Genomic DNA, 57,671 nt, shown 5'->3' on the forward strand with positions numbered 1-57,671 from the left:
AGATAAGATTTCTATGAGATTACTTGAAGAAAACAAGATAGATAGGTCAGAGGTGTAAAGATAGTAATATCAAAGCTAACTGATACTAATAAATCGAAAACTTGACTGGAAATATATACTGTTATTGATTGAAATGTAAAAATTGAATAAGTATGGTGATAAAAGCAAGAGGGATACACCTGTACCCATGCCGAACACAGAAGTTAAGCCTCTTAACGCCGATGGTACTACGATGGAAACGTCGTGGGAGAGTAGGTAGTCGCCAAACAATTAAGGTCTAACGTGATTTAATCCATTAGATCTTTTTTATTTTAACCAAAAAGAACCTACGAGCCCACCTGTGGGAGAGCTAGACCTAACAGAAATCTTTGATTTCGTCGTAGGTCTGGTGCAACCAGTTGCCACGAATCCTTGATTCGTAGGAACTGACGGCACGTAGGTAGTCGCCAAACAATTAAGATCTAGTGATGACAATGTCCGCTAGGTCTTTTTTTGTGCGTTCTTTTAGATAGAGTAACTTTGACAATTATTCATAAATTTCGCTGGACAATAGATGCAAGATACACATAGGTTGAGACCATAGCAAACATCTTGCACGAATATCTAGACTACGAAAATAAATAAATTCTAAGCTTGTGAACCTAAAATCGCAAACTCGCTAACGCTCAAACAGTGCGATTTTTTAACGGTTCACTGCACTTGAATTTATGATTATTTTCTCCGTATGATATTCTTAGCTTCGATTGTTTGCTTGAAGCTTTCGTGAATTTGGAGATTGCAGGACAATGACAGAAAATGATTATAAGGTTTCGCTAGACGACGGTTGCAAGATACACATAGGTTGAGACCATAGCAAACATCTCGCACTAATATCTTTGGTTAAAATTTAATGTTCTCACTCGCTCAGCCTCACTTCAGAAATCTTCTTTTAAGAAAATTTAACTGAAGATTTCATCGTTCGAAGCGTCGCTCATAAGAAGCATTAAATTTTATATGTTGATATTCTTAGCTTCGATTGTTTGCTTTAACGTTTCGCAGTGCTGGGGATTGCAAGATGAGGATAGAAAATTGTAAAAAGAATTTCGATAGAGAACAGTTGTAAGACACACGTAGGTCAAAAAATATGTAAACATCTTGCACGAATATCTTGTGGAAAATTTAATGTTCTCACTCGCTCAGCCTCACAGCTAAAATCTTATATTATGAAAATGAATTGAGGTGTAAATAAGAACGCAAGTTTGATATAATAGTATAGTAAATCAATAGTAATTTGAATATATAATAGATCAGAATTAAAGAAAGGAAATGATTATGAAGAGTAATAAATCAAAATCAATTTTAGTTATTGCATTTATTGCGGTAGCTGTTTTGATTATGTTTTTTATAAAGAATAAACCAGTTATGCCAATTAATAATGATAATAGTGCTAAGCAAACTGAGACTGATGGAAATGTTAAAGAAGATAGTAGTTCTAGTAGTGAGAATACAAGTTCATCAAATTTAAATAATTTCAAGGAAGCTTACAAGGAAGTAGACAAGGAAGATGTTTTATTTGCTGGCAAAGATGCTGGTTTTGAAAAGTTTTTATCTTACGATAAGCCTGTTTTTGTAAATTTTACTTGGACTGAATGTGCTCCTTGTAAGGAAATGGCTCCATATATAGACAATACTTTCAATAAGTTCAAGGGGAAAGCCGTTATTAAGGATGTTGAAGTTAATGTAAACAATGATTTTGCATCACAAGCTGGTATTAGAGTTACACCTACACAAATTTTTATTCCTTTAAAAGAAGATTTTAATTTTTCCGATAAGGCTCAAAGCGTGATGGATGAATATTTCCAAGAGGTTACTGTAAATGGTAAAAAAGGATATATTCACGAAGGTTTGTTGAAGGAAAATGAATTAGAAATATTGATTTCGGATATGATCAATGGATAGTTTATTAGATTTTTTATCAAAACTAGTAAAAGATTATGTTTATTTGGCACCAATTATTTCTTTGATTGCGGGGATTTTGACTAGTTTTCTTCCTTGCTCATTGCCGATGATTCCAATTATAATTGGGTATTTGTCGGGGAATAATTACGATAAGAAAAAATCGTTTAAGGTGGCGTTGGTTTTCAGTTTAGGTAGCATTTTAGTTTTCACTATTTTTGGATTGACGGCTGCCTTGGTTGGTAAAATTTTAAATCAATTTAGTAGAGTATTTTATATCATTGTTGGAATACTTTTAATTCTTATGGCGTTTCAAAATTGGCATGTTATCAAGATTATTAGCCTCAATAAATCCAGTAAGATTACAAAGACTGGGCTTTTGGGAGCTTTTATAGCTGGTGTTATTCAAGCGGTGTTTGCATCGCCATGTTCTACACCTGTTTTGGTTTCATTGATGGCTATAGCGGCTAATACTAGAAATATTTTATTTTCTATTATTTTGTTCGTTTTTTATGGTATTGGGAATTGCTTTTTGGTATTTATGTCTGCTTTGTTGATGGGTAAAGTCGAAGAGATTATTCAAAATGATTCATATACTAAGGTTTCTAAAATTATAGAAATAGTTCTTGGTGCAGTATTGATGTTATTTGGATTGTATTTCTTGTACCAAGGTATTTAGGAGGAAATTTATTGGAAAAAGATGTATTAGAATCTAAAAAATTACAAGATTTAAAGATTATTGCTAAAGCTGTAGGTGTTGCAGGTATTAGTAAATATAATAAGCAAGATTTGATAAAAGAGATTATTAGTCAAGTTAATATTAATGAGAGAAATAACTCTGAGGAAGATTACGAAGATTCTTCTTCTAATGAAGAAAAAGATTTGAAGGATCCTTTGAAAGTGGAAGGAATATTGGATTTACACGAAAACGGATATGGATTTTTGAGATCGGAAGGATATGATTCAGGAGATGATGATATTTACGTACCTCCTGTTCAAGTTAGAAGATTTAAACTAAAGACAGGGGATTTTGTAGAGGGATTATCTCGTGAGAAAAAGGATAAAGAAAAATTCAATGCTTTGATTTATGTGAATCGTGTAAATGGAGATACTGTTGAAAATCTTAGAAATAGACCTGATTTTGAGAATTTGACTCCGATTTATCCAAGAGAAAGATTGACTTTAGAAAGAGATTCAAAGAATGTTTCAATGAGAATTATGGATTTGATAAGTCCCGTTGGAAAAGGTCAAAGAGGTTTGATTGTGGCATCACCTAAAACAGGTAAGACGACTTTGCTAAAAAACATAGCAAACTCTATAAGAAAAAATTATCCGGAAATTCATGTTATTGTTTTGTTAATTGATGAAAGGCCGGAAGAAGTTACAGATATGAAGCGTTCTGTTTTGGGAGCAGATGTCGTAGCATCTACTTTTGATGAGATGCCTCAAAATCATATTAGGGTTGCTGAAATCGTGATAGAGAGGGCCAAGAGGCTTGTAGAACACAAAAAAGATGTCGTAATATTGGTCGATTCAATTACTAGATTATCTCGTGCATATAATGTTACTAGTCCTTATTCAGGTAAGACTTTGTCCGGCGGACTTGATCCTTTAGCATTGAATGGTCCTAAAAGATTTTTTGGTGCGGCAAGAAATATAGAAGAAGGCGGTTCATTGACTATATTGGCGACGGCTTTGATTGAAACAGGATCCAGAATGGATGATGTTATTTTCGAAGAATTCAAGGGAACTGGAAATATGGAAATCAAATTAGATAGGAGCCTGTCGGAACAAAGAGTGTTCCCTGCAATTGATTTGAACAAATCCGGAACTAGGAAAGATGAATTACTTCTTACAAAAGAAGAATTATCAGCAATTAATAAAATAAGAAAACAATTGAATTCACAAGAAAACAAAAATATTGCAGACCAAATTATAAAAATGATTAAAAACACAAAATCAAACCAAGAATTTGTAAAATCAATAAATAATTTGCAAAGTTTGTAAATAAATTTATACTGAAATATTCAAATTTTGTAGACAAGTTCATACTCATGTGTTATAATAGGTAAGTCGAAAATAATTTTGAGAAAAACGAGGTGATAATATGAAAAAAGATTTACATCCAGAATACCACGAAGCTACAGTAACTTGCGCTTCTTGTGGCAATACTTTTAAAGTAGGATCTACTAAAGAAAACATAAACGTCGAAGTTTGTAGTCAATGTCACCCATTTTATACAGGACGTCAAAGATTTGTAGAACATGGTGGTAGAGTAGAAAAATTCAAGAAAAAATACAACATGGATTAGCATTTTTGCCAGTACCTTTTAGGTGCTGGTATTTTTGTGTTAAAAAATAGATAATGAATAATGAAAAGGTAAATTGACATGAAGAAAACTACAATTGGTGGACAAGCTTTAATCGAAGGAATTTTGATGAGAGGCCCTTCAAAGTACTCCATAGCGGTCAGGAAGCCTGATCAAGAAATTGATTTGGTTGTAAAAGACTTAGAAAACAATAAAATAAATTTGATGAAGATTCCTTTTATAAGAGGAGTTGTTAGTTTGTTTGATTCGATGAAGTTGGGAATGGATGCTTTGATGTATTCTGCAAGTTTTTATGAAGACGATAGCGAAAACTTCTTCGACAAACATTTCAAAAACAATGCCAGAAAAGTAGAAAATGTGTTCTCTATAATCGCATCAGTGGTATTGGCGTTATTGTTTTTCTTCTTCATTCCAACTTTTCTTACATCATTTGTTAAGCTTAATGATTCATCTTTTAGTTTCAATTTAATCGAAGGATTGATACGAATTATAATATTTTTCACATATCTTTTTATAGTTTCACATTCAAAAGATATGAAAAGAGTGTTTGAATATCATGGTGCTGAACACAAAAGTATTTATTGTTATGAACAAGGGCTGGATTTGACGGTTGAAAATGTTAGAAAACAAAGCAGACTTCATCCAAGATGTGGTACTAGTTTTTTGTTTACTGTTATGATAATTTCCATTTTGGTGTTGGGCTTAGTTGGATGGCCAAATCCATTGCTGAGAATGTTGTATCGTATAATATTACTTCCAGTGATTGTGTCAATCTCTTATGAAATTAATAGATTAATCGGCAAATACGATAATACAATAACGACATTACTTGTGAAGCCAGGATTATGGGTTCAAAAGTTTTTTACAGTGAGAGAACCTGATGACAAGATGATAGAAGTTGCTATACTGGCACTTAAAAGTGTAATTCCAGAAAAAGAAGATGAAGATTTATGGTAATAAATGATATTTATAATTTGTTCGACAAATCCGATTGTTTGATGATTTTGGAAAAATTATACAACTATAGTTTCTCTGATTCTATTATTCATTCGAATGATGAGATAAGTGATGATGATGAGAAAACAATATTAGAATATAAAAAACTTTACGATGAAGATATTCCGATCGAATATATACTTGGATTTAAATACTTTTACAATAGAAAGTTTTATACGGATCCTAATGTTTTGATTCCTAGATTTGATACTGAAATTTTGGTGGATGAAATAATCAAGACTAATCGTAAGTTTGACAATATACTTGAAATCGGAATTGGATCGGGGATAATATCAATCACTTTGAATTTGGAATTGGATTCAAAAGTTCTGGGAGTAGATATAAACGAGAAAGCTATTGAACTTTCCAAGAAAAATGCAGAGAGTTTAAATGCTACTAACGTTGAATTTATTTATTCTGATTTGTATGAGAATGTGAATTCTAAGTATGATTTGATAGTTTCCAATCCACCTTATATAGACAAAAAAGATTTCAGTTCACTTGAAACAAAGATATTAAAAGAACCACGTTCTGCACTTTTTGGTGGAGATGATGGACTTTATTTTTATAGAAAGATAATAAATCAAGCTAGTGATTATTTGAATGAAGATGGTATGCTTGCTTTTGAAATAGGATATAATCAAAGAGAGAGTATATTTGAAATTTTAGATGAAAATGGATTCAAAAATCACTACTGCATAAAAGACTTTAACGGTTTTGATAGAGTAATAATTGCGAGGAGGTAATTATGTTTGAAAATTTAGATAGTGTTGTAGATAAGTTCAAAGACTTAGAAGTAAAAGTCGCAGATCCTGAAGTTATCGCTGACATGGAAAATTGGACGAAATTAATGAAAGAGCACGCTGATTTAGAACCAGTTGTTAATAAATATTTGGCATACAAAGATAATTTGAAGAATTTAGAAGAAGACAAGGAGATGTTGGGGACTACTGGAGATAGTGAAATGGAAGAACTATTGAAAGACGAAATCTCAACATTGGAAGAACAAATCGAAAAAGATCAAGAGGATTTGAAGATTTTATTGTTGCCAAAAGATCCAAACGATGAAAAGAACGTGTTTATCGAAATAAGAGCAGGTGCTGGTGGAGATGAAGCAGGTTTATTTGCTGGTGAACTTTTGAGAATGTATCAAATGTATTCCGATAAAAAACACTGGACAACTGAAATAATGGATATTCAACAACAAGGCGTTGGTGGAATCAAAGAAGTTGTAATGATGGTAAAAGGTAAAGGCGCTTATTCTAGATTTAAATACGAATCTGGAGTTCACAGAGTACAAAGAGTTCCTCAAACTGAAAGTTCGGGAAGAATTCACACTTCTACCGCAACAGTTGCAGTGTTACCAGAAGCAGAAGATGTCGATGTTAAAATCGAACAAAAAGATTTGAGAATTGACGTGTTCAGAGCGAGCGGTAACGGTGGACAATGCGTAAATACTACTGACTCTGCTGTTAGAATCACACACATTCCAACAGGACTTGTTGTAACATGTCAAGATGAAAAATCACAAATCAAGAACAAAGACAAAGCTATGAAAGTTTTGAAATCTAGATTGTACGATTTGATGGAAGAAGAAAAGAATAAAGACAGAGCAGATGCTCGTAAATCCCAAGTTGGTACTGGAGATCGTTCTGAAAGAATTAGGACTTACAACTTCCCACAAGGAAGAATTACTGACCACAGAATCAACAAAACAATATTCCAATTACAAAATTTCTTAGATGGAGATATAGAAGAAATGATTGATGATTTGACAAGCTATGATCAAGCTGAAAAATTAAAAATGATGAATTAAAAATTAACTCGAGTTTAAACGCTCGAGTTTTTTATATTATAGCAAGTAATGATATAATTAGATATATATTTAAATTTAGGAGATAAAAATGAATAGCGAATTAATTTATGAATATTTGGATAAAATTGGAAGAGATGGTTACAAGTTGGGACTTGATAGAATGCAAAAAACTTTGAAAATTCTAGGTAATCCCGAAAAAAGTTTTAAAATAATCCACGTTGCAGGAACTAACGGTAAAGGTTCCACATCAACTTTTATATATCAAACACTAAAAGAACATGGTTATAAAACTGGACTTTTTACATCACCTCACATTATTAATTTTTACGATAGAATAAAAATCGACAAAGAAATTTCAGAAGAAGATTTTATGAGAATTTTCGAAATTATCAAGGATACTATTGAAGAAAATGATATAAAGGTGTCTACATTTGAATTTATAACTTTGTGCGCGATTTATTATTTTGCAGAACAAAAATGCGAATATGTGGTTCTTGAAGTTGGAATGGGCGGAAGATTGGATGCAACAAATGCTACAGATGAAACATTGTTATCAGTAATTACAAAAATTGGATTGGATCACCAAGAATATTTGGGAAATACTTTGGAAGAAATTGCATATGAAAAAGCTTGTATCATGAAACAAAATGGAAGATGTGTTGTTTACAATCAACAAGAAAGTGTATTGGATGTATTCAGAGAAGTTGCAGAAGAAAGAGATAACAAACTATACATTTGCGATTTTGATGAGGCGAAAAATATTGAAATCAACGCTACACATAATTCGTTTGATTGGAAAAATTTGCATATTGAAACTAGATTGGTTGGAAGATATCAATTATTTAACGCACAATTAGCATTGAGTGCTATTGATGTATTAAGAGACGAACTTGATTTGTCTGATGAAGATATCATCAATGGTTTCAAAAACGCATATATTCCTGCCAGATTTGATGTTATTAGACACAACCCAACAGTAATATACGATGGCGGACACAATGCCGATGGGGTTAAAGCTTTGAAATCATCAATAGAATCTGTGTTTGGTGATAAGAAAATCGTATTTGTTTACGGTGTATTAAAAGATAAGGACTATGCTGATGAAATAAAATTGATTCATGAAAATGCCAAAGCATTTGTGACATTTACGCCAGATTCACCAAGAGCATTAAAAGCAGAAGATTTGAAAAAGCAAATCGAAGCCTACAGCGATAATGTTGTCGCAAAATCAAACGTAAATGACGCTGTGGATTATGCAATTGAACATTTCAAAGACGATGTAATTATAATTTTTGGAACGTTGTACAGTGCGGAGCAAGCTTATGAACATTTATAAAAAAGTTTTTGATGGGAAAAATATCGGAGAAATTTTATACGATGAACCAATGAAAAATCACACTACTTTCAAAATTGGAGGTAGTTGTGATGTTATGATATTTCCTCAGACTGAAGAACAAATAATAAATGCCATTCAATTAATAAAACAAAATGACTTTGCTTACAGAATTATAGGTAATGGATCCAATCTGTTAGTTAGCGATGAAGGCTTGAGAGAAGTTGTAATTAAATTGCACGATAATTTCAACGATATGAAAATTGAAGGTGATATTCTAACTGCAAAATCAGGGGCGTTATTGAGCGCTGTCAGTAAATTAGCTATTAATAACTCTTACGCTGGTTTTGAAGCTGTTAGCGGCATACCTGGAGACATTGGAGGGGCTATTACAATGAATGCAGGTGCATATGGAACAGAAATGAAAGATATTGTTCACAGAGTTAAGGTTATTGATACAGATTTGAATGTAAAATATTTTAACTGTGATGAGATGGATTTTTCCTACAGACATTCAAGAGTTCAAGATGAAAAATTAGTCGTTTTGGAAGTTGAATTTTTGCTAAAAAAAGGTGATCAACAAGAAATCCTCAATAATTTTCACGATTACACAGAAAGAAGAACATCAAAGCAACCATTGGAACTTCTTTCATGTGGCTCTGTATTCAAAAGGCCAGAAGGACATTTTGCGGGACAATTGATTGATGAAGCAGGGCTTAGAGGATACAGATACAATGATGCAATGATTAGTGAAAAACACTGTGGATTCATAGTCAATGTTGGAGATGCAAAATGCTCTGACGTTGTAGCGGTTATAGAACATGTGCAAAAAGTTGTATTTGATAAGTTCAATGTGAAGTTAGAACCAGAAGTGAGAATTATCGGTGGAAGATAAAATAAAATTAACCAGAGAATATCACGTGCATTCAGTTTACAGTCGTAACAATCACGGGAAAAGTACAATCGAAGAAATTGTACAAGAAGCGAGAGCAAAAAAGTTGAAGACTATAAGCATAACTGATCACGGTCCTGGACACTTAATGTACGGAATAAAAAGAAAATTAATTCCTGTACAACGTGAAGAAATTGATAGGCTCAAAGAAAAGTACGACGATATTGAAATTCTGATGGGAGTTGAAGCCAACGTAATTGGCTACAACGGAGAGATTGATATTAGAGAAGAAGAGAGAAAGTATTTTGATTTTATCAATCTTGGGTTTCATGATGGAGTTAGATTTGTAGACAAAAAATCTTTTTATAATTATCATGTTTTAAAAAGAATGAGCTGGATGGGACAATCGGTCAGGAAAAAAATGATTGATTTGAATACAAATACAATGGTAAAAGCATTGGAGAACAACGATATTTTTATAATAACTCATCCAGGAGATAAAATAGATGTTGATATCGAAAAAATCGCACAAACATGCGAAAAAACAAACACAGTTATGGAGATTAACAACCATCATCCGCACTTATCTGTAGAAGAAATCAAAATTTCTTCACATTATAATGTTAAATTTAGTTTAGGGAGTGATGCTCATCACAGAAAAAATATTGCAAATGTGAATGACAGCATCAAAAGAGTAATTGAATCAGGGTTGGATATTAGTAGAATTATAAACATCGATTAGGAGATTTCATGGAAGTTGTAATTATTACAGGAATGAGTGGAGCTGGCAAAAGTGCCAGTAGCGATATTTTTGAAGATTTGGGTTATTATACATTGGATAATATGCCGCCATCTCTTTTATTAAGTTTTATCGATTTGACTACAAAAAGCAAGAAAAAAATCAACAAAATAGCTTGCGTAGTAGATATTAGAGGTGGAGAATTCTTCGCTGATTTGATGAAGTCCATGACACTTTTGAAAAATCAAAGTATTGATGTTAAAATTTTGTATTTGGATGCATCAGATGAAATTCTAATCAGAAGATACAAAGAACATAGAAGGCCACATCCGTTGGCAGTCAATGGAAATATTTCAGAAGGCATAGCTAATGAAAGAGAACTTCTAAGTGAAGTCAGAAATTCAGCAGATTCAATCATCAACACTTCTAATTTGACACTGGGAGAATTGAGAAGAAAAATATTATCTGCATTTTCACTTAAAGATGTAGACACTAAACTAGCAATATCTGTAGTATCATTTGGATTTAAGCATGGAATTTTGCTGGATGCAGATTTGATATTTGATGTCAGATTTCTTCCGAATCCCTACTATATAGAAGAATTAAAAAAATCTTCTGGACTAAATACAGATATAAAAGAGTATGTATTTGGATTTGAAGAAGCAAATGAATTCTTGGATAAATTGGTGGATATGATGGAATTTTTGATTCCTAAATATTCAAAAGAAGGAAAAACAAACTTGGTTATAGGAATAGGATGCACCGGCGGAAAGCACAGGTCCGTTGCAATAGCACAAGCTTTGACAACAAGGCTTGAGGGAAATGGAGAAAAAGTTTATGTATCCCACAGAGACCAAAAATTTTGGTAAAAAAATAGTAACTATAGGCGGAGGAACAGGCAATTCTATATTGCTAAGAGGCGTCAAAAATTTCACATCAAACATAACGACTATTGTAACTGTAGCTGATGATGGTGGAGGAAGTGGAGTTCTTAGAGAAGATTTGGGAATGTTACCTCCGGGTGATATTAGAAACTGTCTTGTGGCACTTGCTAATACTGAACCTATAATGGAAAAATTAATAAATTATAGATTTTCAAATGGTCAATTAAAAGGTCAGAGCTTAGGGAATTTATTGATAGCTGCGATGAATGATATATGTGGCGATTTCAACGAGGCAATAAAAGAAATAAGTAACGTACTTGCGATTACAGGAAAAGTACTGCCAATGACTTTGGATAATGTCAAATTATTTGCTGAATTAGAAGATGGATCTACTATTGAAGGCGAATCGAATATCACGTTTTTGAATAGAAAAAACGGAGGTAAAATCAAACGAGTATTCACATCACCTAAACTGCTTTTGCCATTAAAAGAATCCATAGATAGCATAATGGATGCAGATATTGTTCTATTAGGACCAGGTTCGTTGTACACATCAATAATTCCCAATCTTTTAGTAACAGATATATCAAAAGCACTAAAAGAAACAAAGGCGGAAGTTGTGTACATATTAAATATCATGACTCAACCTGGAGAAACTAATGGTTACAACGTTACAGATCATGTAGTTGCCATTATTGATCACGCAAATTCAAACATTATCGACAAAATCGTCGTTAATTCCAAGGAAGTAGACAAATACGCGAAATACAGATACAAATCAATTGAAAACTCTACGCCGATTTATATTACAGATGAAGATCGTGAAAATATGGAAAAATTAGGCATAGAAATCATAGAAGCTGATATATGTGATATTAGCTATGATTATATTGTGCATGATTCGAATAAATTGATGAAAACTATATTAGAAAGATATTAGTATGAATACGATTATTGAAAAATTAGACGGACAAAACAAAATACATGCACTTGAAAAAGCTGCAGATTTAATAAAAAATGGAAGTGTAGTTGCATTTCCAACAGAAACAGTATACGGATTAGGAGCAAATGGATTAGATGAAGAAGCTTGCAAAAAAATATTCGATGTCAAGAGAAGAAAAAGAGACAATCCACTAATCTTGCACGTAACTAACGAAGATATGGTGAAGAATTTATCGTCAGAAATCACTGAAGATCAAAAAAAATTGATGGATAATTTGTGGCCAGGTCCATTGACTATAATTTTCAAAAAAAGTGACAAAGTTAATGACGTTGTAAGTTGTGGAGGAAATACAGTTGCAATTAGAAATCCATCGGATGAAATTGCAAGATTTTTGATAGATAAATCTAATTGCCCAATAGCAGCACCGTCTGCGAATAAATCAGGAAGGCCATCACCAACTAACGCACAAGATGTTTACAGCGATATGCAGGGTGAGATTGAAATGATTTTGGATGGAGGAAGTTGTAACATTGGAATTGAATCCACTGTTGTCGATTTGACGGAGAAACCGTACACCATACTTAGACCTGGTTTTTACACAAAAGAAGATTTGGAAGAGTATTTGGATGAGGTAGTTTATGATAAATCTTTAATTGATTCTAACACTATTCCAAAATCCCCAGGGCAAAAATACAAGCACTACGCACCTAAAACAAAACTCATAGTAATCAAAGGAAACATGGATAACATACAAAATTATGTTGATAACTTAGGAATAAATACCGATGAAATTGGATTTATACTCAGTGAAGAAACTGCAACAAATGTAAACTTCAAAAATGTAAAAATTATTTCAAAACGAAATGATTATTTGAATTTTGCGCATAATATTTTCGCTTACCTCAGGGAATTAGACAAATTAAATTACAAATTATTAATTTGCGAAGGGGTAAATGAACAAAAAATGGGTATAAGTATAATGAACAGGCTTAAAAAATCTTGTGCCAATAACATAGAACTAATTTAGTATGTTATAATAAAGAGTATAAAGTTTATTTTATAGGAGGAATTATGAGTAAAGTAACTGTATTTGATCATCCGTTGATTAAACACAAATTAACGATTTTACGTGATAAAAAAACAGGAAGCAATCAATTTAGACAGTTAGTTTCAGAAATAGCAACTTTAATGTGCTATGAAGTTACTAGAGACTTTAAATTAGAAGATTGCGAAGTAGAAACTCCAATAGGAACAACTACCGGTCAAACTCTTAGTGGGAAAAAGTTGGGAGTAGTTCCAATTTTAAGAGCAGGTTTGGGAATGGTTGAAGGATTTTTGAGTGTACTACCAGCAGCAAAAGTTGGACATATAGGATTGTATAGAGATCCTGAAACATTAAAACCTGTTGAATATTATTGTAAATTGCCAAAAGATGTTGAAGAAAGAGATATTATCGTTGTGGATCCAATGCTTGCAACAGGTGGTTCAGCAGAAGCAGCGATTACTTTTTTAAAAGAGCATGGATGTAAGAACATCAAATTGGTTAATATCATAGCGGCTCCAGAAGGAATCAAAATGGTTCAAGAAAAGCATCCAGATGTAGATATATACGTGGCAGGTCTTGATGAAAAATTAAATGAACACGGTTATATCGTACCTGGTTTAGGGGATGCAGGAGACAGATTATTTGGTACTAAATAGCTTTAAGGCTTTTAGTTATATACTTATGGTTTTAGAGTATTTTTCATATTCTAAAACCATCTCTAATTAGGAGGTGAAACAATGTCAGATACTGCTATATCAAAAATTAAAGAAGCTGAAGAGAAGGCTAAGCTTATTGTCGATGAAGCTAATGAAAAAAGAAAAAGCATTTTAGAGGATGCAAAATCAGAAGCTGAACAAAAATACAACGACATTATCAACGAAGCGCAAAAAGTTCGAAATGAAAAACTTGAATCTTCAAAGAATAAAGCAATTGAAGAATCAAAAGATTTGGAACAAAAAGCTAAGATGAATAACGAAGGTATTAAAAACATCGACATTGATACAGTTGAAGGACTTGTAGACAAAATCGTTGAAAGGATAGTGAGTTAATGGCTATTGTAAAAATGAGCAAATTTGATTTGTATTCATTTGATTATGATAGGGAAAAATTACTCGAAGATCTTCAAAAGTTTAATTATGTTCATATTGATGAAAAGAAAGTAGAAGACGAAAATCAAGGTGTAAGGAATTTAGATAATTCTGAACAAATTGTTAGCACTAGTGAAAAGCTTACCAAAGTAAAATGGGCTATAGATTTGCTTGAAAAGTATTCAGAAAAGCACAATAAGATAGACGAATTAAAACAAGGTAAGAAAACATTTAGACTAGATGAGCTTACTAAAAAAGCACTTGATTTTGACTTTGATGAACACTACAAAGAACTTTCATCTTTGGATAAACAACTAACTGAACTTGATCAGAACAATCAAACCTTGAACCAAAAAAAATCTGAATTAACTCCATGGGAGGAGTTAGATTTGGATATTTCAAAGATTGATGATTTTGAAAGGGTTAAGGTAGTTACAGGAACTGTAAGTGATAAATTCATCGATCAGTTGAAATTAAACACAAAAGATATTGAAGATATTTATATCGAAGAAATTTCTCGTAATTCAGGCTTTGTTTACTTGCTGGTTATCTCTAAGGATTATGAAAAAGCACAAGATATTCTAAGAGACAATGGATTTGTCAATATTAATATTAAAGCAAATGGACTTGTAAAAGATGAAATCAGAAATATTGACGAACAAATCATTGCAAATAAAAAGCAATACAAAGAAATAGAAAATCAAATTAAATCAAAAACAGATTTGACTGAACAATTTAAGATTTATCATGATTATCTCGAAAACAACAGCTTAAAAGAAGAAGCTACAAGCAAAATTAAGAGGACAGATAAGATTGATATTATCGAAGGATATGTTCCTACCGACAAGGAAAAAGATTTTGAAAATGTACTACAAAACTCATTGAATAATAAGTATTATTTGGAAATGAATCCAGCAGATAAGAATGATCCAAATGTACCAATTATTTTAAAAAACAGAGGATTTGCAAAAGCTTTTGAAAGTATAACGGGAATGTATTCATTGCCAAAATACAACGAAGTTGATCCAACACCATTATTGGCGCCTTTCTATTGTTTCTTCTCAGGAATGATGATTGGTGATTTGGGATATGGATTGATTGTATTTTTAGCAATAATCGTAGCTCTCAAGATTTTTAATCTTGATGAAAAGAAAAAACAATTCTTGAAATTCTTTATGTTCATATCAATTGCCTCAATGTTCTGGGGATACATTTATGGATCGTTCTTCGGTGGAATTATACCAATGACACCTATCATTGACACAAGCAAAAACGCAATGACTTTAATAGTTTTATGCTTAATCTTTGGTTTTATACATTTATTCTTTGCATTGGGAATCAAGGCTTACATGTTGATCAGAGATCACAAACCTTTAGATGCATTTTACGATGTAGGGCTATGGTATTTAATTATTATTAGTATATTGATATTATTAACTGGTAACCTATTAGGATTACCTGCAATGGCAATGACAGTAGCAAAATGGATTGCAATTGCATCAGCTGTGGGGATAGTTCTAACAGCAGGAAGAGATGCAAAAAGCATTGGTGGTAAGCTTGGCTCAGGATTGTATTCGTTGTACGGAATATCTGGCTGGATTGGAGATTTCGTATCATATATGAGACTAATGGCATTGGGCTTATCAGGAGCATATATTGCTGTAGCAATTAATATGATTGTAAAAATGATGGCTGGATCAAGTATCATAGGATTTATATTTGGACTTATCGTATTCGTGGTATTCCAAGCATTTAACGCATTCCTATCGTACTTGTCGGCATACGTTCACTCTGCTAGATTGATTTTCGTAGAAATGTTCAATAAGTTCTACGAAGGTGGTGGAGTGCCATTCAAGAAACTTATAACAGAATCAGAATATTTTAACATAACAAACAAATAGGAGGATATTATGGAAAAATTCTTTTTAGAAAACGGTGGATTAGTTTTAGGAGTATTATCAGTAGTAATAGCAGTTTTATTCTCAGGTATGGGATCTGCTAAAGGTGTAGGTAGAGCAGGGGAAGCTGCAGCTGGAGTAGTTATTGAAGAACCAGAAAAATTTGGTAAGTCATTAGTACTTCAATTATTACCAGGTACACAAGGTTTGTACGGATTCGTAATTGGTATTTTAATTCTATTCAAACTTGCAGGTGGAAGTATTTCCTTAGCACAAGGATATGTTTATATTGCAGCAGCATTACCAGTAGGAGTTGTAGGATATTTCTCAGCAATTGCTCAAAGTAAAGTAGCAGTTAGTGGTATCAATATCTTAGCAAAGAATGAACCTCAACAAGCAAAAGGTATTATCTATGCAGTAATGGTTGAGTTATATGCCATCTTAGCATTCGCTATTTCATTCTTATTAATGAACCAAATCCAAGCTTAATGGTGATTTAGATGTCTAATTTAGATAATATAATTAATGAAATTCTTGAAGATGCAAAAAAAGAATCTGAACAAATTCTAAATAATGCAAATCAAGAAAAAGAAAAAATCATTGAAACTAAAATAGACCAGGCCAATCAAGAAAAAGATACAATATTAAAAAAAGCAGAATCTGAAGCGAAAGGCGTGTACGATAGACATTTGTCTCAAGTTGGTTTAAAATCAAGAGATAATGCGCTTTTTGCAAAACAAGAAGTAATCGATAGTGTTTTACAAAAAATTAAAGATAAATTAAAGAATATGTCACTTGAAGATTATAAAAAATACCTAACAAATAGTTTATCCAAAATGGATTTGAATAGTGATGATTTGTTAGTATTACAATCTGATAAGTACGACAGTTTGAAGAATGAAAACTTTAATGTAAAAGTATCAGATGAAACAGTTGACAGTGGATTTTGTATTAAAAGAGGTAATGTATTAATCAATAATAATTTTTCTTCACTGGTCGATTCAATGAAAGATGAATTGGAAGTAGAAATTGCAAAAACTCTTTTTAAGAAGTAGGTGATAATATGAAAAAAGAAGATTTCATACATCAATCTGCTATAACTCGTGTTAAAGAAAAGGAATTGTTGAGTAAGAATGATTATGAAAGACTGATAGATGCTAGTAATTTAGAAGAAACTGTAAGATTACTTTCGGATTCAGTGTATCAATCAGAATTTGCAAAGCTTGATAATTATAAGAATTACGATGTTGCTTTGAAAAATGAGTTAAAAAAGACTTATAAATACATGTATGATATGAGTAGTTTCCAATTTCCTGTCGATTTAATGGCATTAAAATACGATTATCATAATTTAAAAGTTTTGATTAAAGAATATCTAAAAGATGAAGATTTTTCTTCAATGTTAAGCGATATAACTAGAATTGAATTCAAGAGCATGAGAGATTCAATAAGAGAAAATACTGAAATTGAAATGGAACATTTTGATAAAGTTATTAAAGAATCAATCGCTGATTACGAAGAAAACAAAGATCCTCAAATGGTAGATATTTATGCTGACAGAGAATATTTTGTGGAAACTTCAGAAATTGCAAAACAAATTGATTCAGATTTGATAAATGAATACGTCGAAGATTTGATAGATTTTACTAATATTAAAACTTTACTTAGAGTTCAAAACCAAAAGAAAAGTTTAGAATTTTTGAAAAAAGTCATTATTCCTAATGGTAGTATTGAATCTGAAAAGTTTGAAAGTGAATTGCATTCTGAAATTACCGAAGATAGTCCATTATTCAAACAAGCTAGAATTTACTACTATGTAAAAGAAGCTATCAGTGAGTATAAGAAATCAAATAGTTTATCTGTCTTTGAAAAAGCAATGGATGATTATTTGATGGAAAAAATCAAAGAAATCAAAAAGGTTACTTATGGACCTGAGGTTTTGTTTGGATATTTATTTGCAAAAGAAACTGAAATTAAGAATCTTAGGATTATTTTTGTAGGAAAGATTAACTCATTGAAACCTGATTATATCAGGAGTAAGTTGAGGTTAAGTTATGCGTAAAAAAGTAGCTGTAGTAGGTGATAGAGATTCTGTGTTGGTCTTCAAAGCTTTGGGAGTAGATGTTTTTGAATCTATTGAAAGCACTGATGCTAGAAAAACAGTTGATAGATTAGCAAAAGAAGACTACGGAGTGATTTTTATTACTGAACAAATAGCAGAAAAAATCAAAGAAACAATAGATAGATATAATGATAAAGTTTCACCAGCTATTATCTTGATACCTTCTAATCAAGGTAGCTTGAACATTGGAATGAACAGAATCAATACTAATGTCGAAAAAGCTGTTGGAGCGAACATTTTGTAAAGGAGAGCTTATATTGAAAGAAGGTAAAGTATTAAAAGTATCCGGACCTTTGGTAGTTGCTGAAGGAATGGAAAACGCAAGCGTATATGACGTTGTTGAGGTTTCAGACGATAAGCTCATTGGAGAGATTATTGAAATGAGAGGCGATAAAGCCTCAATTCAAGTATATGAAGAAACAACAGGAATTGGCCCTGGAGATAAAGTTGTATCTACAGGACATCCACTTTCAATCGAATTGGGACCTGGTATATTAGAGCAAATGTTTGATGGTATTCAAAGACCATTAAAATCTTTGCAAGAAAAAGCTGGAGACTTCTTGTTAAGAGGAGTTAGCGCTCCATCATTAAACAGAGAAAAGAAATGGGAATTCAAACCTGTTAAATCTGTTGGAGATGAAGTTGAACCAGGAGATATTATAGGTGAAGTTCAAGAAACTGAAGTAATTGTTCACAAAATAATGGTTCCAGCTAATGTGTCTGGTAAAATTAAATCAATTGAATCTGGAGAATTTACTGTTGAACAAACAGTTTGCGTTGTTGAAGGTGAATCAAAAGATATTGAAATAAACATGATTCAAAGATGGCCTGTAAGAGATGGTAGACCTTATAAGGAAAAAGAAGATCCAATTAGACCATTGATTACTGGTCAAAGAGTTATTGATACATTCTTCCCAGTTGCAAAAGGTGGTACTGCAGCAATTCCAGGACCTTTCGGTAGTGGTAAAACAGTAGTTCAACACCAATTAGCTAAATGGGCAGACGCTGAAATAGTTGTGTATGTAGGTTGTGGAGAACGTGGTAACGAAATGACAGACGTACTTAACGAATTCCCTGAATTGATTGACCCTAAGACTGGACAATCATTGATGAAGAGAACTGTTTTGATAGCAAATACTTCAAACATGCCAGTAGCAGCCAGAGAAGCAAGTATCTACACTGGAATTACAATTGCTGAATATTACAGAGATATGGGTTATTCAGTAGCAATGATGGCCGACTCAACATCAAGATGGGCGGAAGCTCTTCGTGAAATGAGTGGTAGACTTGAAGAAATGCCTGGTGATGAAGGTTACCCTGCATACTTGGCATCAAGAATTGCGGACTTCTACGAACGTGCTGGTAAAGTAAAATGTTTGGGTAGTGACGGAAGAGATGGATCATTGACAGTTATTGGTGCGGTATCTCCTCCAGGTGGAGATATTTCAGAACCAGTTACACAATCTACACTTAGAATTGTAAAAGTATTCTGGGGATTGGATTACGCATTAAGTTACATGAGACACTTCCCAGCTATTAACTGGATTAACTCTTATTCATTGTATCAAGATAAGATCGACGAATATTTGGATGCAAATGTAGATTCAAAATTCTCGGACTACAGAAAACAAGCAATGAAGTTATTACAAGAAGAATCATCTTTACTAGAAATAGTAAGATTGGTTGGACGTGATTCATTAAGCGATGAAGACCAAATCAAGCTTGAAACTTCAAAATCTTTGAGAGAAGATTTCTTGCAACAAAACGCATTCCACGAAACAGATACATTCTGTTCATTGGACAAACAAGCAAAAATGTTGGATTTAATATTAACATTCCACAAGGAATCTTTGGAAGCTTTGCAAGAAGGAGCTTATGTTTCAGAAATTTCAAAACTTCCTGTAAGAGAAAAAATCACACGTGCAAAAAATATTCCAGAAGACGAATTACAAAGATTTGACGAAATTAAACAAGAAATTAAATCACAAATTACCGATTTAGTTAATGGAGGTGAACGTTAATGATTAAAGATTATAATTCAGTAACAGAAGTAGTCGGACCATTAATGGCGGTAGAAGGTGTAGAAGGCGTAAAATACGACGAACTTGTTGAAATAGAATTACAAAATGGTGAAAAAAGACGTGGTCGTGTTGTAGAAATTGACCACGATGTAGCAATGGTTCAAGTATTCGAAGGTACAAAAGGGATCAACTTACAAGAAACTACAGTAAGATTTTTGGGTAGACCTTTGGAACTTGGAGTATCTGAAGATATGATTGGTAGAGTATTCGATGGTTTAGGTAGACCAATAGATAATGGCCCTAAAATTATTCCAGAAGATAAAGTGGACATCAATGGTTCATCTATCAACCCAGTATCTAGAGATTATCCATCAGAATTTATTGAAACAGGTGTTTCTACAATAGATGGTTTGAATACTCTTGTTAGAGGACAAAAACTTCCTATATTCTCAGGATCAGGTCTTCCTCACAACAAATTGGCAGCTCAAATAGCAAGACAAGCAAAAGTTTTGGGTAAAGATGATAAATTCGCCGTAGTATTCGCTGCGATGGGAATAACATTTGAAGAAGCTCAATATTTCATCGGAGACTTCAATAAAACAGGCGCTATCGACAGAGCAGTATTGTTCATGAACTTAGCAGATGACCCAGCGATTGAAAGACTTTCAACTCCAAAAATGGCACTTACTTGTGCAGAATTCTTGGCTTTTGAAAAAGGAATGCACGTATTAGTAATCATGACAGACATGACAAACTACGCAGAAGCACTACGTGAAGTATCAGCAGCCAGAAAAGAAGTTCCAGGACGTAGAGGATATCCAGGATATTTGTATACTGACCTTGCAACTTTATACGAAAGAGCTGGTAAGATTGTTGGAAGAGAAGGATCTATTACACAAATTCCTATCTTGACAATGCCAGAAGATGATATTACTCACCCAATACCAGACTTGACAGGATACATTACAGAAGGTCAAATCATACTTTCTCGTGAATTATACAAGAAAGGTTATGAACCACCTATCAATGCTATTCCATCACTATCAAGACTTAAGGATAAAGGTATTGGTAAAGGCAAAACAAGAGAAGACCACGCAGATACAATGAACCAAATCTACGCAGGATATGCATCTGGACTTGATGCAAAACAATTATCTGCAATCCTTGGTGAATCTGCGTTAAGTGATGCTGATAAAGCATTTGCTAAATTTGCTGAAAGATTCGAAAGAGAATATGTAGATCAAGGTTATTATACTGATAGATCAATCGAAGAAACTCTTAATATAGGTTGGGATTTATTAAAAGAAATACCACGTACAGAATTGAAGAGAATCAAAGATGAATTAATAGATAAATATCTTGGAAATGGTGAAGGGACTGATGAGTAATGGCAAGACTCAATGTCAATCCTACAAGAATGGCTCTTTCGGAGCTGAAAGCTAGGCTCAAAACATCTTCTAGAGGTCACAAGTTATTAAAAGACAAACAAGATGAACTTATGAGACAATTCATCGAAATGATCAAAGAGAACAAAGCTTTAAGAGAAAAAGTTGAAGCGAAACTTCAAAACTCTTTTAGTGATTTTCTAATGGCAAGTGCAATAATGAGCCCAGAGTTTTTAGATGAAGCGGTATCTTTTCCAAAAACAAAGGTAAATGTTGATATCGAAACTAAAAACGTAATGAGTGTTATTATTCCACAAATGAAATTTACTCGTGAAGGCGAAGCTGATTCTAGTGAGATATATCCTTATGGGTATGCACAAACATCACAAGATTTGGACTTGGCAATTGATTCATTGAATTCAGTAATGGATGAAATGTTAGAATTGGCACAAATCGAAAAAGCCACACAATTAATGGCGGATGAAATTGAACAAACTAGAAGAAGAGTAAACGCTTTGGAATATAGAACAATTCCAGACCTGGAAGAAACAATTAAATATATCAGAGCTAAGCTTGATGAAAATGAACGTGCTAATATTACAAGACTTATGAAAGTCAAAGATATTATCGCAAAGCAAGAAAACGAAGCTTAAATATAAGACTGGGTAAAATAATTTTAGAATTAGATTACTCAGTCTTTTTTGTTTTTTTTTGGATAAATTTTTTTAAAAATTTCGCATAAAATTATGATTAGTTATGTTGATAATATTTATTAGCTATGCTATTATTTTAGTAGTATTAATCTAAGTTTGAAGGATAAATTAAAAAATTTTTATCAGATTTAGTTATTTAATTTTTTGAACTATTTTAAAATATTGTTTTTTATTAAAAATCGCTTTTAATTAGAATTTTTTAAATATAAAACTTTATACTTGGAAAGGGACTGCTCAATGAAAATTACGACAGATTATAAGAAACAATTATTGGATATGATGTTTGATATTTACATAAAATACCATAACAGTGAGAAAGATTCGATGGAAAGCCTAAGGCTGTATTCTCACAATAGATTGGAAAATTGTCAGAATAAAGATAAAAGAAATTTTTGTTCATCATGTTCAATTAGATGTTTCAGCAAAAACAGAAGAGAAGATATCAAGAGAGTTATGAAATATTCAGGGCCGAGGTTGATTTTTTACAGACCATTAGCACTTCTCAGACATACATTTAATCACTTTTGGAGGAATTTAAATGATAAATAAAAGACTTATTGCTATGATGAAAGATTCAACAAAATATGTTTTGTACACTGTTTTATTAAACTGGATTGGGCTTGTTTTTAATATTATTTTTGTAATAACGATTTCAGGCGTTATTCAAAATATTTATGAAAAAAAAGAAATTGGAGACTCATTTTACATTTCTTTGGTTATTATGATTTTGACAATAATTGTAAGGTATTTTACAAGTTATAATAGTCATATTCTATCGCAGAAAGCATCTGTTATAGTGAAAAAAGAGTTGAGACATAAATTATACGAAAAATTACTTAGCTTTGGTACATCATATAACAAATTCGTAAACACGTCAGAATTATTGCAACTTGCAGTCGATGGAATAGAACAACTTGAAATGTATTTCGGTGGATTTTTACCTCAGTTTGGATATAGCATTCTTGCACCAGTTACTCTATTTGCGGTACTTATGTTTTTTTCTCCAAAAGCAGCTTTGGTGATGATAATAGCAGTTCCTTTGATTCCATTATCCATAGTAGCAATTATGAAATTTGCAAAAAAACTTTTGGGAAAATACTGGGGAAATTACGCAAATTTAGGACAGACATTTCTCGACAATGTAGCTGGTCTTACTACATTGAAGATATATCAAAGAGATTACGACTACGAGAAAAAAATGGACAGGGAAGCTGAAGATTTCAGAAGGATAACGATGAAAGTTTTGAGTATGCAGTTAAATTCCATTACCGTGATGGATGTAATCGCATTTGGAGGAGCTGCGATTGGTTCTATCATATCAATAGTTCAACTTGTAAATGGTCAAATTTCACTAAAATCTGCGATTATTGTGATATTACTTGCAGCGGATTTCTTCATTCCACTAAGGCAACTCGGTTCGTTTTTTCACGTATCAATGAATGGTATGGCAGCGAGCGATAAAATATTTAAAATACTTGATTCTCATATTGAAGAAAGAGGAGATAGTGAATTTCCGAGAGAACTATCTTCTATTAAATTTGAAAATGTGGATTTTTCATACGACGGAATTAGAAACATAATAAACAATTTGTCTTTTTGTATAAGTTCCAATTCTATTACTTCTTTTGTTGGAGAATCTGGTTCGGGAAAATCAACTGTTGCATCTCTTCTTCTCGGTATAAACAAAAGAGTTTCCGGAAAGATAACGTATGAAAATACCGAGCTTTTCGACATTAAAGAATCTGATTTGATGAAAAATGTGACGATAGTTTCGGCTAACAGTTATATTTTCAAAGGCAGTTTAAGAGATAATCTTTCTATGGGAAATGTAGATGTATCAGATGATGATATGTATACTATACTGAAAAAAGTAAATCTCTATGATTTTTTCGAATCTGAAAATTCATTGGACACAAAAATTAACGAAGCGGGCTCAAATCTATCAGGTGGACAAAGACAGAGATTGGCAATTGCGAGAGCCATACTAAAAGATAGCAAAGTATATATTTTTGATGAGGCGACATCTAACATAGATTTGGAAAGCGAAGAAATAATAATGAATCTCATAAATGAAATTGCAAAAGACAAAATTGTTGTGTTGATTTCTCACAGACTTGCAAATGTTACTTCATCAGAAAAAATTTACGTTTTAAAAAACGGAAATATTATAGAGCAAGGTTGCCATAAGCAATTAATCTCGAATGATGGTTTGTATAAAAAGATGTTCACAGAGCAATATAAATTAGAAGATCTAGGAGAAATATAATATGAGAAGAAGTGGATTTAATATTATGATGAAATTGATAACTCTTGTAAAACCGCTAATAGGGTTTATGTTTCTGGCAATAATAGCAGGAGTTATTGGGAATTTGGCAGCAATTTTTATCCCTGCATATTCTTCTTATGTAATAGCGAATATTGTATCAAGAGCAGATCAAATTAATTTGAATATGAGCTTCATATTGTTGTTAGTGCTGGCGATTTCACGAGGATTTTTGAGATATGTAGAGCAGTTGTGCAACCACTTTATCGCGTTTAAGCTACTAGCTATAATAAGAAATAAAGTTTTTAGAGCGCTTAGGAGACTTGCACCAGCAAAGCTAGAAGGAAAAGAAAAGGGAAATCTTATTTCTCTTATTACAAGCGACATAGAACTTCTTGAAGTTTTTTATGCACACACTATATCGCCAATTTTTATCGCTTTTATCACAAGCGCTATAGTTGTTTCGATTTTATTCGCATACAGTGTTAAAGCTGCAATTTTTGCGATGATTTCATATTTAATTGTTGGGCTATTTCTACCTATTTTTTCTTCAAAAAGTGGCAAGAAGGAAGGGTTGGAATTGAGAAATGAATTTGCAGATTTAAATTCATATCTTTTGGATTCTTTGAGAGGAATGAAGGAAGTAATACAATACTCTTATGGAGAAAAAAGACTCGACTACATTGATGAAACCACTGTGAAACTCAATAGAAAACAAGAACGCATAAAAGTTTTTGAAGCACAAAATAGGGGTTTTACAACATCGATTGTTGCACTTCTTGGTCTTATTATGTTTGTAATTATGAAAAACGAAATGGTAGCTATCTTCGATATAAATAAATTAATTGTAGTCACAGTTCTTTTTATGTCCAGTTTTGGGCCGGTGATAGCTCTTTCAAGTTTGTCGGCAAATCTTAGAAGCACTTTTGCCAGTGGAGATAGAGTGCTAAACATACTTGAAGAAAAACCTCAAGTTCTCGAAGTTTACGACCAAAATAAAACGTATTTTAGTGATTTGAAAATTGAGGACATAACTTTTAGCTATAATGATGAGATTATTTTGAATGATTTCAACCTCAGTTTAGAAAATGGCGAAAAATTAGCGATTTTTGGAAAAAGCGGCTCTGGAAAATCGACTCTTTTGAAACTTATAATGAGGTTTTGGGATGTCGACAAAGGCGAGATTAAAATATCGGACAGAAACATCAAACAAGTCAACACAAAAGATTTGCGTGACATAGAAAATTATATGACCCAAGAGACGTATCTTTTTCAAGGTAGCATACTAGAAAATATTAAGATAGCAAAAAAAGATGCGAGCTTGAATGAGGTGATAGAGGCTTGCAAGAAAGCATCGATTCATGATTTTATTTGCTCGCTTAAAGATGGATATGAGACAAATGTCGGAGAACTCGGAGAAAAATTGTCCAGTGGTGAAAAGCAGAGAATTGGTCTAGCGAGGGTTTTTCTACACGATGCGCCATTATATATCTTAGATGAGCCAACTAGTAATTTAGATGCGTTGAATGAGGGCATTATTTTAAATGCGATTTTGAAAGAAGAAAACAAATCTATGTTAATAGTGTCCCACAGGAAATCTGCGTTGAATATCGCTGATAAGACTATTGAGATAAAGACAAAAAGAAATTCGTAAAGATTTGATTGAGTAGATGAAAATTTCTTACGAGCGATTTTATCATGAGTGATTTGAAAAAATGAACAGGAACGGATAATGAAAATTATAATTTCACCAGCGAAAACATTTAAGATTAGAAAATTAAAAAAAGAGAATATTGATTGTTTATTTGAAAATAAGAAAAATGCGCTAGTTTCAATAATGAAAGAAAAATCCATTGAAGAATTAAAATCAGTCTGGAAATGTTCTGACAAAATAGCTGAGGAAAGTTACAAGATTTATGAAAAATTTGATGTATCACCAAAAGGTTGTGCGATATTAAGTTTTGATGGAATACAATATCAATACATGGATGTTAACTCATTGGATGAAAATCAATTAGGATATCTGGAAGAACATCTCAGAATATTATCGGGACTTTACGGAATACTAAGACCATTAGATGAAATATCAAAATATAGATTGGATTTTGAAGACAAATTAATTAATCTGTATGAATTTTGGGAAGATGAAATAAGAAATCACTTTAAAGGTGAGGAAATAATCGATTTGGCATCAAAAGAGTATGGTCAGAATATTTACAAATACTTAGATAAAACACCTGTTAAGATTGATTTTAAAGAAGAAGTATTTGTAGAAGGAGATATTAAATTAAAGACAAAGGCAACTCCATCTAAAATTCTTAGAGGTAGAATGGTAAATTATATGGCAAGAAATAATGTTGAAGATATTGAACAATTGAAGAAGTTCTCTTGTGATGGATATAATTTTTCTGAAGATTACAGTGATACAAATAAACTTGTTTTTGTGAAATCAAAAGTGTTTGATTAATTAAAAAAGACTTTGTTTGTAACATGTGTTAAACAAAGTCTATTTTTTGATTTTTTTGATTTTTGTTTTGTATTTGTTTCTATAATCGTTAGGCGTAACTTTCACCACTCTACGAAATGCCTGATCGAAATAAGATTGGGAATTGAATCCACAGAGTTTTGCTATATCATTGATTGGCTTGTTTGATGTTTTTAATAGCAACATCGCAGATTCCATTCTTCTGTTTAGCAAAAATTGCATTGGAGTTTTACCATAATGATTTTTGAATTCGTGGATTAAATGTGACTTAGAGACCATAAATTTTTCTGAAATAGAATCTAGTGTGATTTCTTGGTTGAAATTTTCATAAATATAATCTTCGACATGTTTAGTAAATGAATCTTGTGCAGGATCATCCATTGTGAATTTCAAATCGCCACGTCTTTGAATTTCTGTAATCAAAATACTAATCAAACAAGAGCACACTCTTTGATATCTAAATCTCTTGTACTTGGCTTCTTCCAATATTTTGTTGATATAGTACAAAATTACCATATCACGGTCGTTGATGTGATTGTGTTTGATACTAAGCACTGCTTTATCTTTTTGTTCTGTATCGAAAGATACTTCAGAAATAGCTAGTGTATAGAACTCAAAACTTTCTGATTTAGAAATTTCTGTAATTCTGGAACCTTGATTTACTATTAATACATCAAAAGGAAGAATTTCTATCTTTTTGTCATTTACAATAAAAGTTCCATTTCCTTTAAGGCAATAGTACATTTGATAAAAAGGAAGTATTCCTCTTTTCACTTCTTCATTCATTTTAAGTTCTGTTTTAGAAATAAATAATAACTTGATGTACAAATCATCTCTAGGCTCAATCTTGTAAAATTCACTATTCATTTTCTTTTTCCAAGCAATCCTTGCATATTCCGTTAATCAAAATATTTGTAGAATTGATTTTGAATCCTTTCAAATCGGAACTTTCAACAGTATTTTCCATATTAAAATTGTAAATCTTGCCACATTTATCACATTTAAAATGTCCATGAGTTTCAGTCGTTATGTCGTATCTTAGCTCTGAGTTATCGATGTTAAGTTCAGATACAATACCAGCTTTCACGAAGACTTTAACTGTATTATAGATAGTTGTTCTAGATAATGTAGTCAATTTCGGAGCCAAATTTCTGTAAATATCATCTACAGTTGGATGAATATGATGATTTTCCAAATAATCTAAAATTACAATTCTTTGATATGTAGGTTTAATACCATTGTCTAGTAATTTTGTTCTTAAATAATTTCCATTGTTTTCCATAATAATTTCCTTTCAAATAACGCTTTTTATTATATCAGCTAGAAGATATACAAGTCAAACCACTTGAAATATATTTGACTTCAATGTAGAATATATAGGATAAAAAATCAAAGGAGTGTTTTATGAAAAGAATTATTGGAGTAGACGAAAAAGTATCTCCAAAGATGCTAATACCTCTAAGTATTCAACATACTTTCGCTATGTTTGGAGCGAGTGTATTGGTGCCTATAGTTTTGGGGATTAATCCTAGTATTGTTTTATTGATGAACGGTATAGGTACACTGTTATTTATTTTGATAACAAAAAGAAAAGCACCAGCGTATTTGGGGAGTAGTTTTGCCTTCTTAGGACCAGCAACTATAATAATTGGACAATCGGGATTTCGTTATGCACAGGGAGCTTTCGTTGCAATAGGACTTATTGGATGTATTTTAGCATACATAATTTATAAATTTGGAACGGATTGGATTGATGTTGTTTTGCCACCTGCAGCTATGGGAAGTGTTGTAAGTTTGATAGGATTTGAACTTGCACAAGCAACTGTTTCTGGTGGTAAGATCGGTGCAAATATCATGACGGATACAAGAACTACAAACGATCTTATAGTTTTCTTGGTCACATTGTCAGTAGCAATCTTAGGTTCTGTTTTATTCAAAAAATTCTTAGCTACAATACCGATATTAATCGCAATTATAACAGGTTATATTGTAAGTGTAGCATTAAAAATGGTCGATTTTACACCGGTAATGCAAGCATCATTATTTACGTTGCCTAAATTTCAACTTCCAATATTTGACCTAAAATCTATAATCACAATGTTGCCTGTAATTTTGGTAATAACAAGTGAACACATTTCACACCAAGTAGTTACAAGTAATATCATAGGAAGAGATTTATTAAAAGAACCTGGCCTTCATAGATCGATTTTTGCAGATAACTTTTCAACTGCAATATCTGGATTTATAGGCGGAGTTCCAACAACAACTTACGGTGAAAATATCGGCGTAATGGCAATTACTAAAGTTTATTCAGTTTATGTAATTGCGGGAGCTGCTTGTATATCAATTTTAATGGCATTTATTGGACCATTATCAGCACTTATTTCATCAATACCAGGAAATGTAATAGGTGGAGTAACATTCTTACTTTACGGCATGATAGGAACAAGTGGTATCAGATTATTAGTAGACCAAAAAGTAGATTACTCACAATCCAAAAACTTAATATTAACTTCTGTAATATTTGTAACTGGACTTTCAGGATTGAAAATAAACTTCTTGGGAGTATCATTATCAGGAATGGTTCTAGCATCAGTTGTTGCAGTAGTATTGAGCTTATTATTCTATGTATTTGATAGATTGGGAATAATGAACGATTAATAAGTATAATTAGTGGACTTTTATTAGTTCACTAATTTTTTTATTGAAAAATAGCATTCGTATCATTTTTTCGCAAGTTTATGTATAATTTTAGTATGAAGGTTTTAATTATAGAAGACGATAAAATAATTTTAAATTCACTTAAAAAATATTTAGAAAATTGGGAATACGAAGTGTCCACAAATTCTGGAATAGATATTATGGAGGATGTCAAGAATATAAAGCCAGATATAATATTGATGGATATTATTCTTCCTAGTTTTAACGGATATTTTTGGTGCGAAAAAATACGAAAAGCAACTGATATTCCAATAATTTTCATATCTTCAAAATCAGAGGATTTGGATATAATAATGGGAATGCAGATGGGAGCTGACGATTATATTACAAAGCCATTTAATTTTGATGTACTTATGGTAAAAATTAACGCCGTAATGAAAAGATATTACGGAAACAACATCATCAAAAGCGTTTTGGAGTTTAATGAAGTCATGCTTTTTGTGAATGAATTCAGATTAGAATTCAATGACAATGAAATTAACCTCACAAAAACAGAAATGCTAATTTTAAAATCGCTATTTGAAGCTAAAGGTGAAATAGTAACTAGGGAAAAATTGATGGATAAATGTTGGCAAAATGATTTTTTCATAGATGATAATACTTTAGCTGTGAATATCAATAGAATAAGAAAAAAATTAAACAAACTTGGCTTGGACGATTTCTTGTTGACTAAGAAATATTCAGGCTACTATTTAAATGATGGAAGAAATTAAAATGGATAAATTAGTGTGCTTTTTGAAGAAAAATCTCAATTCTATTTTGTTTTTTGTGTCAATAAATGCTATTTATTTTATGGTTGTTTATTTGAACAATGTAGACCTAAAAGTGTTTTTACAAGGTTTTGAAATCTGTTTAATAGTATTTTTAATTTATTTGGTGATTAAATACTTAGATTTTCAAAAAGAATTATCAAATGATGAGAAAATTGAAGAATTAGAAACACAAATTGAAAATATGAGAAATGACTACATTTCATGGCAAAAAGATATCCAAGAATATTTCTCTATGTGGGTACATCAGATTAAAACTCCAATAACTTGCTTGGAAATTCTGACAGAAGGTAATACAGAAATGAAAATGCAACTTAAATCAATCGACAATTACACGAATATGGCTATAAATTATTTGAAGCTAAATTTGCACGAAAAAGACATGGATATAAGCGTTGTCGATGTGGATAATTTGCTGAATATTTTAGTCAAAAAATACTCACTTTTGTTCATCAACTCACATATTAGTTTGGATTTTAGAAAAAATGGCTTAAAATGCATCACTGATAGCAAATGGCTTAGTGTTTTATTGGAGCAAATCCTCTCTAATGCAATTAAATATTCTGAAAATTCACAGATTATCTTAGATTCATTCAAAAAAGATAATGCTGTCGTGATTTTAATAGAAGATCACGGAATAGGAATTCCAGAAGAAGATATCAATAGAATTTTTGATAAAGGATATTCTGGATTTAATGGAAGATTAAAACAAAAATCAAGTGGTTTGGGATTGTATTTGGCAAAATCTATAGCAGATAAACTGGAAATAACTTTGAAAGTCGACTCTGTCGTAGGTCAAGGTAGTAAATTTTATATAATTGTGAATAACTAATCTTACAAATTTGTAAGATTGAATGATTTTTGTTAGTTTAGATAAATGCTACTTTTTCTAAATTCATTTAACATATAGTTATGGAGGGTGTTATGAATATTTTAGAATTAAACAACGTAAGAAAAGTATACAAAACGAAAAATGTTGAAACAGTAGCATTAAAAGATGTGAATTTTTCTGTAGAAAAGAATGAATTTATAGCAATAATGGGGGAATCAGGTTCAGGTAAAACAACTTTACTGAATGTAATATCAACATTAGACAAGCAAACTAATGGCAAAGTTGTGTTAAATGGCAAAGATATTTCCACATTAAAAGAATCGGAAGTTGCAAAGTTCAGAAGGGAAAAGCTTGGATTTGTATTTCAAGATTTTAATTTATTGGATATTTTCTCAAACAAAGACAATATATTTTTGCCAATGGTACTTTCAGATTATAAGCCAAAAGAAATGGAGCAAAGATTGTCTGAAATCCAAGGTTTGTTAGGAATTGAATCTTTTGTCAACAAATATCCTTATGAGGTTAGTGGTGGACAAAAACAAAGAATTGCTATTGCAAGAGCTTTGATTACAAAACCAGATTTGATATTGGCTGATGAGCCAACAGGTGCATTGGATTCAAAATCATCAGATATGATACTTGATTTATTCACAAAAATTAATAAATTAGGACAAACTATATTGATGGTAACTCATTCTGTGAAGGCAGCTTCGTTTTCTAACAGGGTAATATTCATAAAAGATGGTGTTGTGTTCCATGAGATTTACAAGGGAAATAGCGACAACAATGAATTTATGCAAAGAATTAATGAGTCATTATCTGTGATAAATAATAGAGGTGTAGATAATGAATTCTAAATTATCTACAAAATTTGCTCTCAAAAACTTAAAAGCAAACAAGATTGTAAATATTCCATATATCTTGTCAACAAGTATTATGGTGGCGATTTTGTTCATTATGATATCTTTATTAGATAACAAATACGTTATGCAAAAAGACGAATTTGGAACGATAATAGTATTCGGATCGATTATAATATCGATATTTACATTTGCGATTATTATGTATGCGAATAGGTTTTTGATAAAAAGAAGATTTCAAGAATTTGGATTGTATCGTGTTTTTGGATTGGAGAACAAACACATCAATAGAATTTTGCTAAAAGAAAAGTCGATATTTTTTGTGATTATTTCAATCCTAACAATAGTTTTTGGGATTACATTAGGAAAAGTATTGTTCTTGGCAGTTGGAAAATTGATGCAAGAAAATTTCAGCATAATGCAGTTTGGAATCTCAACCAAAGCAGTTATATTATCACTGGCATTTAATCTTGTAATTAGCGTGTTAACATTTATCTTCGATATATTGAATATAAAATCTGCTACAACTAGGGATTTATTTGCAAAAGGACAAAAATCGGAATCTGAACCAAAAGTCAAAGTAGTATTTTTCATTCTAGCAATAATTCTAACAGCAATTGGTTACTACATTGCGTTGACAATCGAAGGAAGCTTGGAAAGCTTGTTGATGTTTTTCGTGGCAAGTCTACTTGTATTGTTTGGAACATACTGTGGCTTTGTTGCAATAACAATTTTTGTACTAAAATTGATGAAGAAAAACAAGAATTTCTTCTATAAATCGAAAAATTTTATTACAGTTTCTGGAATGCTTTACAGAATGAAATCAAATGCTGTCGGATTAGCTAGTATTGCAATTTTGTGCACAGGAGTTGTAGTATCGTTGTCGACTACAATGGCGATCTACAACAGTGCAGAAAAAGTTGTCGATTCAACTGTAAACAGAGATTACAAATTGACTGGAACGATTACACCAGATAAGAATTTTTCTAAAAATATCGAAAAAGAAAAAACAAGATTAAAAAGTTTAGTCACAGAAAAAACAAATCCTAAAAATGATTATTATCAAGTTAGTACAATGATGTTTGCAAACCTTGATGGCAATAAATTTTCTAAAATGGGAAGGAATAATACCAAGTCTGTCTATATTATGATTCAAACTTTGGATTCATTTAACAATAAGTTTTCAAAAAATTATTCATTGAACGATGGAGAAATTTTATTGAATTCAAATTATATGAAATATATAACATCAGATAAGATAACATTGGGAAGTGCTGATTATAAATTCAAAAAAATTGATGAGCTTGAAGGAAGAAATATCGCAGTGGATATGTTCTACGTCGTAGTGAAAACTGATGAGGATTTGGTAAGATTTTGCAATGATTTCAAGATGCCAATGGAAAATGATGCAGGATACAAACCTCTAGAAGTAGATGTAACTTACTTTTTGGATTCGGACAAAAAACTAGATGGAAAAGAATTTATATCTAAAGACAGTTCTCTTCAATTTGTATCTAGGCAAGAAACAAAAACAGGAGTGTACAGTTTGTTTGGAGCGTTCTTGTACATTGGTTTCATCATAAGTTTTGTTTTATTAATTGGAACTTCTATAATTGCGTATTACAAGCATTTGTCAGAAGGAATTGAAGATAGAAAAAACATTCAAACTATGAAAAAAGTCGGACTCTCAAATAAAATGATTAAAAAGACATCATCGCAACAAATTTATTGGATGTTCTTCTTACCGCTTTTTGTGGCAGTGATTCATTCTGCAGTTGCATCAAAAATGTTGTATCAATTGTGCGGAATTTTTGGAATAAGAAATATATCTGAATTTGCCATTCCATTTGCGATATCAGTAGCTATAATAATTGTAGTGTATTTCGTAATATTTAAAATAACAAGTAACGTCTACTATAATTTGGTAAGCGAAGAAGAATAAACTGAGGGAAACTCCAGTTTTTTTCGTTGTGTGTTTTAAAAAATAATGGTTTCGTGATAAAATAGGAATATCAATTAAGAGGGGTTTTAAAATGAAAGTAGTTAGAACTGAAGATGCGGTAGGTCACATTTTACCGCACGATATGACTAGAATTGTAAAGGACGTGGTTAAGGAAAGAGCTTTTAAAAAAGGTCACGTTATTACAGAAGAAGATATTCCTGTTTTGTTGAGCATGGGCAAGGAACACATTTACGTTATGGAATTAGAAGATGATGATTTACACGAAAATGATTGTGCAATTATTTTGAAAGATATTTGTATTAATGAACACATGCATTCATCTGATATAAAAGAAGGTAAGATTGAAATAATTTCAGATGTGGATGGATTTTTGAAAGTCGACAGGGATAGATTATTTAGGTTGAATTCAATTGATGACATTTCTATTGCAACTGTTCTTGGCAATCAACCAGTAAGAAAAGGACAAAAAATTGCTGGAATGAGAATTATTCCGCTTTTCACAAAAGAAAAAATTATGGATGAAGCGAAGAAAATAATGAATGGTGTTCCTATTTTGGAAATCATTCCATTTGATAAGACAAAAAAATGTTCAATCATTACAACTGGATCTGAAGTGTACAAAGGTCTAATCAAAGATCAATTTGGACCTGTGTTAAAACAAAAAATGAAGGATTACAATTGTGAAGTAATAAATCATGTAATTGTCGATGATAATAGCGAAAATATTACACGAGAAATCAATAAGGCACTAGAAAACAAATCAGATATTATTTTGGTTTCTGGTGGAATGAGCGTCGATCCAGATGATATGACACCAAAAGCTATAAAAGATTCCAAGGCAGAAGTGATAACTTACGGTTCACCTGTACTTCCAGGGGCGATGTTTATGCTAGCTTACAAAAACAATACTGTAATTATGGGACTTCCAGGTTGTGTAATGTTCAACAAATCTACAGTTTTTGATATAATCTTGCCTTATATTTTTGCAAATATTAAAGTTACAAAAGATATGATAAATAGTTTGGGTTATGGTGGATTTTGTATGCAATGTGCTGAGTGTCACTTCCCAAATTGTGAGTTTGGTAAAGGATTATGATTGGAAAAGTAATAAACGAGAAAAAAATATATTTATCAGCAGCAATAATTGTAGCTTCGTTGATTTTTGGGATTTTCATTAGAAAACAATCGGGTCTTTCATTTGAACCTAAAATAATGAATTTTGCACAAAATCTTACAGATAATTTTACTTTTTATATTTTCAAATCATTCACAATACTTGGAAATTTCAGCACGTATTTTTTGATATTAGCTATTAGCTTATATTATTCAAAACGTATTGGCAAGAATTCATTTTTTTCAATAACATTAATGTCTTGTTTAATTGGCCTTGTAGCTATGAATGTGTACAAATATAGTTTTGTGAGAGTAAGACCGTTAGATTTTTTTAAAATAGAACAAGGTGGTTACAGTTATGTTAGCGGTCATAGTTTGGTAAGTACAAGCTTTTATTTTACTTTGAGTTATTTGTTATGCAGTTTGAAAAATTACAAATTCATTTATTTAAGAATAATTCCATTTGTAATTGCTTTTAGTAGGTTGGTTGTGGGAGTGCATTGGCCAACTGATGTGTTTTTTGGAATGTTAGTGGGATATGTGTGTTATCTAGCTACGATTTTTGTGGCAGAAAAATATATAATAAAATCAAATAAAAATCTTGATGAACTATAAATTTATTTTTATAGTTCATTTTTTATTGGAAGTTTTCTACTATACATTTGAACTTGGTTGGTATAAAATTTAATATGAAGTATTAAAGGAAGGATTAAAAATGAATAAATACGATTGGTTTGTAATAATAAGTAGCATTGTTCTGTTATCGATTACTTTTTTTCTTGGATTTGTTGTATTAAAAGACAATGAAACAAATTTGGATAGAAGATTAAAGGAACATTTTACTAAAATGGGACACAATTCCCTTATTGCGATGATGGCAAAAATTACAAAGTTTGGAAATGTTGAAACACTTATGATTATAAGCATTCCAATAGTTTTTTTCACTGTAAGTCAGCATAACTATGTATCAGCATCAGCTATAATTATGAGCGTTATGCTAAGTGTTATAGCGGTTCACACTTTAAAATTTATATTTAGAAGAAAAAGGCCAAAAGTCACAACCGGTATCAATTATATGGGATATTCTTTTCCAAGTGGACATTCATGTGTTAGTATGAGCTTTTATTTGACGATTGCTTATGTGCTAAGTTATGGATATAAATTTTTCTTCGTGACGATGTTGATTGCCATTGTGTTTGCGTTTATGATTGCCATTTCCAGAATTATTTTGGGAGTACATTGGTTTACGGATGTCGTAATAGGTAGTTTTATTGGGCTAATATGTGCATATTGGTCTATATATATGTTCAGAATGAATTATTATTTTACATTTATTTTTGGTTAGGAGTGAAATTATGAGTACAATTGAAAAATTAAGAAAAGACAAAATGTTAGCTATGAAGAACAAGGATAAAGTTAAATCGGGAGTTATTTCTTTGATTATGAGCAACATTTTATTGGAACAAAAGGAAAAGAAAAGAGATTTGACAGACGAAGAACAGTTAGCTTTTGTTAAAAAAGAATTGAAACAAACAATGGATACATTGGAACAAACTCCACAAGATAGAGTTGAAGCGATTGAAGAAACAAAACAAAAAATAGAAATTATTAAATCATATCTTCCAGAACAGTTATCTGAAGATAAATTAAAAGAAATCATAGAAAAATTCATGGAAGAAAACTCACTTGAAAAATCAAATAAGTCGAGAGGACAAATAATGAAATACGTCATGGGAGAATACGGAAAATTCACTGACGGTAAGACTGTTAATAAAGTAGTTGAAGAGATTATAGGTGCGTAGTGGATAAGAATACTGTATTAAATTATTTTAAAGATTTCTCTAAAATAAATAGATGCTCAAAGCATGAAGAAAAAATCTCGGATTATTTGGAAAACTTTGCTAATAATAACAATTTAGAGTGCAAAAGGGATAAGTTCAACAATATCTACATTAAAAGAGAATCAGACAAAAGTTTTGAAGACAAACCAGGAATAATTCTACAAGTACACATGGATATGGTTTGTGTTTCTGATGAAGATTATGATTTTAACGATGGAATCAAAATCATGGAAAAAGATGGCTTCATGTTTGCTGACAAGACAAGCCTTGGGGCAGACAATGGAATTGGACTTGCTATAGCCATGGCTACTTTGACATCCAATTACAAACTTCCTCAAATAGAGGCTGTGGTGACTACAAGTGAAGAAGTCGATATGAGTGGTGCGATGAATTTCGATTTTAATTTGTCTGGAAAATATTTCATTAACATAGATTCAGAAGATGAAAATGAATTGATTGTAGGTAGCAGTGGTGGGGAAAATGTCAATGTTGAAATAAACAAAAACTACGGTTCAGAAAGCTTGTCAAATTTTTACAAAATTTCTGTAAAAGGACTTAAAGGCGGACACTCTGGAATGGAAATTGATAAGAACCACAAAAATGCAATCAAGGTTGTGTTTGAATTCTTGGAATCATTAGATGATTATTATATCTGTGATTTCAAAGCTGGATCAAAGGACAATGCTATTCCTACAAATGCAGAAATAATCGTATCTACAGATGAATCCATTGACTCACTTAACAAAAAATCAGAAGAATTTATATCTAAGGTTGATTTGGAAGATTTTGATAAGGATTTGAGGCTTTTAATTGAAGATGTAAGTCCCCAAAAATGCTTAGATAAAAATACAACAGAAAATTTATCTAATTTAATTGGAGAATTGAACTCTGGTGTGATTTCTTACATTGAAGGACTTGATGAAACAGTCGAAACATCTTGTAACTTGGCGATTGTAAATTCTTTGGACGATAAATTCGAAATCATATTATCTACGCGATCTTCAAATCATGACAAATTAGTAGCGCTACGAGAAGATATAGTTTCAAAAGCGAACAAACACAATGCAACTGCCTTCGATTACAATTATTATCCTACTTGGGAATTCAATGAAAAATCAGAGTTGATGGAAGTTGCAAAGAAGGCTTTCTCAAAAGTAAACGACAAAGAAGTAGATGTTAAAGTAATCCACGCTGGACTTGAATGTGGAGTGTTTGCAGAAAAATATAAAAAAATTGACTGCATTTCAATTGGACCTACAATGTACGATGTACACACAACAAAAGAAAGATTAGATATTGAATCTTTAGAGAGATTTATTAAATTCTACAATGAAATTTTGAATATGTTGACTAATTAGTTATGCTGTATTATAATAGTATTACAGAGATACAATTAGGAGGTCGTATGAAAAATAATAAAAAGTTTGCAATTATTTTAGCCATAATTGCTTTAGCCTGTGTTGGAGGATTGGTCTTTAAATTAGTTAAAGCTAATAAGAAAAACGAAACCAAGTATAGCTTGTATACGGTATCTGCAGGAAGTGATTTGGTGTTCAGTGCAATATCAAAAACTGGCGATGCACAACAAGTTTACAACAATCAAGCTTATGGTGAGGTTGAAAAAGTTCATGTAAAAACTGGTCAATCTGTTAAAAAAGGAGATTCACTGATTACTTTTGTGAACAAGGAAGTTGAAAAACAAATTGATCAAATGGAAATGCAAATAGAGCAAGCCAAAAGCCAAGCAAATTATGCATTAGAAGATAGAAATAGCGCATACAAATCCTACAATAAATTGGTAGAAAAATACAACGAAACTTTTTCTCCAGAACTAGAAATGCAAATTGATCAAATGGAACCTACACTCAATCAATCAAATAGAGCTTACAAACAAGCACTTGATCAAGTAGAGTTGCAAAAGAAACAGCTTAATGATTTAAAAGAAAGTTCAAAAAAATCAATCAAGGCTACAATTGCTGGGACTTGCAAAATTAATGACAAAAATATCGATAATCCAATGAGTCAAGGAACATTGATTGAAGTAACTAGCGATGAAAATATTATTGAAGGAAATATTTCTGAATACGACTATAATAAATTAAAAGAAAATGATGAGGTTGAAGTAATTCCTATTAATGGGGATGAAAAAACAAAAGGAACTGTAGTAGAGATTTCCAATACTCCAAAAAATCAAGCTGGATCATTTGAAGCTAATCAAATGCAAAACATGACAGAACAATCTGGAAGTAATTCTTCAAATTTTGTATTTAAAATAAAAACACAAAAACCTATACACATTGGATTTAATGTTCAAGTTAGGAAAAAATCAGACAAGATTGAACTTGCAAAAGACATGGTAAAAGAAGAAGATTCTAAATACTATGTGTTTGAATACAAGGATTCAAAAGCTGTGAAAAAAGAAGTTCAACTAGAAAAAAATACTAATTCTTATACTGTGATTTCTGGGTTGAAATCTGGTGACAAAATTATTTCTAAAGTAAAAGATTTGAAAGATAATCAAGAAATAAAGGTTGAAGATTAGTCATGATAGATTTAATTAAAATCAATAAGTTTTACAATTCCGGTGAAAACAAGCTTCATGTTCTAAAAGATGTTAGCTTGAACATTAATAGCGGTGATTTTGTCGCAATAATGGGTGAGTCAGGTTCTGGAAAGTCTACGTTGATAAATATCCTTGGCTTTTTGGATAAAAAATTTTCAGGAATATATAAGTTTGAAAATGTTGAGATAGGCAAATTTACAGATAATAAATTGTCCGATCTTCGCAACAAATCCGTGGGATTTATCTTCCAACAATTTCAACTTATTCAAAATTACACCATAGCTGAAAATGTAGAACTACCTTTATTGTATCAAGGTAAATCCTATAAATACGCAAGAGAAAAAGCATTGGAAGCTTTGGATTTGGTAGGAATTAAAAATCAAGCAGACAAAAGACCGAAACAGCTTTCAGGTGGACAACAACAAAGAGCAGCTATAGCACGTGCCATTGTTCACAATCCGAAATTTATTATAGCAGATGAGCCAACAGGTGCGCTTGATTCAGAAACCAGCAAGGAAATAATGGCGCTTTTTAATGAATTGAATCAAAAACTCAAAATCACGATAATAATGGTTACTCACGATAAAAATATTACACATAATTGCAACCGAAAATATTTTATGTTAGATGGTGTTTTAAAGGAGAGGGATAGTTATGAAGTTTAATATTTTATTAAATACTGCCTTCAAAGATATCATCAAAAACAAAAAGCGATCTTTACTGACTATGCTTGGAATTATTATAGGGATTGCAGCAGTAATAACTATTATCGCAATTGGTAGAGGTTTCCAAGATTACGTTGTTGATAGTTTAATGGGTGGAGAAGGAAAGGAACTTAGCGTTGCGTTTTATTTCCAGCCTGAAAATCCAACAAATTCAGTGGGAAGCAATACATCCGTCTTCACAGAGAAAAATATTCGAGATATTTCACAGATTACAGATGTTCTAAAAGTTGAATCTGATCCAGAAAAATTTCAAAATGATATGGTAAATGTTTCTATGCAAAAAAATGACGGGAAAATTGAAAGTGCATTTGCCAAACCTGTCGAAGAAACTGAAAGTAAAATAGTAAAGGGAAGAGCTATTACTAAACTGGATGGAGATACAAACCAGAAAGTCGCCGTTATAACTCAAAAATTAGCTGATGAAATATTTGAAGATGAAGATCCGCTCGACAAAACAGTTATTGTGAAAAATGATTATTATGTTATCGTTGGAATAAAAGAAAATAATGCTGCAACAAATTTGTTTAGTTTTGGAAATGATGTAGATATACCAAAAGGAACATTGGAATCTCGTAAACCTAAAAATAATAATTCAATATCTATGATTAATGTTATTCTGAAAAATGGTACAAAAGTTCAAGACAAAGCAAAAGAAATCCAAGAATATCTTGAAAAAAATGGTCCAATGAAAGCTGCGGGATCATATAACTTCGTTGATATTGCGCAACAAATTGAAGGTATTAGTAATGTGTTAGGTTCGGTCACTATATTTATATCTTTAATAGCTGCTATTTCTCTTCTAATTGCAGGAATTGGGATGATGAATATGATGTACATTTCAGTAGCTGAAAGAATCAAAGAAATAGGAATTAGAAGAGCAATTGGAGCAAAGAAAAAAGAAATTTTGTATCAATTTATGTTAGAAGGGATTATTGTAACTGTTATTGGTGGATTAATTGGATACATTATTGGAATGATAGCTGCATTTATTGCATCGAAATTCTTGCCATTTCCAATCAAACTAGAACTGATGCCGGTTTTGATATCTTTAGGAATATCTTTGGGCATAGGAATTGTGTTCACTTATTCTCCGGCAAATACAGCGGCAAACAAAAATGTAATAGATATTATTTAAGATTAGAAAATGAGTTTATTAATCAATAAGCTCATTTTTTATTTGATTTTTAACATAAAATCCTATATATTTTTAGTGGGTGATTAAATGATATTAATGATAGATAATTACGATTCATTCACATATAACATTGTTTCTTATTTGAGAATTTTGAAAGAAGAAGTTATTGTGAAAAAGAATGATGAGATAAATTTGGAAGAAATCAAACAATTAAATCCGGAAATTATTGTGATTTCTCCAGGGCCTAAAACTCCAAAAGAATCCAAAATTTCCCTTGAGATATTTGAAAAATTAAAAGGGGAATATCCAATTCTTGGAATTTGTTTGGGCCATCAAGCATTGGCTTACTCAATGGGGCTTGACATTATAAAAGGGCCACGTCCAATGCATGGGAAAATGACAGAGATTAAACATGACTGCAAAGGAATATTTACTGATATTCCAAATCCTGTAAAGGTTATGCGTTATCATTCATTAATCGTTGATGATAGCAAATTTGAAAATGGAATGTATGAGGATATGGTTATAACATCAAAGACTTCTGATGGAATAATTATGGGATTTAGAGATTCTAAAAACAAAATTGAAACTGTTCAATTTCATCCTGAAAGCGTGGGAACTGATTTTGGATTGAAAATGATTGAGAACTTCTTAAAGGAGGTAAGAAATGATTCATTCTAAAAAAATCAAATCAGATGTAACCGTTCTAGATATTTTATATAACATTAAAGACAAGAGTTTACCTTTTTTATTAGATAGTGCAAAGGGAAGTTACAATCAAGGTAACAAATCATATATCGGTTTTGATCCGGAAATTGTTTTAAAATCAAAGGATAACAACGTTGAAATCAGTGGTTTTGTGAACAAAAAAGTATGTGATAATCCGCTTAATCAACTCAAAATATTGATGGATGATTATTTTGAAGAAGATGATAATCAATTTATTGGTGGAGCGGTTGGACTTTTATCTTATGATTTTACAAGTTCTAATTGTAATGTAGTTTTAAATTCTGAAAAAAATACCGAAGTATACGATGCTTATTTTGGAATTTACTTCAAAATAATAGAGTTTGACAATAATACACAAGAATACACGATTTATTACTTGGATGATACAGATATTAGAGATGTTGAAGCTGCATTTGTAAAACCAGATTATGTAGATAAGGAATATAAAACATCTGAACTTATAAAAACCGTAACAAAAGAAGAATATGCGAAAAGCTTTGATGACATAAAAACTATGATTGAAAATGGTGATGTGTACGAAGTTAACTTAACGCAACAATTCATTGTAGATACAACTAAAGATAAGTTCGATATTTACAAGAAACTTCGCGAAGTTAACAAGGCAGACTTTATGGTTTATATGGACTTTGGGGAATACTGCGTTTTATCTTCATCTCCAGAGAGGTTTTTTGATTGTCAAAATGGATTTGTTCAAGCTCGACCTATTAAGGGAACCATTCGAAGATCTGATGATAAAGATGAAGATGAAAAATTGAAAAAAGAATTACTAAATAGTGACAAAGATATTTCAGAATTATTGATGATAGTGGACTTGATGAGAAATGATTTGGGAATGAGTTGTGATGCTGAAACTATAAAAGCTATTAGCAATTATTCGTTGGAAACTTATGAAAATGTTCATCATTTAGTAGCTACAATTGTTGGTAAATTGAGAGAAGATGAAGATGTGTTTAGCTTAATCAAAAATATTTTTCCAGGAGGATCAATCACGGGCGCTCCAAAACTTGCATCAATTGAAGCTATTGATAAGGTTGAAAAATACATCAGAAATATTTACACAGGATCTATTGGCTACATTTCATTTAATCAAAATTGCGATTTCAATATTTTAATCAGAACGATTTTAAAAATAAAAGATCGCTGTTATTTTTCAGGTGGTGGTGCTATAACTTGGGATTCTGAAATGAATAGCGAATATGATGAAACAATTCAAAAATCAAAAAAAGTGTATGAGGCTTTGATATGAACGATGGAATAAAATACGGTAAAGGACTTTTTGAAACGATAAAAGTTAAAGATTCTAAGCCAATTTATTTGGAAAATCATATTGAAAGACTTGAAAATTCAATGAATTTTCTGGGAATAAATACGGATGAATTAAGAGACAACATCTACGAAAAAATACAAAATATTGATTTGAATGTAGATTGTTTGAGGATAATGGTGTTGGATAATAATGGCGATTATGATTTATACATTAACACTAGAAACACAGATTATTCCGATTTAAAGTACACACAAGGATTGAAATTAAAAGTTCTCAATCAGTTAAGGGACAAAAACAATCCTCTTGTTTATCACAAAACCAATAATTACTTACTGAATGATTATTTGCACAAAGAGTTATTGAAAGAAGGGTTTGATGAGGGGGTTTTTCTAAATCAAGACGGAAATGTAACAGAAGGAACGTACACAAATTTGTTTTTTATTCAGGAAAACACAATCATCACACCACCTGTAACCGATGGCATGTTGCCAGGAATTTTTCGCAAAAAACTTATAGAATTTTTGGAGACAAATGGTTATAATATACTTGAAAAGTCAATTAAGCTAAACAATTTGCAAGATATGGATTGTTGTTTTGTAACGAATTCTTTAATGGAAATGAGATTTGTTAAACAAATTGGTGAGATAATGTTTTCAAAAAACAATCTGTTTTGCGAAATATCGGAAAAACTTATGAAAGAAAAGTAATTTACAATTTTAAAATGACGTATTTTTGAAATCGGAGGAGTTTATGGATCAAGACTACAAAACCTATATGAAGTTGGAAAATCAACTTTGTTTTCCACTTTATGCTGCTTCTAGAATGATAACAAGTACTTACACACAATTTTTGAAACCTTTAGGGTTGACCTACACTCAGTACATTGTGTTATTAGTTCTCTGGGAAAAAGATGGAATTACTGTAGGAAAGTTGTGTGAAAAGTTATATTTAGATAACGGTACTATCACGCCTGTTATCAAAAAGATGCAATCACAAGGTTATCTTGAAAGAGTACGTAGCTCAAAAGACGATCGAATTGTAATAATTTATCTAACAGACGAAGGGAAAAAATTACAAGAAAAAGTAAAAGAAGTTCCAAAATTAATGAATGGTTGCTTGGAATTACCTGATGAGAAAAAAGCTCAATTATATGATTTACTACAAGATTTTTTGAATAATAACAAGACAAAATAAAGACTAAAAAACGATCCAATATTGATATTGACATTAATATTAGATCGTTTTTCTTAATTTATTCTAGATAATAATAATTTTACGATTTCGCTGTTATCATCTAGTTTTATAGCTGGTATAGTTCCAACTTCTTCATTAGTTGTGCCATCTTCATTAAGACCTTGTCCTAGTGGATACTCCACGATTAAACCTGTGTTAGGAAGTGACTTGTAAGTGTGAACTATATTCAGACCATTTCCAGAAGTTGTTTCTCCGACAGTAGTTGCAAACTTAGTTCTGTTGGCTATTTGACACACGAAATCAGCACTGTTTCTGGTATTTTTGTTTTGCAATATATACACATCGCATTTTTGGTCTTCTGATTTTTTTATTGCTAGTTTAAAATTAGTAATGTATTTTATACTTTTTTGATTATCGTTTATTTTGATGTTCGCCACATTTTCTGTAGTTTTAAAGCTGACACCATTTCTATCTAGAATGTTTTTTGAGATAATAGGTTGAGTTTTATTTGCGACATTGAACTCAACATTTATGTCTGATTTTAGTAGAGGTTTGATTATCACGTTAATAGCGTAATCTAAATTATCGGAATCATTATCTCTCAAATCTATTATGATTTTATTTTTCTTTTTATTAGTTTTCAAAATATTGCTGAAAATTTGTGCGTCTTGTTGAATGTTTACAGAATCAAAGTCTGATACTTTTACATATAATGCATCTTTGTAATTGTCGATAGAATACGCTCTGAAAGTTTTTTCAGGAATTTCTTCAGTCAAATTAGAATATCTCTTCATTGATAAATTATTTAATATTTGATTGTGATTATCTTGTTGTAGAATTTCATTAAAAGTGTGTTTATCTGCTATTTTAACATTTGATTCGTAGAGCTTTTTCAAAATATCATTGTACAAATCAACTACTTCTTGTGTCGACATTTTGTCTTTCTTCTTGCCTGATTCCAATTTTATTTTAGATTTTAAATTGGGTTTTAAAGATAAAAAATCAGTGTCTTTGTATTTTTTTGTTTGTGGTAAATTCATATATGAACTTTCAATTTGATTACATAACTCATCAAAATCTCTGAGTATGTATTTTTTGGGAATCATTTGACTGTACTCAGCTGGTCTAGAATTTATGTATTTGTAACCGAAAAAGCCAAAGATAAGTAATAAAACCAATAAAAATATTTTATTCGCAATTTTATTTCTTTTTCTTTGTTTATTCGCTCTATTATGTGATGTTTTCATTTCTCACCTCTTTTTAATCAGTATAATATAAAAAAAAGAAAGGGTCAATTGAATAAAATAGTAGAAATTGGGTATATAAATATAGAAAGAGAAAAAGAGGTTAGTTATGAATAATGTTTTACTGATAAATAGAATAATTCCGACAATTGATGACGATAGAATTTGCAACATTACTTTTGTAATTGCAGACATGCATTTACAAGAAGTTCACGACAAAATAATTAAGGTTATTGACTCATCAGAATATATGGATTTAAATAACACCGAAATAAATTACAATGGATTTACTACCAAACAAAAGGCAAAATTGATTCCTGAAATCATGAAGCTATTGGTAGAAAATAATCTTAAAGTTTACGGTGTTTATGATTTGTATTCTTAAATTTTAAGTAAAATGATTAACTAACAGTCACATAAATTAAATTATAAGGAGTATGATAAAATGAACAGAGAAGAATTATTAAAAAAAATTGACGAACAATTAGTTTTTGAATTACAATCAGGCTATGAATACAAACAAATGGCTTCTGAATTCAATGATATGGATTGGGATGGATTTGAACACTTTATGGAAATGCAAGCCCATGAAGAATATGAACATGCTGAATACTTCAGAAAATGGTTACAAGAAGTTGGATATAAGATTGAATATAAAACAATTGAAGCTCCAAAAGCTGACTACGATAAAAATGTATTAAGCATTTTCAAAGCTGCTTTAGAACACGAAAAAGAGGTTACAAGAAGAATCAGAGAATTATTTGATGCAGCTCATGAAATCAAATTCTATGAAGTATACACTCTTCTACAAAAATTCATTGACGAACAAATCGAAGAAGAAGCTACTTTTGATAATATCATAGCAAAACTTGAAAGAACTGAAAACAGTAATGCTGGTCTTGCAATATTAGACAAAGAATTAGGACAAAGACAATAATTTAGATTAATCAAAGCGACTTTTTGAAGTCGCTTTTTTAGTGCAAATAAATTAAAGTTTTGTTATAATAAGTGTTATATTTCTTAAATATTTAATGGAGGTGAATATGAAAATAATTAATTCTGATTTGGAAAAAATCGCTTTTTTGAAAGAACAATATCCTGATGAATCTCTACCAGAAATTGCTTTTTGTGGAAGAAGTAACGTTGGTAAATCATCTTTTATTAATTCTATTTTGGATAGGAAAAACTTAGCAAGAACTTCCTCTAAACCTGGAAAAACGCGTACAGTTAATTTTTACAATGCAAATAATGAGTTTAGATTAGTAGATTTACCAGGATATGGGTATGCGCAAACATCAAAATCTGAAAAGAAAAAATGGGCGCAAGTTATAGAAACTTATTTAAATAATAGAAGAAATTTGTACGAAGTATTTTTAATTGTGGATATTAGACACAAACCAACCGTTCAAGACAAAGAAATGTATAATTGGATTATTCAAAGTGGATTTTGTGGGTTTGTAATAGCTACAAAATTAGACAAAATCGGAAAAACAATGATTAAAAAGAATTTGAATATAATAAAAAAAGAACTCAACATAGATGATGATAACCTCATCTACGAATACAGTTCAACTTCCAAGACAAATAAAAAAGCTGTTATGGAACAGCTTGAAATGATTCTAAAATATGGTAGTGGTATTGAAGAATAAAAGTAAGTAAACCCCAAGTGATTGGGGTTTTGTTTTTAAATATTTTGTGTGTGACAATAATTTTATGTCATGTATGAATTATTATTGCCAATCATATAATTTTGTTGGATTATTCAACAACAGAGAAGTCGTCTTTTCCAGCGCCACAAATTGGGCAAACCCAATCTTCAGCTAAATCTTCAAAAGCTGTTTGTGGTTGAACACCTGCGTCTGGATCTCCTTCAGCTGGATCATAAATATATCCACATACGTCACATACATATTTTTTCATGTTTAATTTCCCCCTTTAAGATAATTACCTGTTATCAGGTACAAATTATATATACCCACTGTAAAAATTTCTAATCATTTTTCGGTTTTTTATTTATAAATTAAATATTTAATGATAAGTTGTTAAATTTATTGAACATATGGGTATATAAATATTGGGTGATAATATGTATATGTTTAAGAGGCAATTTGTCAGCGATAGGACAATTGCTACTAAAAATATTCATACTATGCTCAGACTATTAAGAAAAGTTGTACCAGATGAAGAACTACTTTATGATATACGATTAATAACTAATGAATTGATCTTTAATGGACTAGAACATGGTAACCAGTTTGATATAAATAAGAAAATAACTTTTAAAATAAAATTGAATGATGATTCGATAAAAATATGTGTACAGGACGAAGGTACAGGGATTGATTATTGTTCGAACAGTTATTTTAACAATGATATTTATGTCAGAGGTAGAGGATTATTTATAGTAAGTAAATTAGCTGACGAATTAAAAATTAAAGAAAATTGTGTTGAAGCAAAGCTATTAGTAAGACCTAATTAATTAGTGATCTAATAGCTTGTTTTATTGCAAAAAATTACTAAATGTGATTTTACACAAATTTTTCTTTTATTTTTTTCAATTTATGATATAATGAAGTGTCACAAATTAGAGGGAAGTGGAATTTTGAAAAGAGAAGATGTAAGAAACGTAGCAATTATTGCCCATGTTGACCATGGTAAGACAACTTTGGTAGATGGGTTATTGAAAACAAGTGGTATTTTTAGAGAAAATCAAGACGTACAAGATCGTGTAATGGATAGTAATGATATAGAACGTGAAAGAGGAATTACTATTCTTTCTAAAAACACTGCAATTGACTACAAAAATCATAAAATTAATATTATAGATACTCCGGGTCATGCTGACTTCGGAGGAGAAGTAGAACGTGTATTGAAAATGACGAGTGGAGTGGTGTTGGTAGTAGATGCTTTTGAAGGGCCTATGCCACAAACAAAATTTGTATTAAAAAAAGCTTTTGAATTAAATTTACCTACAATTATTTGTATCAATAAAATTGACAGAAAAGAAGCTAGGGTAGATGAAGTAGTAGATGAAATTTTGGATTTATTTATTCAATTAGATGCAGATGAATCTTATTTGGATTCTCCATTTGTATTTGCTTCTGCAAGGGAAGGATTTGCAACTGACGATTTGGAGGAAAGACCAAAAGATATGACTGCATTATTGGACAAAATCATAGACTACATTCCAGCTCCAGAAGGAGAAGAAGATGCACCATTTAAGCTTTTGATTTCTACAACTGATTTTAGCGATTACGTTGGTAGAATTGGAATTGGTAAGATTGAACAAGGTAAAGTAAAAGTTAATGATAGCTGTGTTATAGTAAATTACAATAATCCAGATAAGAAAAAGAAGATTAAAGTAACTAAGATTTACGAATTCGATGGATTAAACAGAGTCGAAGTTAATGAATCTAAATTCGGTTCTATCGTAGCCTTAACTGGTGTAGAGGGAATAGAAATTGGAGACACATTAGCAAATGAAGAAGATTGTGAACCTATTGAATTTGTAAGCATTTCAAGTCCTACGTTGGCGATGAATTTCTCAGTTAACAATTCTCCATTCGCTGGCAGAGATGGAAAGTTTGTAACAAGTAGACAAGTTCGTGCTAGATTGTACAAAGAATTAGAAACGGATGTAAGTCTAAAAGTTGAAGATACTGATTCTACAGATACTTTTAGAGTAAGTGGTAGGGGAGAACTTCACTTATCTGTTTTAATAGAAAATATGAGGCGTGAAGGATTTGAATTCCAAGTTTCCAAACCAGAAGTTTTATTCAAAAAAGACGAAAATGGAAAAGTTCTTGAACCAATTGAAATAGTTACAATTGATGTTGAAGAAGGATTTGTCGGTACTGTAATCGAAAAATTGGGAACAAGAAAAGGTGAGTTGCAAGATATTTCAAATACTTCTAGTGGATATACAAGGCTTACTTTTGAAATTCCTTCTAGAGGTCTTATTGGATACCGTCAAGAGTTTTTGAGCGATACAAAGGGTAATGGAGTTATAAACACAGAACTTAAAGGATATGAGCCTTATAAAGGCGAAATTCCAAAACGTCAATTAGGTTCATTGATTTCATTTGATACAGGAGTTGCTACAGCTTATGGACTAAATGCAGCACAAGACAGGGGAATTTTATTCGTACAACCTCAAGATGAAGTATATGAAGGAATGGTTGTAGGGTCTAATGCAAAAGGATTAGACATTGAAGTAAATATATGTAAGAAAAAAGCGCAAACAAATATCAGATCTTCTGCAGCAGATGAAGCATTAAAACTATCTCCTCCAAAAATCATGAGTTTAGAAGAAATGATGGAATTTGTTGAAGAAGATGAATTAATTGAAATTACTCCTCATCATTTGAGATTGAGAAAGAAGATTTTGGATACTCAATTAAGGTACAAATCAAAAAAATATAATAAATAATTTTAGCGGGAATTTATCAGTTGATAAGTTCCCTTTTTTTAATTTAAAATTTTTAAAATAAAATTAACAATAAAATTGAATTGTCGAGAATAAACACTAACATTAATGGGTATATAATGTATATAAAAATATAAAGTATCATAATTTTTCTATTTAATTAGTATAGGGATATATATTAGAAGTTTAATTAAAAAAAACATTTGCTTTAGTTAGAAAAAGCGTGTATACTTAAATTATCAAATGCATTATATTATATTTTATTAATGGGTAAAGGTTACCTAAAAAAATTTTAAGGAGTAAAACTATGGCTGAAATTAATATCAAGGATAACACATTAAATGAGTTTTTCGATGCAATTATGATGTTAAACGGAAAAGAGGAGTTACAACGTTTTTTTGAAGACGTTTGCACAATGAGAGAGTTACATTCAATTTCACAAAGATTAGAAGTAGCAAAATTACTCAAAATAAGAAAAACTTATAGCGAAATTGAAAAAGATACTGGCGCGTCTACTGCGACCATTAGTAGAGTGAATAGATCTTTACAAAACGGTGCTCAAGGTTATGAACTTGTACTAGATACTTTAATAGCAAGAAATTTGGAAGAAAAAAGAAAAAGAAAACAAAAATAACTTTTTATCCGCAAACTTTATTTTGCGGATATTTTACTATGACATAACATTTTGGGTATATAGTAAATAAGAGGTGATTTAATGAAAATTACATTTTTAGGAGCTGCACAAGAGGTAACAGGATCTTGTTATCTTGTGGAGACTGAAAAACACAAATTTATGGTTGACTGCGGATTGTTCCAAGGAAGTAAAGAGTTAGAACAAAAAAACCATGATGAAATAGACTTTAATGAAGTGGAATTTATGCTTTTGACTCATGCACATATTGATCATACGGGAAGAATTCCTCTTTTATATAAAAATGGATTCAGAAAACCAATTTATTGCACAAAAGCTACAAAAGATTTGGCAGAAATAATGTTAATGGATAGTGCGAAGATTCAAGAGAGTGATGTAGAATGGGAAAATAGAAAAAGACAAAGATCTGGGAAAACACTTCTGACTCCTTTATACACCACGATTGATGCAATGAGTTGTATTTCATTGTTTAAAGGACGTTTCTATGATGAGGTTGTAAAAATAAACGAAGACATAAGAGTTGTGTTCAGAGATGCCGGTCACATGCTTGGCTCATCAAGTCTTGAAATATTTATCATTGAAAATGGCAAAACTACTAAAATTATATTCTCTGGAGATATAGGAACTTCAAATAATCCGATTTTAAACAATCCAGAAATTTTATCTGGCTGCGATTATTTAGTTATGGAATCCACTTACGGTAATAGAATTCACGAACCTTACAAAGAAAGTGTACATTCTTTAATAGAGATAATTGAAAAAGTATCATCAAGAGGTGGAACTGTAATTATTCCTAGTTTTGCAGTTGGAAGAACTCAAGAAATCATTTATGAACTAAACAGTTATTATGATTATCAAATAAAAAATCATTATGAGAAGAAAGTCCCAGTATACGTAGATAGTCCTATGGCTCTCGAAGCGACAAAAGCATTTATGAAAAATACCGATTTGTTTAATCAAAAAGCTAAGGATTATATTTCAAGTGGAGATAATGTATTCGAATTCGAAAACTTACATTACGTTAAAAATGTAGACGAATCAAAAATGCTTAATAGCGTAAAATTCCCTAGGGTAATTATTTCTTCTAGCGGAATGGCTACAGCTGGACGTGTTCGTCACCATTTGAAACACAACTTGTGGGATGAAAAAAACGCAGTTGTTTTTGTTGGATATCAAGCGCAAGGATCACTTGGAAGAATTTTATTAGATGGTATAGATGAAGTTAAACTTTTTGGCGAAACAATAAAAGTCAACGCTGAAATATATAATTTGGGCGGATTTTCAGGTCATGCCGATCAAAACAATCTTATGGATTTTGTAGACAATATGAAAGTAAAGCCTAAGAAAATCTTCATAACACATGGTGAAAATGAAGGAGCAGAAACTTTATCTAATTTGTTAAAAGAAAAGTATAATGTTGAGGCTGTTATCCCAAAAATTTATTCAACAGAAGAATTTGAAGCGGGAAATTACAATATAGAACAAGAAATATCTACAAACCGAGAAAATAATGATTTGTATGCCGAATTAGAAAAGATAAAGAAAAAAATCGATCGATTGTATGAAAATAAAGAATTATTCGACCATAATAATATGGATTCTGAAGAATATAATCAACTTAACAATCAAATTTTAGATTTGAAGAATAAAATCATGACAATAAACATGATAACTGGAGAATAAGTCTATATAAAAGGCTAATTAAATAGCTGGGAGAAAATATGGAAAAATATTTTTATCAGGGAAATAATGAAACGGATGTATATTTGTTTCATGAAGGAAACAATAATAATTTGTACAAATTTTTAGGATCTCATATTTACTCAGATGGATTTGGAACCTACACCAGATTTTTGGTGTGGGCTCCTAATGCTAAGCACGTAAATTTAGTTGGAGATTTCAATGATTGGGACGATTATTCACTTCCGCTTCAAAAATTACACGACGAACAAATCTGGGAGATTTGTATTAGAGATGTTAAAATCTTTGATTCATATAAGTACAGAATAGTAACACAAGATTCAGAAGTTTTATATAAAGCGGATCCATTTGCATTTCATAGCGAATTAAAACCTAAAACAGCAAGCAAGGTTTATGACATTGATGGCTATAAATGGAATGATAAAAAATGGCTCACAAAAAGAGAAAAAACTGATATATTTCACAGTCCTATGAGTATCTACGAAATAAATCTTTCTTCATGGAGAAAACATGATGATAATTACCTGTCCTACTTTCAATTAGCAGATGAACTTGTATCTTATCTCAAAGAAATGAATTACACACATGTTGAATTTATGCCCTTAATGGAACATCCATTTGATGGATCATGGGGATATCAACTCACGGGGTTTTTTGCAGCGACATCTAGATTTGGTTGTCCAAAAGATTTGATGTATTTGATTGACAAATTACACCAGAATGATATTGGAGTTATCATGGATTGGGTGCCGGCTCATTTTTGTAGAGATGATTTTGGACTTAGAAAATTTGACGGAAGTAATTTATTCGAAAAATCTGACCAATACTTAGCTGATAATGATCAATGGGGAACGTTGAACTTTGACTTTTCAAAAAAAGAAGTGGTAAATTTTCTTATATCTTCTGCATTATTTTGGCTCAAATACTATCATTTGGATGGAATAAGGGTTGATGCAGTTGCTTATATGATTTATTTGAACTTTGCTGGAAAAGATATCAAAAACGAAGATGGCGGCTATGAGAACAAGGAAGCTATCGAATTTATTAAAAAATTAAATCAAACAATCAAACAAGAATTTTCAAGTGCTTTTGTCATTGCAGAAGAATCAACTTCATGGCCAAATGTTACGAAACCTGTAGAAGAAAATGGACTTGGTTTTGATTTTAAGTGGAATATGGGTTGGATGAATGACATAATCAAATACATGAAGATGGATCCAATCTTCAGGAAAGACCATCATAATTTATTAACTTTTTCGATAATGTATGCCTTTAATGAAAATTACATTCTACCATTTAGTCACGACGAAGTAGTTCATATGAAAAACTCAATGATTGGTAAAATGCCTGGAACTTACGATGAAAAATTCGATCAAATAAGACTTTTGTATTCGTTTATGTTTGCTCATCCAGGTAAGAAACTTTTATTTATGGGTAATGATATAGGACAATTTGATGAATGGAATGAATACAAAGACATCACATGGGAAGTTTTGGAATACGAGAAACATCAACAATTAAAACATTTCATGAAAGATTTGAATAAATTTTATATAGATAATGATGAGTTTTATGATTTGGATACTAGCTATTCAGGTTTTCAATGGGAAGATGTGAACAATGCAAATGAATCTTTGATTATTTTCGAGAGAATAAATTCTAAAAACGAAAAAATTATTTGTATTTTTAATTTCACACCTGTAAAAAGAGAGAAATATCCTGTAGGTGTCGATTATTATGCGCTTTATTCAGTTGTACTTAACTCTTCAATGAAAAAATATGGTGGTAATTTGCTAAGGAATAAACCTTATTATTCCAAAAATAACGGACACAACGACAGAAAATTTTCTATCAAAGTTGATATAGAACCATTTTCTGCGATGTTTATAAAATTAAATAAACTTAGAAATATCAATAAGAAATAGGAGGACGTATGAAGGCGCGAAATAGAGTTGTCGCTATGCTCTTAGCGGGAGGACAAGGTTCAAGACTAAAAGCATTGACAAAAAATGTTGCAAAACCAGCAGTGTCATTTGGTGGGAAATATAAAATAATTGATTTTGCTTTGAGTAATGCTGCAAATTCAGATATAAGAGATGTAGGTATTTTAACACAATACAAACCATTCAAATTAAATTCACATTTAGGAAATGGATCCAGCTGGGACTTATCCAGAAATTCTGGCGGTTTAAGAATTTTATCTCCATTTGCCACAGAAAGTGGTGGTAATTGGTATGAAGGTACAGCCAATTCTATTTACGAAAATATGAATTACTTGGATGAATTAGATGCAGAATATGTTGTGATTTTATCTGGTGATCATATTTACAAAATGGATTACAATAAAATTTTAAAATATCACAAGGATAAGAATAGCGAACTTACAATTGCAGTAATGGAAGTAGATTGGAGTGAAGCTAGTAGATTCGGTATTATGAATACTGATGAAGACGGAAAAATTGTTGAATTTGAAGAAAAACCAAAAAATCCAAAAAGTAATTTGGCTTCTATGGGAATATATATTTTCAATTGGCATACTTTAAAAAATTATTTGATTGAAGACAATGAAGATAAGAATTCCAAACACGATTTTGGAATGAATATAATTCCTAATATTATAAATGATGGACTAAATGTTTTTGCTTGGAAATTTGATGGCTACTGGAAAGATGTGGGAACTGTAAGAAGTTATTGGCAGGCCAATTTGGATTTATTAAATCCTGATAATAGACTTGACTTGTACGATACTAATTGGAGAATTTACACAAAAAACAGAAATCTTCCCCCTCATTATGTTGATGAAGTTGCAGAGGTCAAAAAATCTTTAATTAATGAAAATTGTTTGATTTACGGAAATGTGAACAATTCCGTTTTGTTTTCTTCGATAACTGTAGAAAAGAACGCAGAAGTTCATGATTCTGTTATTTTAAGCGATACCGTTATCAAAAAAGGGGCAAAACTTTACAATTGTGTAGTTGCAGAGTCTATGACTATTGAAGAAAATCAAGTAATTGGTGAAAAAAACTCCGACAAAATCTTCTTGGTTAGCGAAGATGGAATTGAAGAGTGTTAGGAGGAATTTATGCAAAATTGTATCGGAATTATATACGGCGGAAAAAGTAGACAAGATTTTGGTTATTTAACAGATTCTAGACCAGAATATATGCTTCCTTATGGAGCAAGATATAGAATTATAGATATTGCATTGAGTAACTTTGCAAACAATGAATTTTCAAATGTTGTTTTGTATGGTGGCAAAATTATGAGGTCAACTCTTGATCACTTGGGAAATGGTGAAAGTTACGAATTGAACAGAAGACGAAATGGACTTGTTATATTTCCTCCAACTTTTGAAAATGCAGGTAAGGAAATTGTAGCTTATAATGAAACTAAAGATTTTTATTTGAAATCAAAAGAAGATGAGTTGTACTTCTACGATCCAATGGTTATTTTTAGAGAAGATTTTTCGGCTTCTCATGATAGATTTATAAAAGAAGATTTGGACATATTATTGTTCTGCAAAAAGATGGACAATGCAACGGGATTATTCATCGGTGAGACTAGATTAAACTTGGATGATGAAGGCAATTTAATCAGCATAGGAACGAATCAAGGAGTCGATGATGAATTTAATTTGATGACTAACATTGGTTACATGAAAAAAGAAGTCTTTTTGAATTTGATTCACGATGCAGCTAAAAATTCTAATTCTAATGAATTAATTGATGTTATTATTTCCAATTTGGATAAATTAAAAATCGGTGTGTACATGATTGACGGATATGTTGAGGTAATCAGAAATTTGACTCAATTTTACGATGCGAATTTAAAATTATTGAATGCCGATATTTACAATAATGTATTTTTCAAAAATGGATTGTTGTTAACAAAATCAAAAGACGAGCCGTCAGCATTGTATGGTGATTCTGCTTGTGTGAAAAATTCATTGATAGCAAACGGAGTCAAAATAGATGGTAAAGTAGAAAACTCAATTATTTTTAGAGGCGTAGAAATTCAAGAGGGTTCTGTTATCAAAAATTCCGTTATTTTCGAGAGAACTGTTATAGAAAAAAATGCAGTAGTTGTAAATACTATTACTGATAAAGGAGTTTTGATAAAAGAAAATGTAACTGCGGTTGGCAATCCAAATTATCCATACGAATTAAAAAAGAATGCAATACTAGAAGATAAATAGGGGAATGTAAATGAAGATATTATATTGTGCAGCAGAGGCTGATCCGTTTATAAAAACTGGTGGACTTGCAGATGTAGCAGGTACACTTCCACTTGAGATGAAAAAGCAAGGTCATGATGTAAAAGTGGTCATCCCTTTGTACAAATTGATAAATGAGGAATACAGAAAAAAATTTGAATTTGAAGGAAGCTTTTATGTAGATTTAGATTTTAAACATCATTATGTTGGTGTGTTCAAATACATTCATAGAGGCGTGGAATTTTATTTTTTAGATAATGAAGATTATTTTAACAGAGATAATGTGTATGGAGAAAATGACGATTGTGAAAGATTCGTATTTTTCTCTAAAGCTTGTGTTCAATTGTTAAGATATATCGATTTTGATTGTGACATTATCCATTCCAATGATTGGCACACAGCAATGGTAAATGTTTATGCTAGAGATTTTGCTAAAGGAGATCCGTTCTATGAGTCAATCAAAACTGTTTTTACAATTCACAACCTAAAATATCAAGGTGTATTCAGTTCAAATTCACTTAGACAAACAGATTTATCACCTATGTATTTTTCTGAAGATGCATTGAAATTTTACGATGCAATTAACTTTATGAAAGGTGCGATAGTTTTTAGCGATAAAGTTACAACTGTTTCTAAAACTTATGCCGATGAGATAAAATACTCATTTTTTGGAGAGGGTTTGGATGGTGTTATCAGACAATATCACTACAAAATATCTGGAATTACAAATGGAATTGATACAACTATTTGGAACCCAGAAAAAGACAAATATTTATTTAAAAATTACTCACTGAAAAATATCAAAGATAAATCC

59 protein-coding genes and 2 rRNA genes (1 of these 61 running past the window's edge) are annotated in these 57,671 nt (G+C 31.2%); 57 read left to right on the plus strand and 4 right to left on the minus strand.

The features are described from left to right. The 29 genes from ACU68U_RS01045 to yaaA all read left to right on the plus strand — a co-directional run. Positions 1 to 109 (plus strand): 23S ribosomal RNA (locus ACU68U_RS01045); the annotation flags it as partial. A 42-nt stretch (positions 110 to 151) separates the two neighbouring features. Continuing rightward, positions 152 to 268, plus strand: a 5S ribosomal RNA gene (gene rrf / locus ACU68U_RS01050). Between the two features lie 1,043 nt (positions 269 to 1,311). After that, positions 1,312 to 1,938, plus strand: a complete 627-nt coding sequence (locus ACU68U_RS01055) for a thioredoxin family protein (protein WP_446762547.1) — start codon at positions 1,312 to 1,314, stop codon at positions 1,936 to 1,938. Next, positions 1,931 to 2,614 (plus strand): cytochrome c biogenesis CcdA family protein, encoded by a 684-nt coding sequence (locus ACU68U_RS01060; protein WP_094224900.1) that lies wholly within the window; start codon positions 1,931 to 1,933, stop codon positions 2,612 to 2,614. The genes ACU68U_RS01055 and ACU68U_RS01060 overlap by 8 nt, the downstream gene beginning before the upstream one ends. Before the next feature lie 11 nt (positions 2,615 to 2,625). Further along, the gene (rho, locus tag ACU68U_RS01065) at positions 2,626 to 3,942 is read left to right on the plus strand and encodes a transcription termination factor Rho (RefSeq protein ID WP_278725576.1); all 1,317 of its coding nucleotides are present in this window, start codon (positions 2,626 to 2,628) and stop codon (positions 3,940 to 3,942) included. 100 nt (positions 3,943 to 4,042) lie between these two features. After that, positions 4,043 to 4,246 (plus strand): 50S ribosomal protein L31, encoded by a 204-nt coding sequence (rpmE, locus tag ACU68U_RS01070; protein ID WP_002836835.1) that lies wholly within the window; start codon positions 4,043 to 4,045, stop codon positions 4,244 to 4,246. A 78-nt stretch (positions 4,247 to 4,324) separates the two neighbouring features. Next, positions 4,325 to 5,221 (plus strand): DUF1385 domain-containing protein, encoded by an 897-nt coding sequence (locus ACU68U_RS01075; RefSeq protein WP_446762548.1) that lies wholly within the window; start codon positions 4,325 to 4,327, stop codon positions 5,219 to 5,221. Continuing rightward, positions 5,215 to 6,006: a peptide chain release factor N(5)-glutamine methyltransferase gene (gene prmC / locus ACU68U_RS01080; protein WP_446762549.1), complete on the plus strand. Its 792-nt coding sequence runs from the start codon at positions 5,215 to 5,217 to the stop codon at positions 6,004 to 6,006. The genes ACU68U_RS01075 and prmC overlap by 7 nt, the downstream gene beginning before the upstream one ends. 2 nt (positions 6,007 to 6,008) lie before the next feature. Beyond that, the gene (prfA, locus tag ACU68U_RS01085) at positions 6,009 to 7,076 is read left to right on the plus strand and encodes a peptide chain release factor 1 (protein ID WP_446762550.1); all 1,068 of its coding nucleotides are present in this window, start codon (positions 6,009 to 6,011) and stop codon (positions 7,074 to 7,076) included. Between the two features lie 88 nt (positions 7,077 to 7,164). Then, positions 7,165 to 8,412 carry a bifunctional folylpolyglutamate synthase/dihydrofolate synthase gene (locus ACU68U_RS01090; RefSeq protein ID WP_156849812.1) on the plus strand — a complete coding sequence of 416 codons (1,248 nt, stop codon included), beginning with the start codon at positions 7,165 to 7,167 and terminating at the stop codon, positions 8,410 to 8,412. Then, positions 8,399 to 9,304: a UDP-N-acetylmuramate dehydrogenase gene (murB, locus tag ACU68U_RS01095; RefSeq protein ID WP_446762551.1), complete on the plus strand. Its 906-nt coding sequence runs from the start codon at positions 8,399 to 8,401 to the stop codon at positions 9,302 to 9,304. Before ACU68U_RS01090 ends, murB begins: the two co-directional genes overlap by 14 nt. Then, a complete protein-coding gene (locus ACU68U_RS01100) occupies positions 9,294 to 10,043 on the plus strand; it encodes a PHP domain-containing protein (RefSeq protein WP_446762552.1) in 750 nt (249 codons plus the stop codon). The genes murB and ACU68U_RS01100 overlap by 11 nt, the downstream gene beginning before the upstream one ends. 8 nt (positions 10,044 to 10,051) lie before the next feature. Then, positions 10,052 to 10,909, plus strand: a complete 858-nt coding sequence (gene rapZ, locus ACU68U_RS01105; RefSeq protein WP_446762553.1) for an RNase adapter RapZ — start codon at positions 10,052 to 10,054, stop codon at positions 10,907 to 10,909. Further along, positions 10,878 to 11,864 (plus strand): gluconeogenesis factor YvcK family protein, encoded by a 987-nt coding sequence (locus ACU68U_RS01110; protein WP_094205956.1) that lies wholly within the window; start codon positions 10,878 to 10,880, stop codon positions 11,862 to 11,864. Before rapZ ends, ACU68U_RS01110 begins: the two co-directional genes overlap by 32 nt. A gap of 1 nt (position 11,865) precedes the next feature. Continuing rightward, positions 11,866 to 12,894, plus strand: coding sequence for an L-threonylcarbamoyladenylate synthase (locus tag ACU68U_RS01115; protein WP_446762554.1), 1,029 nt, complete (start codon positions 11,866 to 11,868; stop codon positions 12,892 to 12,894). A 44-nt stretch (positions 12,895 to 12,938) separates the two neighbouring features. Further along, entirely contained in the window at positions 12,939 to 13,568 is a 630-nt protein-coding gene (gene upp / locus ACU68U_RS01120; protein ID WP_094207339.1) for a uracil phosphoribosyltransferase, read from the plus strand. Between the two features lie 81 nt (positions 13,569 to 13,649). Continuing rightward, positions 13,650 to 13,961, plus strand: coding sequence for a hypothetical protein (locus tag ACU68U_RS01125; RefSeq protein ID WP_094207338.1), 312 nt, complete (start codon positions 13,650 to 13,652; stop codon positions 13,959 to 13,961). Then, entirely contained in the window at positions 13,961 to 15,901 is a 1,941-nt protein-coding gene (locus ACU68U_RS01130; RefSeq protein ID WP_154272816.1) for a V-type ATP synthase subunit I, read from the plus strand. Before ACU68U_RS01125 ends, ACU68U_RS01130 begins: the two co-directional genes overlap by 1 nt. A gap of 9 nt (positions 15,902 to 15,910) precedes the next feature. Next, positions 15,911 to 16,387, plus strand: coding sequence for a V-type ATP synthase subunit K (locus ACU68U_RS01135; protein WP_002836815.1), 477 nt, complete (start codon positions 15,911 to 15,913; stop codon positions 16,385 to 16,387). 11 nt (positions 16,388 to 16,398) lie between these two features. Beyond that, positions 16,399 to 16,953 (plus strand): V-type ATP synthase subunit E, encoded by a 555-nt coding sequence (locus tag ACU68U_RS01140; protein WP_446762555.1) that lies wholly within the window; start codon positions 16,399 to 16,401, stop codon positions 16,951 to 16,953. Positions 16,954 to 16,961: 8 nt separating this feature from the next. Continuing rightward, complete coding sequence (locus ACU68U_RS01145; RefSeq protein ID WP_094207336.1) at positions 16,962 to 17,960, plus strand: V-type ATP synthase subunit C; 999 nt, start codon at positions 16,962 to 16,964, stop codon at positions 17,958 to 17,960. Then, entirely contained in the window at positions 17,953 to 18,264 is a 312-nt protein-coding gene (locus tag ACU68U_RS01150; protein ID WP_002836812.1) for a V-type ATP synthase subunit F, read from the plus strand. The genes ACU68U_RS01145 and ACU68U_RS01150 overlap by 8 nt, the downstream gene beginning before the upstream one ends. 13 nt (positions 18,265 to 18,277) lie before the next feature. Continuing rightward, entirely contained in the window at positions 18,278 to 20,041 is a 1,764-nt protein-coding gene (locus ACU68U_RS01155; protein ID WP_446762556.1) for a V-type ATP synthase subunit A, read from the plus strand. Continuing rightward, complete coding sequence (locus ACU68U_RS01160; protein ID WP_002837785.1) at positions 20,041 to 21,429, plus strand: V-type ATP synthase subunit B; 1,389 nt, start codon at positions 20,041 to 20,043, stop codon at positions 21,427 to 21,429. Before ACU68U_RS01155 ends, ACU68U_RS01160 begins: the two co-directional genes overlap by 1 nt. Next, positions 21,429 to 22,079 carry a V-type ATP synthase subunit D gene (locus ACU68U_RS01165; RefSeq protein WP_002836809.1) on the plus strand — a complete coding sequence of 217 codons (651 nt, stop codon included), beginning with the start codon at positions 21,429 to 21,431 and terminating at the stop codon, positions 22,077 to 22,079. Before ACU68U_RS01160 ends, ACU68U_RS01165 begins: the two co-directional genes overlap by 1 nt. Before the next feature lie 297 nt (positions 22,080 to 22,376). After that, positions 22,377 to 22,688: a nitrous oxide-stimulated promoter family protein gene (locus ACU68U_RS01170; protein WP_002836808.1), complete on the plus strand. Its 312-nt coding sequence runs from the start codon at positions 22,377 to 22,379 to the stop codon at positions 22,686 to 22,688. Next, positions 22,678 to 24,405 (plus strand): ABC transporter ATP-binding protein/permease, encoded by a 1,728-nt coding sequence (locus tag ACU68U_RS01175; protein ID WP_446762557.1) that lies wholly within the window; start codon positions 22,678 to 22,680, stop codon positions 24,403 to 24,405. The genes ACU68U_RS01170 and ACU68U_RS01175 overlap by 11 nt, the downstream gene beginning before the upstream one ends. Position 24,406: 1 nt before the next feature. Further along, a complete protein-coding gene (gene cydC / locus ACU68U_RS01180; RefSeq protein ID WP_002836806.1) occupies positions 24,407 to 26,056 on the plus strand; it encodes a thiol reductant ABC exporter subunit CydC in 1,650 nt (549 codons plus the stop codon). A 78-nt stretch (positions 26,057 to 26,134) separates the two neighbouring features. After that, positions 26,135 to 26,869, plus strand: a complete 735-nt coding sequence (yaaA, locus tag ACU68U_RS01185) for a peroxide stress protein YaaA (RefSeq protein ID WP_446762558.1) — start codon at positions 26,135 to 26,137, stop codon at positions 26,867 to 26,869. 39 nt (positions 26,870 to 26,908) lie between these two features. Here yaaA and ACU68U_RS01190 read toward each other — a convergent pair whose 3' ends face one another. Continuing rightward, positions 26,909 to 27,754: an AraC family transcriptional regulator gene (locus ACU68U_RS01190; RefSeq protein ID WP_094207332.1), complete on the minus strand. Its 846-nt coding sequence runs from the start codon at positions 27,752 to 27,754 to the stop codon at positions 26,909 to 26,911. After that, entirely contained in the window at positions 27,747 to 28,169 is a 423-nt protein-coding gene (locus tag ACU68U_RS01195; protein ID WP_094224884.1) for a Fur family transcriptional regulator, read from the minus strand. The genes ACU68U_RS01190 and ACU68U_RS01195 overlap by 8 nt, the downstream gene beginning before the upstream one ends. A 122-nt stretch (positions 28,170 to 28,291) precedes the next feature. Between ACU68U_RS01195 and uraA the strand changes: the two genes are divergently transcribed. The 17 genes from uraA to ACU68U_RS01280 all read left to right on the plus strand — a co-directional run bounded on the left by uraA (position 28,292) and on the right by ACU68U_RS01280 (position 44,621). Then, positions 28,292 to 29,548, plus strand: coding sequence for a uracil permease (uraA, locus tag ACU68U_RS01200; RefSeq protein WP_094208828.1), 1,257 nt, complete (start codon positions 28,292 to 28,294; stop codon positions 29,546 to 29,548). A 95-nt stretch (positions 29,549 to 29,643) separates the two neighbouring features. Next, entirely contained in the window at positions 29,644 to 30,321 is a 678-nt protein-coding gene (locus tag ACU68U_RS01205; RefSeq protein ID WP_446762559.1) for a response regulator transcription factor, read from the plus strand. Position 30,322: 1 nt separating this feature from the next. Then, a complete protein-coding gene (locus ACU68U_RS01210; protein WP_242430481.1) occupies positions 30,323 to 31,210 on the plus strand; it encodes a sensor histidine kinase in 888 nt (295 codons plus the stop codon). Positions 31,211 to 31,302: 92 nt separating this feature from the next. Beyond that, entirely contained in the window at positions 31,303 to 32,067 is a 765-nt protein-coding gene (locus ACU68U_RS01215) for an ABC transporter ATP-binding protein (protein ID WP_446762560.1), read from the plus strand. After that, positions 32,057 to 34,012, plus strand: a complete 1,956-nt coding sequence (locus ACU68U_RS01220) for an FtsX-like permease family protein (protein ID WP_446762561.1) — start codon at positions 32,057 to 32,059, stop codon at positions 34,010 to 34,012. Before ACU68U_RS01215 ends, ACU68U_RS01220 begins: the two co-directional genes overlap by 11 nt. Before the next feature lie 91 nt (positions 34,013 to 34,103). After that, the gene (locus ACU68U_RS01225; RefSeq protein ID WP_446762562.1) at positions 34,104 to 35,129 is read left to right on the plus strand and encodes a molybdopterin-binding protein; all 1,026 of its coding nucleotides are present in this window, start codon (positions 34,104 to 34,106) and stop codon (positions 35,127 to 35,129) included. Then, positions 35,126 to 35,761 (plus strand): phosphatase PAP2 family protein, encoded by a 636-nt coding sequence (locus tag ACU68U_RS01230; RefSeq protein WP_227905088.1) that lies wholly within the window; start codon positions 35,126 to 35,128, stop codon positions 35,759 to 35,761. Before ACU68U_RS01225 ends, ACU68U_RS01230 begins: the two co-directional genes overlap by 4 nt. Before the next feature lie 100 nt (positions 35,762 to 35,861). Further along, positions 35,862 to 36,491 (plus strand): phosphatase PAP2 family protein, encoded by a 630-nt coding sequence (locus ACU68U_RS01235; RefSeq protein WP_094224876.1) that lies wholly within the window; start codon positions 35,862 to 35,864, stop codon positions 36,489 to 36,491. A 10-nt stretch (positions 36,492 to 36,501) separates the two neighbouring features. Then, the gene (locus tag ACU68U_RS01240; RefSeq protein ID WP_094205937.1) at positions 36,502 to 36,948 is read left to right on the plus strand and encodes a GatB/YqeY domain-containing protein; all 447 of its coding nucleotides are present in this window, start codon (positions 36,502 to 36,504) and stop codon (positions 36,946 to 36,948) included. Then, the gene (gene pepD / locus ACU68U_RS01245; RefSeq protein ID WP_446762563.1) at positions 36,948 to 38,345 is read left to right on the plus strand and encodes a beta-Ala-His dipeptidase; all 1,398 of its coding nucleotides are present in this window, start codon (positions 36,948 to 36,950) and stop codon (positions 38,343 to 38,345) included. The genes ACU68U_RS01240 and pepD overlap by 1 nt, the downstream gene beginning before the upstream one ends. Before the next feature lie 47 nt (positions 38,346 to 38,392). Then, a complete protein-coding gene (locus tag ACU68U_RS01250) occupies positions 38,393 to 39,529 on the plus strand; it encodes an efflux RND transporter periplasmic adaptor subunit (protein WP_446762564.1) in 1,137 nt (378 codons plus the stop codon). Between the two features lie 2 nt (positions 39,530 to 39,531). Next, a complete protein-coding gene (locus ACU68U_RS01255) occupies positions 39,532 to 40,215 on the plus strand; it encodes an ABC transporter ATP-binding protein (protein ID WP_154272805.1) in 684 nt (227 codons plus the stop codon). After that, positions 40,205 to 41,410 carry an ABC transporter permease gene (locus tag ACU68U_RS01260; protein ID WP_154271799.1) on the plus strand — a complete coding sequence of 402 codons (1,206 nt, stop codon included), beginning with the start codon at positions 40,205 to 40,207 and terminating at the stop codon, positions 41,408 to 41,410. The genes ACU68U_RS01255 and ACU68U_RS01260 overlap by 11 nt, the downstream gene beginning before the upstream one ends. An 87-nt stretch (positions 41,411 to 41,497) precedes the next feature. Further along, a complete protein-coding gene (locus tag ACU68U_RS01265) occupies positions 41,498 to 42,091 on the plus strand; it encodes an anthranilate synthase component II (protein ID WP_446762565.1) in 594 nt (197 codons plus the stop codon). Beyond that, a complete protein-coding gene (locus tag ACU68U_RS01270) occupies positions 42,078 to 43,406 on the plus strand; it encodes an anthranilate synthase component I family protein (RefSeq protein ID WP_446762566.1) in 1,329 nt (442 codons plus the stop codon). Before ACU68U_RS01265 ends, ACU68U_RS01270 begins: the two co-directional genes overlap by 14 nt. Beyond that, on the plus strand, positions 43,403 to 44,134 hold the full coding sequence (locus ACU68U_RS01275; protein ID WP_446762567.1) for an aminotransferase class IV: 732 nt from the start codon (positions 43,403 to 43,405) through the stop codon (positions 44,132 to 44,134). Before ACU68U_RS01270 ends, ACU68U_RS01275 begins: the two co-directional genes overlap by 4 nt. A gap of 43 nt (positions 44,135 to 44,177) precedes the next feature. Continuing rightward, entirely contained in the window at positions 44,178 to 44,621 is a 444-nt protein-coding gene (locus ACU68U_RS01280) for a MarR family winged helix-turn-helix transcriptional regulator (protein WP_094207316.1), read from the plus strand. Between the two features lie 53 nt (positions 44,622 to 44,674). Here ACU68U_RS01280 and ACU68U_RS01285 read toward each other — a convergent pair whose 3' ends face one another. Continuing rightward, a complete protein-coding gene (locus tag ACU68U_RS01285; RefSeq protein ID WP_446762568.1) occupies positions 44,675 to 45,868 on the minus strand; it encodes a S41 family peptidase in 1,194 nt (397 codons plus the stop codon). Positions 45,869 to 45,974: 106 nt separating this feature from the next. Here ACU68U_RS01285 and ACU68U_RS01290 point away from each other — a divergent pair, with 106 nt between their 5' ends. The 3 genes from ACU68U_RS01290 to yihA all read left to right on the plus strand — a co-directional run bounded on the left by ACU68U_RS01290 (position 45,975) and on the right by yihA (position 47,514). Then, positions 45,975 to 46,250 (plus strand): hypothetical protein, encoded by a 276-nt coding sequence (locus ACU68U_RS01290; protein ID WP_094203845.1) that lies wholly within the window; start codon positions 45,975 to 45,977, stop codon positions 46,248 to 46,250. A 60-nt stretch (positions 46,251 to 46,310) separates the two neighbouring features. Next, entirely contained in the window at positions 46,311 to 46,802 is a 492-nt protein-coding gene (locus ACU68U_RS01295) for a ferritin (protein WP_094224869.1), read from the plus strand. 106 nt (positions 46,803 to 46,908) lie between these two features. Further along, complete coding sequence (gene yihA, locus ACU68U_RS01300; RefSeq protein ID WP_094205921.1) at positions 46,909 to 47,514, plus strand: ribosome biogenesis GTP-binding protein YihA/YsxC; 606 nt, start codon at positions 46,909 to 46,911, stop codon at positions 47,512 to 47,514. Between the two features lie 109 nt (positions 47,515 to 47,623). Here yihA and rd read toward each other — a convergent pair whose 3' ends face one another. Further along, positions 47,624 to 47,785, minus strand: a complete 162-nt coding sequence (gene rd / locus ACU68U_RS01305; RefSeq protein WP_002836766.1) for a rubredoxin — start codon at positions 47,783 to 47,785, stop codon at positions 47,624 to 47,626. A gap of 172 nt (positions 47,786 to 47,957) precedes the next feature. On the opposite strand from rd, the gene ACU68U_RS01310 reads away from it, so the two are divergent. From ACU68U_RS01310 to glgA, 8 genes are all read left to right on the plus strand, one after another. Then, positions 47,958 to 48,344: an ATP-binding protein gene (locus tag ACU68U_RS01310; protein ID WP_225559831.1), complete on the plus strand. Its 387-nt coding sequence runs from the start codon at positions 47,958 to 47,960 to the stop codon at positions 48,342 to 48,344. A 90-nt stretch (positions 48,345 to 48,434) separates the two neighbouring features. After that, positions 48,435 to 50,294, plus strand: a complete 1,860-nt coding sequence (typA, locus tag ACU68U_RS01315; protein ID WP_094207352.1) for a translational GTPase TypA — start codon at positions 48,435 to 48,437, stop codon at positions 50,292 to 50,294. A gap of 304 nt (positions 50,295 to 50,598) precedes the next feature. Further along, a complete protein-coding gene (locus tag ACU68U_RS01320) occupies positions 50,599 to 50,925 on the plus strand; it encodes a YerC/YecD family TrpR-related protein (protein WP_094207313.1) in 327 nt (108 codons plus the stop codon). Between the two features lie 81 nt (positions 50,926 to 51,006). Further along, complete coding sequence (locus ACU68U_RS01325; RefSeq protein ID WP_094207312.1) at positions 51,007 to 52,626, plus strand: MBL fold metallo-hydrolase RNA specificity domain-containing protein; 1,620 nt, start codon at positions 51,007 to 51,009, stop codon at positions 52,624 to 52,626. A 38-nt stretch (positions 52,627 to 52,664) separates the two neighbouring features. Next, the gene (glgB, locus tag ACU68U_RS01330; protein WP_154271808.1) at positions 52,665 to 54,569 is read left to right on the plus strand and encodes a 1,4-alpha-glucan branching protein GlgB; all 1,905 of its coding nucleotides are present in this window, start codon (positions 52,665 to 52,667) and stop codon (positions 54,567 to 54,569) included. 8 nt (positions 54,570 to 54,577) lie between these two features. Beyond that, complete coding sequence (locus ACU68U_RS01335) at positions 54,578 to 55,717, plus strand: glucose-1-phosphate adenylyltransferase (RefSeq protein WP_154271809.1); 1,140 nt, start codon at positions 54,578 to 54,580, stop codon at positions 55,715 to 55,717. A 9-nt stretch (positions 55,718 to 55,726) separates the two neighbouring features. Continuing rightward, positions 55,727 to 56,839: a glucose-1-phosphate adenylyltransferase subunit GlgD gene (glgD, locus tag ACU68U_RS01340; protein ID WP_274983306.1), complete on the plus strand. Its 1,113-nt coding sequence runs from the start codon at positions 55,727 to 55,729 to the stop codon at positions 56,837 to 56,839. A 10-nt stretch (positions 56,840 to 56,849) separates the two neighbouring features. Next, positions 56,850 to 57,671, plus strand: partial view of a glycogen synthase GlgA gene (gene glgA, locus ACU68U_RS01345; RefSeq protein WP_094207308.1) — the 5' portion only. It continues 603 nt past the right edge of the window; the window shows 822 of its 1,425 coding nt (coding positions 1-822); its start codon is at positions 56,850 to 56,852; its stop codon lies beyond the right edge, outside the window.

This window comes from Finegoldia sp. P3-F-LR (genome assembly GCF_052932165.1).

Excerpts from the sequence above, each read along its gene's own strand:
- glgB (WP_154271808.1), top strand. The coding sequence starts at position 52,665 with ATGGAAAAATATTTTTATCAGGGAAATAATGAAACGGATGTATATTTG.
- ACU68U_RS01135 (WP_002836815.1), top strand. The coding sequence starts at position 15,911 with ATGGAAAAATTCTTTTTAGAAAACGGTGGATTAGTTTTAGGAGTATTA.
- ACU68U_RS01110 (WP_094205956.1), top strand. The coding sequence starts at position 10,878 with ATGTATCCCACAGAGACCAAAAATTTTGGTAAAAAAATAGTAACTATA.
- ACU68U_RS01210 (WP_242430481.1), top strand. The coding sequence starts at position 30,323 with ATGGATAAATTAGTGTGCTTTTTGAAGAAAAATCTCAATTCTATTTTG.
- ACU68U_RS01265 (WP_446762565.1), top strand. The coding sequence starts at position 41,498 with ATGATATTAATGATAGATAATTACGATTCATTCACATATAACATTGTT.
- ACU68U_RS01125 (WP_094207338.1), top strand. The coding sequence starts at position 13,650 with ATGTCAGATACTGCTATATCAAAAATTAAAGAAGCTGAAGAGAAGGCT.
- upp (WP_094207339.1), top strand. The coding sequence starts at position 12,939 with ATGAGTAAAGTAACTGTATTTGATCATCCGTTGATTAAACACAAATTA.
- rapZ (WP_446762553.1), top strand. The coding sequence starts at position 10,052 with ATGGAAGTTGTAATTATTACAGGAATGAGTGGAGCTGGCAAAAGTGCC.
- ACU68U_RS01170 (WP_002836808.1), top strand. The coding sequence starts at position 22,377 with ATGAAAATTACGACAGATTATAAGAAACAATTATTGGATATGATGTTT.
- ACU68U_RS01240 (WP_094205937.1), top strand. The coding sequence starts at position 36,502 with ATGAGTACAATTGAAAAATTAAGAAAAGACAAAATGTTAGCTATGAAG.
- typA (WP_094207352.1), top strand. The coding sequence starts at position 48,435 with ATGAAGTGTCACAAATTAGAGGGAAGTGGAATTTTGAAAAGAGAAGAT.
- ACU68U_RS01260 (WP_154271799.1), top strand. The coding sequence starts at position 40,205 with ATGAAGTTTAATATTTTATTAAATACTGCCTTCAAAGATATCATCAAA.
- ACU68U_RS01255 (WP_154272805.1), top strand. The coding sequence starts at position 39,532 with ATGATAGATTTAATTAAAATCAATAAGTTTTACAATTCCGGTGAAAAC.
- ACU68U_RS01295 (WP_094224869.1), top strand. The coding sequence starts at position 46,311 with ATGAACAGAGAAGAATTATTAAAAAAAATTGACGAACAATTAGTTTTT.
- ACU68U_RS01075 (WP_446762548.1), top strand. The coding sequence starts at position 4,325 with ATGAAGAAAACTACAATTGGTGGACAAGCTTTAATCGAAGGAATTTTG.
- ACU68U_RS01320 (WP_094207313.1), top strand. The coding sequence starts at position 50,599 with ATGGCTGAAATTAATATCAAGGATAACACATTAAATGAGTTTTTCGAT.
- ACU68U_RS01250 (WP_446762564.1), top strand. The coding sequence starts at position 38,393 with ATGAAAAATAATAAAAAGTTTGCAATTATTTTAGCCATAATTGCTTTA.
- ACU68U_RS01150 (WP_002836812.1), top strand. The coding sequence starts at position 17,953 with ATGCGTAAAAAAGTAGCTGTAGTAGGTGATAGAGATTCTGTGTTGGTC.
- cydC (WP_002836806.1), top strand. The coding sequence starts at position 24,407 with ATGAGAAGAAGTGGATTTAATATTATGATGAAATTGATAACTCTTGTA.
- ACU68U_RS01175 (WP_446762557.1), top strand. The coding sequence starts at position 22,678 with ATGATAAATAAAAGACTTATTGCTATGATGAAAGATTCAACAAAATAT.
- ACU68U_RS01285 (WP_446762568.1), bottom strand. The coding sequence starts at position 45,868 with ATGAAAACATCACATAATAGAGCGAATAAACAAAGAAAAAGAAATAAA.
- ACU68U_RS01215 (WP_446762560.1), top strand. The coding sequence starts at position 31,303 with ATGAATATTTTAGAATTAAACAACGTAAGAAAAGTATACAAAACGAAA.
- ACU68U_RS01195 (WP_094224884.1), bottom strand. The coding sequence starts at position 28,169 with ATGGAAAACAATGGAAATTATTTAAGAACAAAATTACTAGACAATGGT.
- prfA (WP_446762550.1), top strand. The coding sequence starts at position 6,009 with ATGTTTGAAAATTTAGATAGTGTTGTAGATAAGTTCAAAGACTTAGAA.
- ACU68U_RS01220 (WP_446762561.1), top strand. The coding sequence starts at position 32,057 with ATGAATTCTAAATTATCTACAAAATTTGCTCTCAAAAACTTAAAAGCA.
- ACU68U_RS01160 (WP_002837785.1), top strand. The coding sequence starts at position 20,041 with ATGATTAAAGATTATAATTCAGTAACAGAAGTAGTCGGACCATTAATG.
- ACU68U_RS01225 (WP_446762562.1), top strand. The coding sequence starts at position 34,104 with ATGAAAGTAGTTAGAACTGAAGATGCGGTAGGTCACATTTTACCGCAC.
- rpmE (WP_002836835.1), top strand. The coding sequence starts at position 4,043 with ATGAAAAAAGATTTACATCCAGAATACCACGAAGCTACAGTAACTTGC.
- ACU68U_RS01335 (WP_154271809.1), top strand. The coding sequence starts at position 54,578 with ATGAAGGCGCGAAATAGAGTTGTCGCTATGCTCTTAGCGGGAGGACAA.
- ACU68U_RS01230 (WP_227905088.1), top strand. The coding sequence starts at position 35,126 with ATGATTGGAAAAGTAATAAACGAGAAAAAAATATATTTATCAGCAGCA.
- murB (WP_446762551.1), top strand. The coding sequence starts at position 8,399 with ATGAACATTTATAAAAAAGTTTTTGATGGGAAAAATATCGGAGAAATT.
- ACU68U_RS01165 (WP_002836809.1), top strand. The coding sequence starts at position 21,429 with ATGGCAAGACTCAATGTCAATCCTACAAGAATGGCTCTTTCGGAGCTG.
- ACU68U_RS01130 (WP_154272816.1), top strand. The coding sequence starts at position 13,961 with ATGGCTATTGTAAAAATGAGCAAATTTGATTTGTATTCATTTGATTAT.
- ACU68U_RS01270 (WP_446762566.1), top strand. The coding sequence starts at position 42,078 with ATGATTCATTCTAAAAAAATCAAATCAGATGTAACCGTTCTAGATATT.
- ACU68U_RS01275 (WP_446762567.1), top strand. The coding sequence starts at position 43,403 with ATGAACGATGGAATAAAATACGGTAAAGGACTTTTTGAAACGATAAAA.
- ACU68U_RS01060 (WP_094224900.1), top strand. The coding sequence starts at position 1,931 with ATGGATAGTTTATTAGATTTTTTATCAAAACTAGTAAAAGATTATGTT.
- ACU68U_RS01090 (WP_156849812.1), top strand. The coding sequence starts at position 7,165 with ATGAATAGCGAATTAATTTATGAATATTTGGATAAAATTGGAAGAGAT.
- uraA (WP_094208828.1), top strand. The coding sequence starts at position 28,292 with ATGAAAAGAATTATTGGAGTAGACGAAAAAGTATCTCCAAAGATGCTA.
- ACU68U_RS01190 (WP_094207332.1), bottom strand. The coding sequence starts at position 27,754 with ATGAATAGTGAATTTTACAAGATTGAGCCTAGAGATGATTTGTACATC.
- ACU68U_RS01145 (WP_094207336.1), top strand. The coding sequence starts at position 16,962 with ATGAAAAAAGAAGATTTCATACATCAATCTGCTATAACTCGTGTTAAA.
- ACU68U_RS01290 (WP_094203845.1), top strand. The coding sequence starts at position 45,975 with ATGAATAATGTTTTACTGATAAATAGAATAATTCCGACAATTGATGAC.
- ACU68U_RS01205 (WP_446762559.1), top strand. The coding sequence starts at position 29,644 with ATGAAGGTTTTAATTATAGAAGACGATAAAATAATTTTAAATTCACTT.
- ACU68U_RS01140 (WP_446762555.1), top strand. The coding sequence starts at position 16,399 with ATGTCTAATTTAGATAATATAATTAATGAAATTCTTGAAGATGCAAAA.
- ACU68U_RS01115 (WP_446762554.1), top strand. The coding sequence starts at position 11,866 with ATGAATACGATTATTGAAAAATTAGACGGACAAAACAAAATACATGCA.
- ACU68U_RS01280 (WP_094207316.1), top strand. The coding sequence starts at position 44,178 with ATGGATCAAGACTACAAAACCTATATGAAGTTGGAAAATCAACTTTGT.
- rd (WP_002836766.1), bottom strand. The coding sequence starts at position 47,785 with ATGAAAAAATATGTATGTGACGTATGTGGATATATTTATGATCCAGCT.
- ACU68U_RS01325 (WP_094207312.1), top strand. The coding sequence starts at position 51,007 with ATGAAAATTACATTTTTAGGAGCTGCACAAGAGGTAACAGGATCTTGT.
- yihA (WP_094205921.1), top strand. The coding sequence starts at position 46,909 with ATGAAAATAATTAATTCTGATTTGGAAAAAATCGCTTTTTTGAAAGAA.
- prmC (WP_446762549.1), top strand. The coding sequence starts at position 5,215 with ATGGTAATAAATGATATTTATAATTTGTTCGACAAATCCGATTGTTTG.
- yaaA (WP_446762558.1), top strand. The coding sequence starts at position 26,135 with ATGAAAATTATAATTTCACCAGCGAAAACATTTAAGATTAGAAAATTA.
- ACU68U_RS01055 (WP_446762547.1), top strand. The coding sequence starts at position 1,312 with ATGAAGAGTAATAAATCAAAATCAATTTTAGTTATTGCATTTATTGCG.
- ACU68U_RS01235 (WP_094224876.1), top strand. The coding sequence starts at position 35,862 with ATGAATAAATACGATTGGTTTGTAATAATAAGTAGCATTGTTCTGTTA.
- ACU68U_RS01310 (WP_225559831.1), top strand. The coding sequence starts at position 47,958 with ATGTTTAAGAGGCAATTTGTCAGCGATAGGACAATTGCTACTAAAAAT.
- glgD (WP_274983306.1), top strand. The coding sequence starts at position 55,727 with ATGCAAAATTGTATCGGAATTATATACGGCGGAAAAAGTAGACAAGAT.